The sequence below is a fragment of the Pseudomonas sp. AF32 genome, from assembly GCF_022342325.2.
Classification (GTDB): Bacteria; Pseudomonadota; Gammaproteobacteria; order Pseudomonadales; family Pseudomonadaceae; genus Aquipseudomonas; species Aquipseudomonas uvaldensis.
On sequence record NZ_RQJK02000031.1, the window covers coordinates 1 to 56,141 of the forward strand.

51 protein-coding genes and 1 pseudogene (1 of these 52 running past the window's edge) are annotated in these 56,141 nt (G+C 62.0%); 29 read left to right on the forward strand and 23 right to left on the reverse strand.

What is annotated here, in order from left to right:
• Positions 1–83: 83 nt before the first annotated feature.
• Positions 84–1,412: a tRNA (N6-isopentenyl adenosine(37)-C2)-methylthiotransferase MiaB gene (miaB, locus tag EGM97_RS23820; RefSeq protein WP_238962580.1), complete on the reverse strand. Its 1,329-nt coding sequence runs from the start codon at positions 1,410–1,412 to the stop codon at positions 84–86.
• A gap of 133 nt (positions 1,413–1,545) precedes the next feature.
• On the opposite strand from miaB, the gene EGM97_RS23825 reads away from it, so the two are divergent.
• Complete coding sequence (locus EGM97_RS23825; RefSeq protein WP_027617776.1) at positions 1,546–1,875, forward strand: DUF1820 family protein; 330 nt, start codon at positions 1,546–1,548, stop codon at positions 1,873–1,875.
• 169 nt (positions 1,876–2,044) lie between these two features.
• Here EGM97_RS23825 and EGM97_RS23830 read toward each other — a convergent pair whose 3' ends face one another.
• The 4 genes from EGM97_RS23830 to EGM97_RS23845 all read right to left on the reverse strand — a co-directional run bounded on the left by EGM97_RS23830 (position 2,045) and on the right by EGM97_RS23845 (position 5,566).
• On the reverse strand, positions 2,045–2,599 hold the full coding sequence (locus EGM97_RS23830; RefSeq protein ID WP_053151746.1) for a tetratricopeptide repeat protein: 555 nt from the start codon (positions 2,597–2,599) through the stop codon (positions 2,045–2,047).
• A gap of 218 nt (positions 2,600–2,817) precedes the next feature.
• Positions 2,818–4,101 (reverse strand): glutamate-1-semialdehyde 2,1-aminomutase, encoded by a 1,284-nt coding sequence (hemL, locus tag EGM97_RS23835; protein ID WP_238962579.1) that lies wholly within the window; start codon positions 4,099–4,101, stop codon positions 2,818–2,820.
• A gap of 23 nt (positions 4,102–4,124) precedes the next feature.
• Positions 4,125–4,751, reverse strand: a complete 627-nt coding sequence (gene thiE / locus EGM97_RS23840) for a thiamine phosphate synthase (protein ID WP_238962578.1) — start codon at positions 4,749–4,751, stop codon at positions 4,125–4,127.
• 17 nt (positions 4,752–4,768) lie between these two features.
• Positions 4,769–5,566 (reverse strand): hydroxymethylpyrimidine/phosphomethylpyrimidine kinase, encoded by a 798-nt coding sequence (locus tag EGM97_RS23845; protein ID WP_238962577.1) that lies wholly within the window; start codon positions 5,564–5,566, stop codon positions 4,769–4,771.
• Between the two features lie 314 nt (positions 5,567–5,880).
• On the opposite strand from EGM97_RS23845, the gene EGM97_RS23850 reads away from it, so the two are divergent.
• The 4 genes from EGM97_RS23850 to EGM97_RS23865 all read left to right on the forward strand — a co-directional run bounded on the left by EGM97_RS23850 (position 5,881) and on the right by EGM97_RS23865 (position 12,297).
• The gene (locus tag EGM97_RS23850; protein ID WP_238962576.1) at positions 5,881–8,259 is read left to right on the forward strand and encodes a hybrid sensor histidine kinase/response regulator; all 2,379 of its coding nucleotides are present in this window, start codon (positions 5,881–5,883) and stop codon (positions 8,257–8,259) included.
• Between the two features lie 74 nt (positions 8,260–8,333).
• Entirely contained in the window at positions 8,334–9,983 is a 1,650-nt protein-coding gene (locus tag EGM97_RS23855; RefSeq protein WP_238962575.1) for an acyl-CoA dehydrogenase family protein, read from the forward strand.
• Between the two features lie 102 nt (positions 9,984–10,085).
• Positions 10,086–11,585, forward strand: a complete 1,500-nt coding sequence (amn, locus tag EGM97_RS23860; RefSeq protein ID WP_172679621.1) for an AMP nucleosidase — start codon at positions 10,086–10,088, stop codon at positions 11,583–11,585.
• A 145-nt stretch (positions 11,586–11,730) separates the two neighbouring features.
• Positions 11,731–12,297 carry a pseudouridine synthase gene (locus EGM97_RS23865; RefSeq protein WP_238962604.1) on the forward strand — a complete coding sequence of 189 codons (567 nt, stop codon included), beginning with the start codon at positions 11,731–11,733 and terminating at the stop codon, positions 12,295–12,297.
• Here EGM97_RS23865 and EGM97_RS23870 read toward each other — a convergent pair.
• Together EGM97_RS23870 and EGM97_RS23875 are read right to left on the reverse strand one after the other, a co-directional pair.
• A complete protein-coding gene (locus EGM97_RS23870) occupies positions 12,292–12,501 on the reverse strand; it encodes a DUF2788 domain-containing protein (protein WP_003228500.1) in 210 nt (69 codons plus the stop codon). The genes EGM97_RS23865 and EGM97_RS23870 overlap by 6 nt on opposite strands.
• 145 nt (positions 12,502–12,646) lie before the next feature.
• Entirely contained in the window at positions 12,647–13,126 is a 480-nt protein-coding gene (locus EGM97_RS23875; RefSeq protein WP_053151732.1) for an Lrp/AsnC family transcriptional regulator, read from the reverse strand.
• A gap of 408 nt (positions 13,127–13,534) precedes the next feature.
• Here EGM97_RS23875 and EGM97_RS23880 point away from each other — a divergent pair, with 408 nt between their 5' ends.
• On the forward strand, positions 13,535–14,575 hold the full coding sequence (locus tag EGM97_RS23880; RefSeq protein ID WP_238962574.1) for a DUF6515 family protein: 1,041 nt from the start codon (positions 13,535–13,537) through the stop codon (positions 14,573–14,575).
• A 25-nt stretch (positions 14,576–14,600) separates the two neighbouring features.
• On the opposite strand, the gene EGM97_RS23885 is transcribed toward EGM97_RS23880, so the two are convergent.
• Both EGM97_RS23885 and EGM97_RS23890 read right to left on the reverse strand, forming a co-directional pair.
• Positions 14,601–15,497 (reverse strand): cation diffusion facilitator family transporter, encoded by an 897-nt coding sequence (locus EGM97_RS23885; protein ID WP_238962573.1) that lies wholly within the window; start codon positions 15,495–15,497, stop codon positions 14,601–14,603.
• 28 nt (positions 15,498–15,525) lie between these two features.
• Positions 15,526–15,945 (reverse strand): polyribonucleotide nucleotidyltransferase, encoded by a 420-nt coding sequence (locus tag EGM97_RS23890; protein WP_238962572.1) that lies wholly within the window; start codon positions 15,943–15,945, stop codon positions 15,526–15,528.
• A gap of 255 nt (positions 15,946–16,200) precedes the next feature.
• Here EGM97_RS23890 and hrpB point away from each other — a divergent pair, with 255 nt between their 5' ends.
• The 5 genes from hrpB (at position 16,201) to EGM97_RS23915 (ending at position 23,664) form a co-directional block, all read left to right on the forward strand.
• Positions 16,201–18,717: an ATP-dependent helicase HrpB gene (hrpB, locus tag EGM97_RS23895; protein WP_238962571.1), complete on the forward strand. Its 2,517-nt coding sequence runs from the start codon at positions 16,201–16,203 to the stop codon at positions 18,715–18,717.
• Between the two features lie 96 nt (positions 18,718–18,813).
• Positions 18,814–19,863: a LacI family DNA-binding transcriptional regulator gene (locus EGM97_RS23900; RefSeq protein WP_238962570.1), complete on the forward strand. Its 1,050-nt coding sequence runs from the start codon at positions 18,814–18,816 to the stop codon at positions 19,861–19,863.
• A 255-nt stretch (positions 19,864–20,118) separates the two neighbouring features.
• Complete coding sequence (locus tag EGM97_RS23905; protein ID WP_238962603.1) at positions 20,119–21,426, forward strand: MFS transporter; 1,308 nt, start codon at positions 20,119–20,121, stop codon at positions 21,424–21,426.
• Between the two features lie 39 nt (positions 21,427–21,465).
• Entirely contained in the window at positions 21,466–22,626 is a 1,161-nt protein-coding gene (locus EGM97_RS23910; protein WP_238962569.1) for an L-talarate/galactarate dehydratase, read from the forward strand.
• An 84-nt stretch (positions 22,627–22,710) separates the two neighbouring features.
• Positions 22,711–23,664, forward strand: a complete 954-nt coding sequence (locus tag EGM97_RS23915; RefSeq protein ID WP_238962568.1) for a 2-hydroxyacid dehydrogenase — start codon at positions 22,711–22,713, stop codon at positions 23,662–23,664.
• Between the two features lie 84 nt (positions 23,665–23,748).
• Here EGM97_RS23915 and EGM97_RS23920 read toward each other — a convergent pair whose 3' ends face one another.
• Both EGM97_RS23920 and EGM97_RS23925 read right to left on the reverse strand, forming a co-directional pair.
• A complete protein-coding gene (locus EGM97_RS23920) occupies positions 23,749–24,828 on the reverse strand; it encodes an endonuclease/exonuclease/phosphatase family protein (RefSeq protein WP_238962567.1) in 1,080 nt (359 codons plus the stop codon).
• Positions 24,825–25,484, reverse strand: coding sequence for a YciC family protein (locus EGM97_RS23925; RefSeq protein ID WP_238962566.1), 660 nt, complete (start codon positions 25,482–25,484; stop codon positions 24,825–24,827). The genes EGM97_RS23920 and EGM97_RS23925 overlap by 4 nt, the downstream gene beginning before the upstream one ends.
• Before the next feature lie 178 nt (positions 25,485–25,662).
• Here EGM97_RS23925 and EGM97_RS23930 point away from each other — a divergent pair, with 178 nt between their 5' ends.
• From EGM97_RS23930 to EGM97_RS23950, 5 genes are all read left to right on the forward strand, one after another.
• Positions 25,663–26,427 (forward strand): DUF2076 domain-containing protein, encoded by a 765-nt coding sequence (locus EGM97_RS23930; RefSeq protein WP_238962565.1) that lies wholly within the window; start codon positions 25,663–25,665, stop codon positions 26,425–26,427.
• Positions 26,428–26,566: 139 nt separating this feature from the next.
• Positions 26,567–27,046: a LabA-like NYN domain-containing protein gene (locus EGM97_RS23935; RefSeq protein WP_053151716.1), complete on the forward strand. Its 480-nt coding sequence runs from the start codon at positions 26,567–26,569 to the stop codon at positions 27,044–27,046.
• Positions 27,047–27,068: 22 nt separating this feature from the next.
• Positions 27,069–27,680 carry a 3'-5' exonuclease gene (locus EGM97_RS23940; RefSeq protein WP_053151713.1) on the forward strand — a complete coding sequence of 204 codons (612 nt, stop codon included), beginning with the start codon at positions 27,069–27,071 and terminating at the stop codon, positions 27,678–27,680.
• Positions 27,681–27,976: 296 nt separating this feature from the next.
• Positions 27,977–28,870 carry a drug/metabolite exporter YedA gene (gene yedA / locus EGM97_RS23945; RefSeq protein WP_238962564.1) on the forward strand — a complete coding sequence of 298 codons (894 nt, stop codon included), beginning with the start codon at positions 27,977–27,979 and terminating at the stop codon, positions 28,868–28,870.
• A gap of 58 nt (positions 28,871–28,928) precedes the next feature.
• The gene (locus EGM97_RS23950) at positions 28,929–30,266 is read left to right on the forward strand and encodes an RNA helicase RhlE1 (RefSeq protein WP_238962563.1); all 1,338 of its coding nucleotides are present in this window, start codon (positions 28,929–28,931) and stop codon (positions 30,264–30,266) included.
• A gap of 66 nt (positions 30,267–30,332) precedes the next feature.
• Here EGM97_RS23950 and EGM97_RS23955 read toward each other — a convergent pair whose 3' ends face one another.
• Positions 30,333–31,580, reverse strand: a complete 1,248-nt coding sequence (locus EGM97_RS23955) for a TIGR03862 family flavoprotein (RefSeq protein ID WP_238962562.1) — start codon at positions 31,578–31,580, stop codon at positions 30,333–30,335.
• Between the two features lie 277 nt (positions 31,581–31,857).
• Positions 31,858–32,778 carry a histone deacetylase family protein gene (locus tag EGM97_RS23960; RefSeq protein WP_238962561.1) on the reverse strand — a complete coding sequence of 307 codons (921 nt, stop codon included), beginning with the start codon at positions 32,776–32,778 and terminating at the stop codon, positions 31,858–31,860.
• Positions 32,779–32,850: 72 nt separating this feature from the next.
• Here EGM97_RS23960 and EGM97_RS23965 point away from each other — a divergent pair, with 72 nt between their 5' ends.
• The 3 genes from EGM97_RS23965 (at position 32,851) to EGM97_RS23975 (ending at position 34,984) form a co-directional block, all read left to right on the forward strand.
• Positions 32,851–33,420 carry a GNAT family N-acetyltransferase gene (locus tag EGM97_RS23965; RefSeq protein WP_238962560.1) on the forward strand — a complete coding sequence of 190 codons (570 nt, stop codon included), beginning with the start codon at positions 32,851–32,853 and terminating at the stop codon, positions 33,418–33,420.
• Positions 33,421–33,524: 104 nt separating this feature from the next.
• The gene (gene tesB / locus EGM97_RS23970) at positions 33,525–34,394 is read left to right on the forward strand and encodes an acyl-CoA thioesterase II (RefSeq protein WP_238962559.1); all 870 of its coding nucleotides are present in this window, start codon (positions 33,525–33,527) and stop codon (positions 34,392–34,394) included.
• Positions 34,391–34,984, forward strand: coding sequence for an HAD family hydrolase (locus EGM97_RS23975; RefSeq protein ID WP_238962558.1), 594 nt, complete (start codon positions 34,391–34,393; stop codon positions 34,982–34,984). Before tesB ends, EGM97_RS23975 begins: the two co-directional genes overlap by 4 nt.
• A gap of 132 nt (positions 34,985–35,116) precedes the next feature.
• Here the strand turns inward: EGM97_RS23975 and EGM97_RS23980 are convergent, their stop codons facing one another.
• A complete protein-coding gene (locus tag EGM97_RS23980) occupies positions 35,117–36,064 on the reverse strand; it encodes an alpha/beta fold hydrolase (RefSeq protein WP_238962557.1) in 948 nt (315 codons plus the stop codon).
• Entirely contained in the window at positions 36,065–36,949 is an 885-nt protein-coding gene (gene ypfJ / locus EGM97_RS23985) for a KPN_02809 family neutral zinc metallopeptidase (RefSeq protein ID WP_238962556.1), read from the reverse strand. It lies immediately after the preceding gene.
• 197 nt (positions 36,950–37,146) lie between these two features.
• Between ypfJ and EGM97_RS23990 the strand changes: the two genes are divergently transcribed.
• Positions 37,147–38,025 (forward strand): DMT family transporter, encoded by an 879-nt coding sequence (locus tag EGM97_RS23990; RefSeq protein WP_238962555.1) that lies wholly within the window; start codon positions 37,147–37,149, stop codon positions 38,023–38,025.
• Between the two features lie 182 nt (positions 38,026–38,207).
• Here the strand turns inward: EGM97_RS23990 and EGM97_RS23995 are convergent, their stop codons facing one another.
• Positions 38,208–39,542, reverse strand: a complete 1,335-nt coding sequence (locus EGM97_RS23995) for an MFS transporter (protein ID WP_477788865.1) — start codon at positions 39,540–39,542, stop codon at positions 38,208–38,210.
• Positions 39,543–39,813: 271 nt separating this feature from the next.
• Here EGM97_RS23995 and quiC point away from each other — a divergent pair, with 271 nt between their 5' ends.
• A complete protein-coding gene (quiC, locus tag EGM97_RS24000) occupies positions 39,814–41,715 on the forward strand; it encodes a 3-dehydroshikimate dehydratase QuiC (protein WP_238962554.1) in 1,902 nt (633 codons plus the stop codon).
• A 102-nt stretch (positions 41,716–41,817) separates the two neighbouring features.
• Positions 41,818–42,495 carry a TetR/AcrR family transcriptional regulator gene (locus tag EGM97_RS24005; RefSeq protein WP_238962553.1) on the forward strand — a complete coding sequence of 226 codons (678 nt, stop codon included), beginning with the start codon at positions 41,818–41,820 and terminating at the stop codon, positions 42,493–42,495.
• Positions 42,496–42,617: 122 nt separating this feature from the next.
• On the opposite strand, the gene EGM97_RS24010 is transcribed toward EGM97_RS24005, so the two are convergent.
• From EGM97_RS24010 to EGM97_RS24025, 4 genes are all read right to left on the reverse strand, one after another.
• The gene (locus tag EGM97_RS24010; RefSeq protein WP_238962552.1) at positions 42,618–43,475 is read right to left on the reverse strand and encodes a shikimate dehydrogenase; all 858 of its coding nucleotides are present in this window, start codon (positions 43,473–43,475) and stop codon (positions 42,618–42,620) included.
• A complete protein-coding gene (aroQ, locus tag EGM97_RS24015; RefSeq protein WP_238962551.1) occupies positions 43,475–43,915 on the reverse strand; it encodes a type II 3-dehydroquinate dehydratase in 441 nt (146 codons plus the stop codon). The genes EGM97_RS24010 and aroQ overlap by 1 nt, the downstream gene beginning before the upstream one ends.
• Before the next feature lie 332 nt (positions 43,916–44,247).
• A complete protein-coding gene (trmA, locus tag EGM97_RS24020) occupies positions 44,248–45,327 on the reverse strand; it encodes a tRNA (uridine(54)-C5)-methyltransferase TrmA (RefSeq protein WP_238962550.1) in 1,080 nt (359 codons plus the stop codon).
• A complete protein-coding gene (locus EGM97_RS24025) occupies positions 45,324–46,619 on the reverse strand; it encodes an NCS2 family permease (RefSeq protein WP_238962549.1) in 1,296 nt (431 codons plus the stop codon). The genes trmA and EGM97_RS24025 overlap by 4 nt, the downstream gene beginning before the upstream one ends.
• A 204-nt stretch (positions 46,620–46,823) precedes the next feature.
• Between EGM97_RS24025 and EGM97_RS24030 the strand changes: the two genes are divergently transcribed.
• Entirely contained in the window at positions 46,824–47,279 is a 456-nt protein-coding gene (locus tag EGM97_RS24030; RefSeq protein WP_238962548.1) for a DUF4879 domain-containing protein, read from the forward strand.
• A 72-nt stretch (positions 47,280–47,351) separates the two neighbouring features.
• On the forward strand, positions 47,352–47,918 hold the full coding sequence (locus tag EGM97_RS24035; protein ID WP_238962547.1) for a DJ-1 family glyoxalase III: 567 nt from the start codon (positions 47,352–47,354) through the stop codon (positions 47,916–47,918).
• Positions 47,919–47,924: 6 nt separating this feature from the next.
• On the opposite strand, the gene EGM97_RS24040 is transcribed toward EGM97_RS24035, so the two are convergent.
• Together EGM97_RS24040 and EGM97_RS24045 are read right to left on the reverse strand one after the other, a co-directional pair.
• Positions 47,925–48,212 carry a HigA family addiction module antitoxin gene (locus EGM97_RS24040; protein WP_238962546.1) on the reverse strand — a complete coding sequence of 96 codons (288 nt, stop codon included), beginning with the start codon at positions 48,210–48,212 and terminating at the stop codon, positions 47,925–47,927.
• Positions 48,213–48,227: 15 nt separating this feature from the next.
• Positions 48,228–48,506: pseudogene (locus EGM97_RS24045) on the reverse strand (type II toxin-antitoxin system RelE/ParE family toxin).
• A 204-nt stretch (positions 48,507–48,710) separates the two neighbouring features.
• Here EGM97_RS24045 and EGM97_RS24050 point away from each other — a divergent pair.
• From EGM97_RS24050 to EGM97_RS24060, 3 genes are read left to right on the forward strand one after another with little or no spacing between them, the layout of a single operon-like run.
• Positions 48,711–49,241: a (2Fe-2S)-binding protein gene (locus EGM97_RS24050; RefSeq protein ID WP_238962545.1), complete on the forward strand. Its 531-nt coding sequence runs from the start codon at positions 48,711–48,713 to the stop codon at positions 49,239–49,241.
• Entirely contained in the window at positions 49,238–50,227 is a 990-nt protein-coding gene (locus EGM97_RS24055) for an FAD binding domain-containing protein (protein WP_238962544.1), read from the forward strand. Before EGM97_RS24050 ends, EGM97_RS24055 begins: the two co-directional genes overlap by 4 nt.
• Entirely contained in the window at positions 50,227–52,425 is a 2,199-nt protein-coding gene (locus EGM97_RS24060; RefSeq protein WP_238962543.1) for a xanthine dehydrogenase family protein molybdopterin-binding subunit, read from the forward strand. Before EGM97_RS24055 ends, EGM97_RS24060 begins: the two co-directional genes overlap by 1 nt.
• Here the strand turns inward: EGM97_RS24060 and EGM97_RS24065 are convergent.
• Positions 52,422–53,657, reverse strand: a complete 1,236-nt coding sequence (locus EGM97_RS24065; RefSeq protein ID WP_238962542.1) for an MFS transporter — start codon at positions 53,655–53,657, stop codon at positions 52,422–52,424. The genes EGM97_RS24060 and EGM97_RS24065 overlap by 4 nt on opposite strands.
• Positions 53,658–54,160: 503 nt before the next feature.
• Between EGM97_RS24065 and EGM97_RS24070 the strand changes: the two genes are divergently transcribed.
• Together EGM97_RS24070 and cydB are read left to right on the forward strand one after the other, a co-directional pair.
• Entirely contained in the window at positions 54,161–55,600 is a 1,440-nt protein-coding gene (locus tag EGM97_RS24070; protein ID WP_238962541.1) for a cytochrome ubiquinol oxidase subunit I, read from the forward strand.
• A gap of 3 nt (positions 55,601–55,603) precedes the next feature.
• Positions 55,604–56,141 carry the 5' portion of a cytochrome d ubiquinol oxidase subunit II gene (cydB, locus tag EGM97_RS24075; protein ID WP_238962540.1) on the forward strand. 470 nt of this gene lie beyond the right edge of the window, so only the first 538 of its 1,008 coding nucleotides appear in the window; it begins with the start codon at positions 55,604–55,606; the stop codon falls past the right edge of the window.

Genomic DNA, 56,141 nt, shown 5'->3' on the forward strand with positions numbered 1-56,141 from the left:
GCGAATGCGGTGGGTCAGGTGCATAAATGTTGACTGACCCACCGCTTTCGCGAGCAAGCCCGCTCCCACAGGGAATGGTGTGGTTATTGGATCAGGGAACCCCGCAGGGAGTGCGGTTGCGCGGAATCGATGTGCACGTCGGCGAACTGGCCGATCAGGGCCGGGGTGTCGCAGCGGAAGTTGACGATGCGGTTGTTTTCAGTCCTTCCCTGCAATTCGCCCGGGTCTTTCTTCGAATAATCGGTTACCAGGATCCGCTGGATGGTACCGACCATTTGTCGGCTGATTTCGAAACCCTGCTGGTTCAAGCGGTGCTGCAGGGCGTTGAGCCGTTCCTTTTTCAGCTCTTCGGGGGTGTCATCCGCCAGGTCCGCCGCCGGGGTGCCCGGGCGCTGGCTGTAGACAAAGGAATAGGAAAAATCGAAGCCCACGTCTTCGATCAGCTTCATGGTCTGCTGGAAGTCTTTCTCGGTTTCGCCAGGGAAGCCGACGATGAAATCCGAGCTGATGCAGATGCCTGGCACCGCCGCCCGCAGTTTGCGCAGCTTGGATTTGTACTCCAGTGCCGTGTGGTTGCGCTTCATGGCCGCGAGGATCCGGTCCGAGCCCGATTGCACCGGCAAGTGCAGGTGCTTGACCAGTTCCGGCACCTCGGCATGGGCACGGATCAGGCTGTCGGAGAACTCCAGGGGATGGGAGGTGGTGTAGCGGATGCGGTCGATGCCATCTACCGCGGCCACCACGCGGATCAGCTCGGCGAGGTCCGCCAGGCGGCCATCGTGGGTCAGGCCGCGATAGCCGTTGACGTTCTGCCCCAGCAGCGTCACTTCGCGCACGCCGTTTTCCGCCAGGTGAATGATTTCGGCGATCACGTCGTCGAACGGCCGGCTGACTTCCTCGCCCCGCGTATAGGGGACCACGCAGAACGTGCAGTACTTGCTGCACCCTTCCATCACCGACACGTAGGCGCTCGGGCCGTCGATGCGGGGTTCGGGCAGGTGATCGAATTTTTCGATTTCCGGGAACGTCACGTCCACTTGCGGCAATTTGGTGATGCGCGCGGTGTCGATCATCTCCGGCAGGCGGTGCAGGGTCTGTGGGCCGAAAACCACGTCCACGTAGGGCGCACGGTCACGAATGGCTGCGCCTTCCTGGCTGGCGACGCAGCCACCCACGGCGATGACCATGTCCGGGTTGGCCAGTTTCAGCTCGCGCCAACGGCCGAGCTGGGAGTACACCCGGTCCTGGGCACGTTCGCGGATCGAGCAGGTGTTGAGCAGGATCACGTCCGCATCTTCGGCGCGGGCGGTGACTTCCAGGGCCTGGTGTTCACCCAGCAGATCGACCATGCGCGAGCTGTCGTACTCGTTCATCTGGCAACCGTGGGTTTCGATGTAAAGCTTCTTGGCCATGGACCTGGGTCTCACGTGATTCAAAGAACCGCGCATTATAGGGAACAAGTCCCCCGGTTCCTACCGCAGCGCGAGCAGTGGCTATGCTATAGTTCGCGCCCTCATTTTTACCCGCCGATGTGTTTCGCCCGCCATGACCAAACGTGAAGCTCCAATCTACAAGGTGATTTTCCTCAACCAGGGCCAGGTGTTCGAGATGTACGCCAAGCAGATCTACCAGAGCGACCTGTGGGGCTTCCTGGAAGTCGAGGAGTTCGTCTTTGGCGAGCGCACGCAGGTGGTGGTCGACCCGAGTGAAGAAAAGCTCAAGGCGCAATTCGAAGGCGTGGTGCGCAGTTTCGTGCCGATGCATTCGATCGTGCGCATCGACGAAGTCGAGCGCCTGGGCACGCCGAAAATCAGCGAGGCCCGTGGCGGGGTTGGCAATGTCATGCCGTTTCCGATGCCGATGCCTGAGAAATAGAGGCCTGCCAGCTAAGAGGAATGAGGTCGAGCGCAGTACCTGTGGCGAGCTGCGGAGCAGCCCTAAGATGTTGTACCTCGGTGCGTCAGGCTAATGGCATCGGCTGTTTTGGGGCCGCTTCGCAGCCCAGCGGGGATGAATCCCCTCGCCACAAGGGGCCGCAGTGAGCTTAGGGCAATGGCGAGAAGGGCGTACGCCCGTCGGCGTTTTGCAGTTCCATCAGGTATTTGCGGAAGATCTGCCCCAGCACCTGGGTCGCCACTTCCAGCTCGTCCCGGGGCATCTGCTCGGCGACTTCGTCGGCGGTGTCCAGGGCTTCTTCGGCGCCGTTGACCGCCGCCATCTTCAGGACGATGTAGGCCTGCACGTTATTGGCGGGTACGCCTTCGCCATGGAAGAACATGCCGCCCAACTTGAACTGCGCCTGGGCATGGCCTTGCAGCGAGGCTTTTTCGAAATAGTCGAGGGCTTGTTTGAGGTCGCGGGGCGCAGCCTTGCCTTCGTAGTAGAACTCGCCCAACTCGTATTGCGCTTGCGCATCGCCTGCGTCCGCGGCTTTTCGACAGGCGTCGAGCGCCGGTGCGAGATCTTGTGGCTGGGTGTTGAGCGTGCAACGGCCCATTGCCGGGATCAACAACGAGTTGCCGCCTGCCTGTGCATTCGCGAGCAGGGGCTGAAGGAGCAACAGGCAGCCCAGGGCAAGGGTGCGGCCGGTGCGGTTCATGGGAATCGACTTACCTCTGAGGGGCGCGCGGACCCTCCGGGGGATCCAATAAGCGCGCATTATGAAATAAGCAGGGCCATCCTTACAAAGTCTTTACTCGTTTTTCTGCTGCCGATGCATGCCAGTGGCTGCTACAGGGGTAAAGATGTAGGAAAAAGGGCTGGAGGGTATCGTCAATAGCTGACGCTGGTGTAAGCCAGCGTCAGTTATCCACAGGCTTACTTCAGTGCGGCAAAGGCGCGTTCGGCGGCATCGAGGGTGATTTTCAGCTCGGCCTCGCCATGGGCGATGGAGGTGAAGCCGGCCTCGAATGCGCTCGGCGCCAGGTAGACGCCACCCTCCAGCATCAGATGGAAGAAGCGCTTGAAGCGGTCTGCATCGCTGGCCATGACGTCTTCGAACGTCACGATGTCGTCGGCACCACTGAAATACAGCCCGAACATGCCGCCGGCCTGGGTGGTCACGAACGGAATGCCGGCCGCGTCGGCACGGATCTGCAGGCCGTCGAGCAGGCGGGTGGTGTAGTCGGTCAGTTCGGCGTGGAAGCCGGGGCGGCTGATCAGGCGCAAGGTGGTCAGGCCGGCGGCCATGGCCAGTGGGTTGCCCGACAATGTGCCGGCCTGGTAGACCGGACCCAACGGCGCGATGCATTCCATGATGGCGCGCTTGCCCCCGAAGCAGCCTACCGGCATGCCGCCACCAATGATTTTGCCGAAGGTGCTCAGATCCGGCGTCACGCCATAGTGCGCCTGGGCGCCGCCGAGGGCTACGCGGAAACCGGTCATCACTTCATCGAAGATCAACACGACGCCATGCTGGTCGCACAGGCTGCGCAGGCCTTCCAGGAAGCCCGGTGCCGGTGGCACGCAGTTCATGTTGCCGGCCACTGGTTCAACGATGATGCAGGCCACTTCCTGGCCGACTTCGCCGAGCATCTTCTCGACTTCTTCCAGATCGTTGAAGGGCAGGGTCAGGGTGTGTTTGGCAAACGCCGCCGGCACACCGGCGGAACTGGGCACGCCTTGGGTCAGCGCGCCGGAGCCGGCCTTGACCAGCAGGCTGTCGGAGTGGCCGTGGTAGCAACCTTCGAACTTGATGATGCTGTCGCGACCGGTGTAGCCGCGCGCCAGACGGATGGCGCTCATAGTGGCTTCAGTGCCGGAGCTGACCATGCGCACCATTTCCATCGACGGCACGATGGAGCAGACCAGGTCGGCCATCTCCGTTTCCATGGCGGTCGGGGCGCCATAGGACAGGCCATGTTCCAGCTGCCGGCGCACGGCGTCCAGCACGTCCGGATGGCTGTGGCCCAGGATCATCGGGCCCCAGGAACCGACATAGTCCACGTAGCGCTTGTCGTCCTCATCCGTTACGTACGCACCTTCGGCGTGTTTGAAGAACAGCGGGGTGCCGCCGACGCTCTTGAACGCACGGACGGGGGAGTTCACGCCGCCGGGGATGTGTTTCTGGGCGTTGGCAAACAGGGTTTCGGAACGGGACATGGTCGGTCTCTCGAAAGCGGAAATTAGTGGATCTGCAACAGATCGTTGAATGCGCGGGCGCGGCGCGTCACCTCGGTGGTGCTGTCGGCGCCGAACAGGCCATGGATCACCGCCAACAGGTCGACACCATGGGCCACCAGCGGGGCGGCGTTCTCCAGCGTGATACCGCCAATGGCGCAGACGGGTATATGCAATTTGATACGGGCCTGTTCCAGCAGTTCAAGGTTTGCGCTGGGGGCGCCGGGCTTGGTGTTGGAGTTGAAGAATCGCCCGAAGGCGACATAGCTGGCGCCTTCGCTCGCGGCCTGTTCGGCCAGCTCCAGGCTGGAATGACAGGTGGAACCGATGATTGCCTTGTGCCCGAGCAGTGCCCGCACCGGTGCCAGCGGACCATCGGTCTGTCCCAAATGCACGCCGACGCCCAGGCGCGCAGCCAACTCGGCGTCGTCGTTGATGATCAGTTGGGTCTTGTAGCGTTCGCACAGGTTGCGCAGCGCTTCGGCTTCACGCAGGCGCCGGGCTTCATCGCTGCTCTTGTCACGGTATTGCAGCAGGGTGACACCCCCTTCCAGCGCCGCTTCGACATAGGCCAGGAATTTGCCGGCAAGCAGTTGGCTATCAGTGATGGCGTAAAGGCCACGTAGTTTCATGCAGCAGCCCTCCGATATTAAGAGCAGAAATCCAGCGGCAGGCGGCGCGGCACGAACTGGCCTTTGCCCAGTTGTTCGGCGTCGCGCAAGGTGCGCCAAGTGTAATCCAGGGCTGTCCGCACGGCGCTGGCGAGCTGTTCGCCCTGTGCCAGCCGACCGGCCAGGGCACTGGCCAGGGTGCAGCCGGAACCGTGGTAACTGCCGGGTAGACGCTGGCAGGTAAACGTTTCGCGACGACCGTCACGGCTGTACAGGCGGTTGTGGACTTCATGTTCGTCGCCATGACCACCGGTGATCAACAGGTGCTTGACGAAGGGCAACAGTTTTTCGGCGCATTCATCGGCGCTGCCTTCGGGCAGTTCGGCGAGGATGCGGGCTTCGGGCAGGTTGGGGGTCGCAATGATCGAAAGGGGCAGCAAGCGTTCGCGCATGGCGTAGCCGACTTCATCCTTGCCCAGCCGTCCGCCACCGCCAGCGCGCAGCACCGGATCGCAGACCATGGGCAGGTGCGGGTGGCCCTGGAGCAGTTCGACCACTGTGTCGACCATTTCCAGTGAGCCGAGCATGCCCAGCTTGACCGCCGCCACCGGCGAATCGTTGAGCACGGCATTGGCTTGCGCCAGGACCCACTCCCGATCGAGGACGCGGAAATCGCTCACGTTCACTGTGTCTTGCACGGTCAACGCGGTAACGGCCGGGGCGGCATGGCAACCCTGGGCAAGCAGGGCTTCGATATCTGCCTGCAAGCCGGCGCCACCACTGGGGTCGTGGCCGGAGAGACAGAGGACAACGGGGCGAGAGCTGTAGGTATTCATGGTGCGCGAGCTTACCACCAAACCTGCCGCGGGGGCGTAAGCGAAGTCAATTGTGGAGTGAGCTTCGCTTCCACAGAAAGATCGCTTGATGCAGCCAGTTTTTTATCTGACCAAGGCAACAGCTCTATCTCAATGCTTGGCGCTGAAACGCCCGTTCTAGAGCGCTCCGCAGGAAAAAATTTCCGTGGTGCAAATTGGCCATCAACGGCTATGCTAAAGATGGATCCAACTCATAACAGGTAATGCCGGTTTTACGTCTACTCAGGGAATGGGGGGCTTCCTGACTCAACCGGACAGGCCACGCTGGGGCTTAAATGCGCTATTTGCTGATGTTTCTATTGTGCTTGTCCCCTTTGGCAAGCGCCCTCGAATTCGATGAGTTCACCCAAAGCCTGCCCCTGGGCCAAGCCTTGCAAGTGTTCGAAGATGTGGATGGCACGGCCACCATTGACGATGTCGTCACCCAGACCGTCGCTCGCCAATTCAAGCCCCATGGCAAGGACACGCTGAACGCCGGTTATTCACGTTCGGCGTTCTGGCTTAAAATCGACTTGCACTACCGCCCCGGCAACCCGGATGCCCAGCGCACCTGGCTGCTGGAACTGGCGTATCCACCGCTGGACCACCTCGACCTGTATCTGCCGGACGCCACGGGCGCGTATCGTCTGGCCCGCCGGACGGGCGATGCGTTGCCGTTCGCCGCCCGTGAAATTCGCCAGAACAATTACCTGTTCAGCCTGGACTTCAAGCCCGATCAACGCCAGACCGTCTATTTGCGCTTGCAAAGCCAGGGCTCGATCCAGGCACCGCTGACGCTGTGGTCCAGCACCGCCTATCTCGAACAGCAGCCGTTGCGCTTGTACGTGCTGGGAATCATCTATGGCGTGTTGCTGGGCATGCTGGTTTACAACCTGTTCATCTATCTAAGCGTGCGCGATACCAGCTATCTCTATTACATCGTCTATATCGCCTCGTTCGGCTTGTATCAGCTGTCGGTCAACGGGGCAGCGGTGGAGTATTTCTGGCCGGACAGCCCGTGGTGGGCCAACGCCGCGACACCGTTTTTCATCGGTGGCGCGGGCCTGTTCGGCAGCCAGTTTGCCCGCAGCTTCCTGCAAACCGCACGACACAGTCGCTGGCTGGACCGATTGCTCCTGGCATTGATTGCCTACAGTGCAGTGGTGGTGGGCCTGTCGTTGATGACCAGCTACGCCCTGGCGCTGCGCCTGGCGACGGCGCTGGCGCTGATGTTTACCGTGGTGGTTTTCGCTGCCGGGTTGTGTGCCTGGTGGCGAGGGTTGCGGGTGGCGCGTTATTTCATCATTGCCTGGTCGGCGTTTTTGCTGGGAGGCGCGGTCAACACGCTGATGGTGCTCGGTTATCTGCCGAACGTCTTCCTGACCATGTACGCCAGCCAGATTGGCTCGGCCATCGAAGTGGCCCTGCTGTCCCTGGCTCTGGCCGACCGCATCAACGCCATGCGTGAACAACAGGCCCAGACCCTTTTCGACGCCGGGCAGAAGCTGGAAGTGCTCAACCAGCAACTGGCCCAGGGCAACAAACTCAAGGACGAATTCCTTGCCACCCTGACCCATGAACTGCGCACGCCCATGAACGGTGTAATCGGCTCCCTGGAGCTGATGGAAACCGTCGAAATGAATGAAGAACTGACCCAGTATCAACAGACCGCCGCCGGTTCGGCGCGGGACATGATGCGCATGGTCAATGGCATGCTCACGCTCACCGAACTGCAGGCCGGCAAGCTCAAGGTGGCTGCGGCGCCGTTCAGCCTGCGCGGGATGATCGATGCCTTGCAGGTGCAGTTCGTTGGTAATGCGGCGGCCAAGGGGCTGGATTTCAGGGTCGATGTGGCGTCCGACCTGGCGGATCGCCTGTTGGGCGATAGCGGCAAGCTGGCGCAATGCCTGGAATGCCTGTTGGACAATGCCATCAAGTTCACGCGGGTGGGCGGCCTTGCGCTGCGGGTCAGCGGCAGGCCGATGGGGCTTGATCGGTGGGGGCTGTCCTTCGCGGTGATCGATACCGGCATTGGCTTCACCGATCTGGGAGAGGCGACTTTGTACCAGCGGTTTTTCCAGCTCGACGGTTCGATGACCCGCGAGTTCGGTGGCCTCGGTGTGGGCCTGGCGATTTGTCGGCAATTGGTGGAATTGCTCGGTGGCCGCTTGACCCATACCTCTGAGCCCGGGCGCGGCAGCCGTTTCCAGCTGGACGTCGAGTTCGAGACGGCATCGCCCGTGCCCGCGCCGTTTTCGTTCGACACGCGGGAAGAGACGCGTCGGCCCCAGGACTGTACGGTGCTGCTGGCCGACGACAACAGCATCGATCAGTTGGTCATGCGCGGCATGTTGCTCAAGCTTGGTTATCGGGTGCGTACGGCTGACAACGGTCACGCGGCACTGGAACTGTTGCAGCAGGACAGTTTTGACGCGGTGCTGCTTGACTGCCAGTCACCTCCGTTGGACGGCGTGGCGGTCTGTTGCCGGATTCGCACCCTGGCCGGATGTGAAGATGTGCCAGTGTTGGTAGTCAGTTCGAACCTGGAACCGCCTTTCTGTCCGTCCGGCGCCTTGATCGATTACCTGAGCAAACCGGTGAAATTCGAAGTGTTGCAGACGATTCTGCAGCGGCGGGTTTTGTGTCCGAAGCAGGGTGAAAGCGCCGACATTTAGGCGCATATGACACTTTGTTCGGCCTGGAGGCGGTGCTTAACTGAATCCCTGCTGGCCGACCGAGGAGCCCCGTCATGAACCTGCACCAGTTTGCCGAAACCCACGACGTCACTAATCAGCCGCCGTCCCTGGATGGCGCCAACCTGTACCGCATCGACCTGCCACTGCAGCAATGGTCGCAACGCTTCGGCGCGGGCTGGGCACAGGAGCGGATCGATGAATATGGTGCATTGGCCGGCGGGCCATTGGTGGAAGCGGGGTTCCAGGCCAACCAGAACAAGCCGGTGTTTTCCAGTCATGATCGTTATGGGCATCGGATCGACCTGGTGGAATTCCATCCGGCCTATCACCAACTGATGCGCACCGCCGTCGAGCATGGCCTGCCGAGCCTGCCGTGGGCCCATCCGCAACCCGGTGCCCACGTCGCCCGGGCCTCGATGACTTATCTGCACAGCCAGGCCGAAGCCGGCACCGGCTGCCCCCTGACCATGACTTTCGCCAGCGTGCCGGCGCTGCGCCTGCAACCGGACCTGGCCGAGCGCTGGCTGCCCAAGGTGCTCGCCACCGAGTATGACCCACGTAACGTCGGCGTGGCTCACAAGGCCGGGGTCACCCTCGGCATGGCGATGACCGAGAAGCAGGGCGGCACCGATGTGCGCGCCAATACCACCAAGGCCTATCCGGTGGGCGCCAGTGGTCCGGGTCAGGCTTATGAATTGGTCGGCCATAAGTGGTTCTGTTCGGCGCCGATGTGCGATGCCTTTCTGACCCTGGCCCAGACCGACAAGGGCCTGACCTGTTTCCTGCTGCCGCGCCATCGCCCGGATGACACCCGTAACCAGTTTTACATTCAACGGCTCAAGAACAAGCTGGGCAACTGTTCCAATGCGTCGAGCGAAGTCGAATTCCGCGGTGCGCTGGCCTGGATGGTCGGTGAAGAAGGGCGGGGCGTACCGACCATCATCGAGATGGTCGCCATGACTCGTTTTGATTGCATGGTGGGTTCCAGCGCCCTGATGCGTCAGGCCCTGACCCAGGCCAGCCACCACTGCGCGCATCGCAAGGTCGGCGGCAAGGTGTTGAGCGAACAGCCGCTGATGCAGAACGTACTGGCGGACCTTGCTCTGGAAAGTGAAGCCGCCCTGGCGCTGAGCCTGCGCATGGGCCGGGCGCTGGATCACTTGAATGACGAGCACGAGGCCAGGTTCGCCCGGCTGGTGACGGCGGTGGGCAAATACTGGATCTGCAAGCGTGCCCCCGCCATGATCAACGAAGCCGCCGAGTGCATGGGCGGTGCCGGTTACGTCGAAGACAGCATCCTGCCGCGCCTGTACCGGGAAGCACCGGTCAACTCGACGTGGGAAGGCTCCGGTAATGTGCAGTGCCTGGATGTGTTGCGGGCGCTGTCCAAGGAGCCCGGCGTGCTGGAGGTGTTGTTCAGCGAACTGGGGGATGGCCATGGCGACAAGCGCCTGGCTGCGCATATCGATCAACTGCACGCGGCATTCAAGGACACCGACGACATCCAGTACCGTGCCCGGCAATTGACTGAGGACATTGCCGTCGGCCTGCAAGCCAAGCTGTTGCTTGAAGCGGGTAACAACGATGTCAGCGATGCCTTTATCGCCAGCCGCCTCGGCTCGACCGGACGGGTCTATGGTGCGTTGCCTCGTGGGCTGAACGTCGAGGCCATCGTGACGCGCTCTACGCCGCAGGGTTTCTGAATAGCCTGCAACTTGCACTGAACCTCCTGTGGGCTTGGGATTAGCTGCTGGCCGATAACAGCCATTACGCCACTGTTCCCGTAAGACGACGATGCAGGCAAGATGAAGGCCTGCAAGTCAGAACACAGGAAGCTGATCGTGACCGAAGCGTTTATTGTCGTTCAAACCGCCGAGCAAGCCGTAGACCGGCTCGCGGCCCTGCACGAGCGTGCGACCACCGCGCTGAACCAGGCGCTGATGCGTTATCTCAAGGACCGTATCGAACCGAGTGCCGAGCAACGGGCGTTGTTTCGTTACCCGGCCCTGCGCCTGACCTATCACTGCCATGGCGAAGTCCCGCAGACCACCCGCGCCTATGCCAAGGTCCAGTTGCCGGGCACTTACTGCGTCACCGTCACCCATCCTGCCGCGTTCCGTAAATACCTGCTGGAACAACTGGTCCCGCTGATGCACGACTTCACGGTTACCGTGGAAGTCGGCGTCAGCGAGCAAAATATTCCGTATCCGTACGTGGTGGAGCAGGGCGACGAGCTGGCCGGCTCCGGCGTGACGGCGGCGGTGCTGGCGCGGGTTTTCCCCAGCACCGACCTGTCGGCCGCCACCGATGGCATCGCCGACGGTCTGTACGATTGGGAAAACACCGACCCGCTGCCCCTGGCGCTGTTCGATGCCGCTCGCGTGGACTTTTCCCTGCGTCGCCTGGTGCATTACACCGGCAGCGACTGGCGCCATGTGCAGCCGTGGATCCTGCTGACCAACTATCACCGCTATGTCGACCAGTTCATCGTCCATGGCCTGGAGCAGTTGCGCAGCGACCCGCGTTTCGTGCGCATGGTCCTGCCGGGCAATGTGATCATCGACAAGCACATGGATCACAGCGAAGCCTCGGCCATCGCCGCCGGTGTGGTCTGGCACCGCTACCAAATGCCGGCCTATCACTTGCAGGCCAGCGACGGCCACGGCGTGACCCTGGTGAACATCGGCGTCGGCCCGTCCAACGCCAAGAACATCACTGATCACCTGGCGGTATTGCGGCCCCATTGCTGGCTGATGATCGGCCACTGCGGCGGGTTGCGGCAGTCCCAGACCATTGGCGACTACGTGCTGGCCCACGCCTACATGCGCCGCGATGGCATCCTCGACCGGGTGGTGCCACCGAACATTCCGATTCCGGCCCTGGCCGAGGTGCAACTGGCGTTGCAACAGGCGGCGGCGAACATCACTGGCGAAAAGGGCGACGAGCTGAAGAAACGTCTGCGCACCGGCACCGTATTGACCTACGACGACCGCAACTGGGAGCTGCGCTGGGCCCAGGAGCGGCCGCTGATCAACCTGTCCCGCGCCGTGGCGGTGGACATGGAAAGCGGCACCATCGCCGCCCAGGGTTATCGCCTGCGGGTGCCCTATGGCACGCTGCTGTGCGTGTCGGACAAACCGCTGCACAGCGAGATCAAGCTGCCAGGCTCGGCCAATGCCTTTTATGAGCGTGCGGTCAACCAGCACCTGAAGATCGGCATCGAGGCGCTGGACCTGTTGCGCACCGAACTCACCTCGCTGCACTCGCGCAAACTGCGCAGTTTCGACGAGCCGCCGTTCCGCTGACATCGTTCGGGCGGTGGTTATTTAACGGTCGGGCCACTAGCATGGTCGGCCCTGACCGTTAGATATTGTGTTTGCCATGGCCCGTCCTCCACGTCCCGCTTCCCGCCGTCCTGGTGTGAAGTCTCCTGCATTCGCTCCGCGCCGGGTGGCCAAGGCCCCGCCGGCCGAGCCGCGGCTGATTCTGTTCAACAAACCCTTCGATGTGCTGACGCAGTTCAGCGACGGTGAGGGGCGGGCAACGCTCAAGGACTTCATCGACGTGCCAGGCATCTACCCGGCCGGGCGGCTGGATCGCGACAGCGAGGGGCTGCTGTTGCTGACCAACGACGGGCAATTGCAGGCCCGCATCGCCGACCCCAGGCACAAACTGGCCAAGACTTATTGGGTGCAGGTCGAAGGCGAGCCGAGTGCCGAACAGTTGCAGCGGCTGCGCGACGGGGTGGAACTGAATGACGGCATAACGTTGCCGGCCGAGGCCCGCCAGTTGGACGAACCGCAACTCTGGCCGCGCAATCCGCCGGTGCGCTTTCGCAAGAGCGTGCCCACGAGCTGGCTGGAACTGGTCATCCGTGAAGGGCGCAACCGTCAGGTGCGGCGCATGACCGCCGCGGTGGGCTTGCCGACGCTGCGTCTGGTGCGGGTCAGGATTGGCGACTGGACGATCGAAGGGCTCGATCAGGGCCAGTGGAAGGAAGTGCCGGCGCGCTTATAGCGCCCCGGACTCGATCAGGCCGATCACCACGCTCTTGATGATGAACGCCGCCACACCTAGGCCCAGCACAAAAAACAGAATGAACGAGCCGAAACGCCCGGCCTTGGATTTCTTCGCCAGATCCCAGACGATGAAGCCCATGAAAATGATCAGGATGCTGACCAGGCCGGTCATCATCCACTCTTCGAAAACAGCAGGATCCATCGAAACACTCCGGCGCAGGCGGGGGTTGAAAAGGCCGGGCGAGTATACGGCATGGGGGAAGGTCGAGGGGCTGGCCTGCGGCGGTGTGTCGCAGCTGTTCATCGCCTGAGCTGATGCCATCGCGAGCCTGCTCGCGATGGCGTAATCAGCCGCGCAGATGAGTCAATGGCAGCTCGGTGCTGTTGAGCACCTGGTTAAGCACGAAGCTGGAGCGCACGCTGGTGACGCCATCGATCCGGGTCAGGTGTCCCAGCAGCAGTTTCTGGTAATGGTCCATGTCGGGCACTACGACTTTGAGCTGGTAGTCCGCGTCCATGCCGGTTACTAGACTGCACTCCAGCACCTGCGGCAGGTTGCGGATGGCCGCCTCGAAATTCTCGAAGCGCTCGGGCGTGTGCCGGTCCATGCCGATCAGTACATAGGCCGTCAGGCTCAGGCCAAGCATCTTGCGGTCGAGGAGGGCGACCTGCCGGGAAATGTACCCGTCGTCCTCCAGTTGCTTGACCCGGCGCGAGCAGGGCGAAGGGGACAGGCCGATGCGTTCGGCCAGTTCCTGGTTGGAGATCCGCGCGTCGCGCTGCAATTCCGCCAAAATACTCAGGTCGTAACGGTCGAGTTTGCTCATCGGTCAGGCCTTTATTCTGTTAATTGCGGTGGATTATCTATCCTGAGTTAAAAATTGCGCAAGTGGTGTTTATTCGAGCAATCTTCGCAATCATCTGTCGGCTCTGCAGCCTTATGCTTACCACCAAGATCACTGCTCGGACAAACAGTCCAATGCAGCCCGCCCGATCAGGCCGGCTGCGGTCGCGGCACCCATAGGTGTCTGGCAGACCCCCGAGCTGCACACTGTCCAGAAGACGGCGTGAGGTGAGCCGACGTCAAAAGCGTCGCGCACGGACGAAGTTCTCGAGGGGAGGCCGACGGGCCTCCCTTTTTTAATGCCTGCAGAAAAACCGAGTAATCTGTAGCAGAACCGGCCTGGGCTTTTCTCAGTCTTATCATCAGGCCTTGAACCGTCGTGAGGAATAACATGAAGTCGCGCATCTGGCGTTTGGCAGGTGTTGGTCTGTTGTGGGCAAGTGTCAGTGCGCAAGGGATGGCCGATGATCAACAGAATCGTGGCGGCCCGGAAGGTGGGCGTGGCTACGATCAGCGAGGCGGGGATCAGCGAGGCGGCAACGGGCAGGGGCATGCCGACCAACCCCGGCCGCAGCATAACGAACGAAACAACGAAATCATCCGCGGTGACAACAGCCGCCAGTTCGAGCCCGGCGCCCAGCGCCAGGGCGGGCAGCCTTACTACAGTCCGCCCAAGGACCCCAACGGCGAAGGTCGACCTCCCCACCAGCCGGGCAATAACCTGCCGATCCAGGGGCGACCCGGCAGCGTGACCCAGACGCAGGAACCCCAACCCGGTTACTACCGCGATATCCCGCGTCGCAGCGAAGGCTACCCGAGCAGGCCACGGCCCGACTATAACAGCCGCCCCGACAACCGCCCCGACCAGTACTGGCCCGGTCGGCCGGACGGTCACGGCAATGGTTGGGGGCCGGGGCCGCAATATCGTCCGGGTTATGTGATCGACCGGTTCCCGGACCGCAATTATCGCGTGCCTTATCGCGGCCAGGATTACTTCTATTCAGGCGGATACTGGTACCGTCCGCAAGGTCCTCGCTACGTTGTAGTGCAACCGCCACGGGGCATCCGCACCCGTTACTTACCCGATTACGCACGGGAGGTGTGGATTGGCAGCTCGCTGTTTTTCCTCGCCGCCGGGGCCTATTACATTTACGAGGCCAGTACCCGGGATTACGTCGTGGTCGATGCGCCAATCGCCAACCCGCAGCCTCAACCCCAGGGCAACGGCTTTGATGTGGTGGCCTATCCGGCCAATGGCCAGTCCCCCGAGCAGGTCAACCAGGATGGTTACGATTGCTATCGCTGGGCGGTGCAGCAGAGCGGTTTCGACCCGCGCAATTACACCTATCCGCCGGCGCCGGAAGTGGTGCAGACCTACCGCCAGGCCCAGGGGAGTTGCCTGAGTAGCCGAGGGTATCAGGTGAGTTACTGAGGTCTGTTTGTTCAGTCGATAAGGCTCATTCGCCCCTGGCGCCTTTGACCACCTCCGATGGATCGGCATGCACCAGTACTTCGGCTTTTGGATAGGCCTGGTGGATGGCGTCGGCGGCCTGGTCGCTGATGCCATGGGCCACTGACAGGGTCAGCTCGCCAGGCAGTTCCAGGTGTAATTGCACGAACCAATGGTTGCCGGAGATCCGCGTGCGCAGGTCATGGGCACCGAGCACACCAGGTACCGCGCAAGCCAGTGCCAGCATGTGCTGGCTGACGTCGGGCGGTAATTCCTCGTCCATCAGCACGGCGAAGCTTTCCCGGGCGATCTGGATGGCGCTCCACAAAATGTACGCGGCGATACCCAGGCCGAACCAGGCATCGACCTGGAACCAGCCGAACCCGGCCAGAACCAGGGCTACCAGGATGCTGCCGTTGAGCAACAGGTCGGAGCGGTAATGCAGCGAGTCGGCGCGTACGGCATTGGAGCCGGTGGCGCGGATGACCCGGTGTTGCAAGGCCAGCAGCGCCAGCGTCAACACCAGGGAAAATACGATCACACCGACACTCAGCCAAGGCGCCTGCACCGCAACCGGTTCTTTCAGGCGTTCAAACGCTTGCAACGCGATCAATATCGCACTGCCAGCGATGAACAATGCCTGGGCCATGCCGGCCAGGGACTCGGCCTTGCCGTGCCCGTAGCGGTGGTCGTCGTCGGCGGGGCGCAGGGCGTAATGCACCGCCAACAGATTGAGCAGCGACGTGACGCCGTCCAACGCCGAGTCGGTCAGGCCGGCGAGCATGCTCACCGAACCGCTCAACCACCAGGCCAGGGCCTTGGCGACTATGAGGATCAGTGCCACGGCCACCGAGGCGCGGGTGGCCAGGCGTAGCAGGCGAGCATGTTCGGTGCTGGTGGTCATGGCGCGGTCGTTCCTTCGGCGGCGCCCTTCATGCGGCAGGTTTGAGGCCGAGCGCGGCCAGTTGCTGCGCGCTGCCCTTGTGCTGGATCAATCGTGGATCGTCCAGTGGGAAGCTGCGGCCCAGTTCGCTTTCCAGAATCGCTTGCAGCTTATGGTTGTCGACGCTGCCGTCGGGATTGATGGCCGGCTTGAGTTTTTCAGGAGCGATCTGGGCCGTCTTGCCCGGTTCGAAATAGATGGCGCCGGTGGCGAAGTCCACGGCGAATGCGATCAGGCCCGGGATGATGTAGAACAGCAGCCCGACCGCATCGAGCGCGGCGATCGCCGGGTCGATTTTGCCGTCGATCTGACCGCGACGGTCCGGATAGAAGATCGAGCCGCAGGCGCTGAGCTGGGTCAGCAGGGTGGCGACCAGGACGCCGCCGATCACGCGAGAGGGCATACGCATAACAATCTCCTGAACAGGTAAAGGTGTTGCTGGTTGGAGTCCAGACAACGCCAGACAGTTCGCCGTTATACTCGGCCCTCTGTTTTGGAGCTAGTGGCCTGTGTGGCTAATTCGTGCACTCAACTTCGGCGCCAGAACTTGCCAGGCTGCGTTGCCAATCCTCGCCGTAGCGGGCTACGACTCGTCATGGCGCCTTGCCTGACAAGCCCTGGCACTCGAACTTGAGTACTCGAATTAACCGTACAGGCCACCCGCATGATTTCTTTGCCGATCGATGAAGTTTTACCCGCCTTGCGTCAAGCCTTGGCATCACGCCACGAAGCCGTGCTCGAAGCACCGCCCGGCGCCGGTAAAACCACCCGCGTGCCCTTGGCCCTGTTGCACGAGCCCTGGCTGGCCGGGCAAACCATCCTGATGCTCGAACCCCGGCGCCTGGCGGCACGAGCGGCAGCCGAGCGGCTGGCCAGTGAGCTGGGGGAAAAAGTCGGGCAAACCGTGGGCTATCGGATTCGCCTCGACAGCAAGGTCGGCCCGGATACCCGTATCGAGGTGGTTACCGAAGGCATCCTCACGCGCCGCCTGCAGGACGATCCCGCGCTGGAAGGCGTGGGGCTGGTGATTTTCGATGAGTTTCACGAGCGAAGTCTCGACGCCGATCTGGCCCTGGCCTTGAGCCTCAACGGTCGGGAACTGTTTCGTGAAGACCAGCCGCTGAAGATCCTGCTGATGTCCGCCACCCTCGAAGGCGAGCGCCTGGCCGGTCTGCTGGGCGATGCGCCGATCCTGCGCAGCCAGGGGCGGATGTTTCCCGTGACGGTGCGTTGGGGGCGTCCGTTCCGGCCCGGCGAGTTCATCGAGCCGCGACTGGTGCAGACAGTACTGGAAGCGTTGCACGATGAAACCGGCAGCGTGCTGGTGTTCCTGCCGGGCCAGGCGGAGATCCGCCGTGTCCATCAACAACTGGCCGATGCCTTGGGCGAAAACGGCGATGTGTTGCTGTGCCCGCTGCATGGCGAACTTGACCTCGCGGCCCAGCGCGCCGCCATCGACCCGGCTCCCCCAGGTCGGCGCAAAGTGGTGCTGGCGACCAATATTGCCGAAACCAGCCTGACCATCGACGGCGTCCGGGTGGTGGTGGATGCCGGACTGGCTCGCGTACCGCGTTTCGATCCGGGCAGCGGCATGACCCGCCTTGATACCCAGCGCATCTCCCGGGCCAGTGCCACGCAGCGGGCCGGTCGGGCCGGGCGACTGGAGCCGGGTGTGTGTTATCGATTGTGGTCCGAGGACCAGCATGAACAACTGGCTGCTTACGGCAGCGCGGAAATGCTTTCGGCGGATCTGGCCGGGTTGGCCTTGCAGCTGGGACGTTGGGGCGTGACGCCGCAGCAACTGGTCTGGCTCGACGTACCGCCACCCGCCGCGTATGCCCAGGCCCAGGATTTGCTGCAACGCCTGGGTGCCGTGGATGGCGAGCAACTGACGCGTCACGGCCAGGTCATGGCCGAGCTGCCAGCGCACCCGCGAATCGCTCATCTGCTTCTGCGCGGCCAGGCACTGGGGCTGGCGGAGATGGCGTGCAACGTCGCGGCGTTATTGGGCGAGCGAGACATTCTCCGGGGCGCGGGAGCGGACCTGCACAACCGCCTGGCCTTGCTGTCCGGCGAAGAGCGGGCGGCACGCGGCGCTCAGGGCAGTGTGCAGCGGGCGCGGCAACTGGCCCGGCAGTATCGCGGCTACTTGCGAGGCAAGGCCGAAGCCGCGGTGAGCGATCCCGATCATCCGCGCTGGCTCGGCGCCTTGCTGGCCCTGGCCTATCCGGATCGCGTGGCCCAGCAGCGGCGGCCCGGTGGCGCGGAATATCGTCTGGCCAATGGTCGTGCGGCGTTGTTCGCCGAGGCCGACAGCCTGATGAAACAATCGTGGCTGGTGATCGCCGACCTCGGCAGTCGCCAGGGCCAGCGGGAAGAACGGATCTACCTGGCGACGGATTTCGATCCGGCGCTGTTCGATTCAGTGTTGGCCGAGCAGGTGCGCACGGTGGACCAATTGGATTGGGACGAGCGCGAAGGCGTGCTTCGGGCCGAGCGCCAGCGCAAGGTTGGCGAATTGGTGCTCAGCCGCGAGCCGTTGACTGGCCTGGATGAGTCGGCCCGCAGCCAGGCGCTGGTAAACCTGGTGCGACGCAAGGGGCTGGAGCTGTTGCCCTGGACCCCGGAACTGCGCCAGTGGCAGGCGCGGGTGGCGCTGTTGCGTCGGCTGGATCTGGACGCCAAAGGTGAGAGCGAATGGCCCGACGTCAGCGACGCGGCGCTGCTCGATCGCCTGGAGCACTGGCTGATGCCCTACCTGGGACGGGTGTCGCGGCTCAGTCATTTCGCCAACCTGGACTTGTCGAGCATCGTTCGCAACCTGCTGCCCTGGCCCTTGCCGCAACGGCTGGATGAACTGGCGCCGCAGCACGTGAGCGTACCCTCGGGTTCGTCGATTCGCCTGGACTACAGCGAGCATCCGCCGATTCTCGCGGTGCGTTTGCAAGAGCTGTTCGGCCTGGCCGACACCCCGCGCATTGCCGGCGGGCGCCAGGTGGTCAAGCTGCACCTGTTGTCTCCGGCCCGCCGCCCGGTGCAGGTGACCCAGGACCTGGCGAACTTCTGGCGTAGCACCTATGCCGAGGTGAAGAAGGATTTGAAAGGGCGATATCCCAAGCATTACTGGCCGGACGATCCGCTGGTGGCGGAGGCGACGGCGCGGGTGAAGCCGCGCAAGTAAAATTCCCAGGCCTGGCCATGGGGGCAGATGGTAAATTCTCCGGTTGATAAGCTGCGTCATGCAGCCCCGGTTATCCAGTTTCAATTCGGAACGTCCATGGCAAAGAAACCTGCATCGCCCCCCGCAGAGACAGTGGTGACATCTGCCCAGAAGCCCTCCAGCCTGACGCTGATCGACGTGGCAAGACTGGCTGGTGTGTCGCCGATGACCGTTTCCAGGGCCTTGCATCGCCCTGAGCTGGTGAGCGAGCGCACCCGGGACAAGGTCCGCGAAGCGGTGCGTCAGTCGGGTTACGTACCGAACATGTTGGCCGGCGGTTTAGCGAGTAATAAAAGTCGTCTGGTGGCGATTTTTCTTCCCACCATCGCCAACTCCATTTTTGCCGACACCGTGCAATCGCTGATGGATCGCTTGACTCAAGCCGGCTATCAAACCTTGCTGGGCCTGACGGGCTACAGCGCCGAGCAAGAGGAAAAGCTGCTTGAGGCGGTACTCGGTCGACGCCCGGACGGCATTGTGCTGACGGGCACGCTCCACACCGAATCAAGCCGCTTGCGACTCGCCCAGGCCGGCATCCCAGTGGTTGAGGCCTGGGATTTGAGCGAGGCCCCCCTGGACATGCTTGTCGGTTTTTCTCACGAAAAAGTGGGGGAGGAGACCGCACGGCACTTGCTGAAAAAGGGGTACAAGCGCTTTTCCGTAGTGACCATCAGCGACCCCCGTGGGCTGCGCCGTTGCAACAGTCTGATGAGCGAATTGAAGCGGCACGGAATCGGACACGTGCCGATGGAAGTCCTGGCCCCGCCGGCCACACTTGAAATCGGCCGGGAAGGGCTGCGTCGCTTGCTGGATCAGCCTGAGCGGCCCGACGTTGTCGTCTGTAGCTCGGATACCGTGGCCCAGGGCGTCCTGGCCGAAGCCGCCAGTCGAGGCTTGAAGGTACCCGCCGATCTTGCGGTCATGGGCTTCGGCGATTTGAGCAGCGCCGCGCAGGTTTACCCGGCGCTGTCGACCGTCAGCGTCGACGGCAAGCGAATCGGCTTGGAGGTGGCCGAAGCGCTGCTGGAGCGATTCGACAATCCGTCGACCCCCAAGCCTGTGCGAGTCGATACTGGTTTTACCCTGATCGACCGCGCCAGTACCTGAGATAAAAAATCCGTTTTCAAATCGGTACGTGATTGAATGATTGCGCAATCAGTGTACTATCGGCTCAAAGGCCTTCCGTTCTGCCGAACGAAGGTCTTTTTTAAAGTCGCTGATGATTGCGCAATCATCGTGGCATGGACAGGAGTTTTCAAAAGCCAAAAGGACTCACCGCTGCACTTCACAATAAGGAAAATAACAGTGATCAACCCTACGCAATCGGTGGCCAAGACCAACGTCCGCTACCTCATCCTCGTGATGATTTTCATTGTCACGGTATTCAACTACGTCGATCGGGCCACCTTGTCCATCGCGGCTCCCAGCATGCGCGCAGACCTGGGCTTCGACGCCGTGACCATGGGCATCGCGTTCTCGGCCTTCGGCTGGGCATACACGTCGATGCAGTTGCCCGGCGGCATCATTCTCGACCGCTTCGGCTCACGTCTTGTGCTTGGCATGAGCCTGATCATCTGGTCGCTGTTTACCTTCCTGCAGGGCTACGTCGATCTGTTCAGTTCAGCTTTCCTCGCGCTGTTTGTCCTGCGCTTCATGATGGGAGTGGCCGAGGCACCGGCGTTTCCTGCCAACAACCGTCTGACAGTGATGTGGTTCCCGCGCCATGAACGCGGCCTGGCCACGGCGGTGTTTCAGTCTGCCCAGTATTTCGCCCTCGCTACCTTCACCCCGCTGATGGTCTGGCTGGTGAGCACCTGGGGCTGGCAACACGTTTTCTGGGTGACAGGCGGCGCCGGCATCCTGATCGGCTTGCTGTGGTTCCGGATGGTTCAGGAACCGCGCAAGGACAAACGCGCCAATCAAGCTGAGATCGACTACATCGAGGCGGGCGGCGGCTTGCCCACCATCGGTGACGTGAAGACGCCATTCAGTTGGAAAAGAATGAGGGCCATTGGTGGCAACCGCATGATGGCGGGGATCTATCTGGGGCAGTTTTGCCTGACCTCGATCACCTGGTTTTTCCTAACCTGGTTCCCGACCTACCTGATCGAAGCCAAGGGCATGACAATGCTAAAGGTGGGCTTGGTGGCCGCCATTCCACCTATCGCCGGTTGTCTTGGTGGGGTGATAGGCGGGGTCTGGTCGGACTGGATGCTGCGCAAGCAGTTCAGTCTGACCGCCGCCCGCAAGACTCCGATCATCTGTGGTTTGCTGCTTTCCAGCAGCATTGTGATCGCCAACTACACCCAGTCGATCACCCTGGTCATCCTGGTGATGTCCGTCGCGTTTTTCGCCAAAGGTGTCGGCAACCTGGGGTGGTGCATCGTTGGTGATGTTTCGCCCGCCCGGGCCATGGGTGTCAGCGGCGCCATGTTCAACTTCTGCGGCAACCTTGCCAGCATCGTGACCCCTATCGCCATCGGCGTGATGATCAACCAATTGGGTTCCTTCGATGTCGCGCTGACCTACGTGGCGGGCATGGGGCTGCTGGGCGCGTTTTCCTATCTGTTCATTGTCGGGCCACTGAAGCGCCTGGAGCTCGATGGCTTCGATGATTCGTTCGTCGAAGTTGGCCCACTGGACGCCGGGCTGACACGCCGCCGCACCTGATCCTGTTCACCTCCTCTATCCGTTACAAGGAGAGCGCCCATGCTCGTACAAAAAGCAGCTGTCAAATCCTCCGACGACGACCGTATCGCCTGGGTTCGTGTCTTTTCGGTGATGTTGCCCCTGGCCAACCCCATCAGTGATGCCAAGGTCCTGACCGGGCGGCAGAAACCGATGACCGAGATCGCCATCCTGTTCGCCGAAATCGAAACCACCGACGGTCATCGTGGCCTCGGCTTCAGTTACTCGAAGCGCGCCGGCGGGCCGGGGCAATTCGCCCACGCCAAGGAAATAGCCCCGGTGCTGATCGGCGAGAACCCCAGCGACATCGCCAAGCTTTGGACCAAGCTGTGCTGGGCCGGCGCATCGGTGGGCCGTAGCGGCATGTCGACCCAGGCCATTGGCGCGTTTGACGTGGCGCTGTGGGATCTCAAAGCCAAGCGCGCGAACCTGTCACTGGCGCGTTTACTCGGGGCCCAGCGCGATTCGGTACGTTGCTACAACACCTCTGGAGGTTTCCTCCATACACCGTTGGACCAGTTGATGAAGAACACCGACCTATCTCGCGAGAAGGGCATCGGCGGTATCAAGTTGAAGGTCGGGCAGCCGGACTGTGCCATTGATATCGAGCGCGTCAGCACCGTGCGCAAGCATCTGGGCGATGATTTCCCGCTGATGGTGGATGCGAATCAACAGTGGGATCGCCCGACGGCCCAACGCATGTGTCGTCAGTTCGAAGCGTACCACCTGATCTGGATTGAAGAGCCGCTGGATTGCTATGACGCCGAAGGTCACGCCGCCTTGGCGCAGCAATTCGACACGCCGATTGCCACCGGTGAAATGCTCACCAGCGTTGCCGAGCACGCCGAATTCATCAAGTTGCGCGGCGCCGATTTCCTGATGCCGGACGCGCCACGGGTCGGGGGTATCACGCCGTATTTGAAAGTCGCTTCGATGGCCGAGCAGGCAGGGCTGATGCTGGCGCCTCACTTCGCTATGGAGTTGCATGTCCATCTGGCGGCGGCCTACCCGACCGAGCCCTGGGTGGAACACTTCGAATGGCTCGAGCCGCTGTTCAACGAGCGTCTGGAAACCCGTGATGGACGCATGTGGGTGCCCACCCGTCCCGGCCTGGGGCTGACACTCAGTGAGCAGGTCAAGCCGTGGACCGTTCAAGAGGCCGAGGCGGGTGTCCGTCCCTGACAATTTGCCGGGCCTGGCATGAACCGGCTGACGAGGCTCTTGAAAGAGCCTCTTCGAAGAGCCCCTTCAGAGGAGGAAGCAACCATGAATGAGTCCAAGGAAGAAGTCCTGGTGTGGGGGCCGATGCACCCATCCCTGATGCAGTCGTTGGAAGAAAACTACTGTGTTCACCCGCGCTGGGAGATTGCTGACTTCCGGCGTTGGGCAAGCTTGCATGGCGATGCCATACGCGTGGTTGTCACCAGCGCAGTGCACGGTGCAGACAATGGGAGGCTGGACCAGTTGTCCAATCTCGAGGCGATCACCAGCTTCGGTGTCGGTTACGACGCACTCGACACGACCTATCTGGCTGCTCGAGGTATTCAGTTGAGCAATACGCCGGACGTGCTCAACCACAGCGTTGCCGAAACCGCGCTGGCATTGATGCTTTGTGTATCACGTCGGATCAACGAGGCCGAGCGCTTTGTACGTGCCGGCAAATGGCAGGAGGCCAGGTTCCCCCTCGGCCATGATCTGCACGGAAAGACCTGCGGCATCGTGGGCCTGGGCAAGATAGGCAAAACCGTCGCAAAAATGGTCTCGGCATTCAACATGAGCGTCGCTTACTACCGGCCAAACGGACCGTACACCGATGTTCCCTACACCCACTATGCTGACCTGCAAGCGCTGGCCGCTGCTGCGGATTATCTGGTTGTTATCGTGCCCGGTGGCGCTGAGACTCGACATCTGATCGATCGCTCAGTCATGCGTGCGCTGGGCCCGACGTCATTTTTGATCAACGTTGCCCGAGGCAGCGTTGTCGATGAATCGGCGTTGGTTGCGGCACTCCTCGAGTCGGAAATCGGCGGCGCCGCACTGGACGTTTTCGAAGACGAACCTCATGTGCCGGTTGAATTGCTGGAAATGGATAACGTCGTACTGCTGCCGCATATTGGCAGCGGTACTCACGAGACTCGCCAGGCCATGGCGGACCTGGTCTACGCGAACCTGAAATCCTGGTTTGAAAAGCAGACGTTGGTTACGCCGGTGACGCTGTAAGGCATCGGCGTCTGGGTCAAGAAACGCAATGTCACTGACTGTATGAACTGACGTGCCCGAAGTGGGTGGGCGCGGACGTTCAGCTCAAGGTGTCGCCGGCAGCAGGAACCGCGCAATCACCGGCAAATGATCGGAGATCCGCAACGTGTCGTCCTGCCGCACCTGAGCCTCGACCCGTTTGATTCGCGGGCTGTAGAACAGGTAGTCGACGGTGCGGTCGGGCCCGTTGAGGCCGGGGTCGTTCGGGTAGTGGGTCAGCCAGTGCTCGCGGTCGATGCCGCTGGCCTCGTTGTTGGTGGGGATCATCGGATACTTGTCCCACAGCAGATGCAACGGGCTGTCGGCGGTGTAGGGCGTGCGCTGCTCGGCCGGCAGGCGCAGGTACTGGCCCAGGGGCAGGAGGTTGAAGTCGCCGCCAATCAGCCAGGGCGTGCCGGCGGATTCGAGTTTGTCCAGGGCCCTGGCGACGGCGATGACCTGCCGGGGCAGGGTTTCATCCGGCTCGGCAGCCCGCTCCAGATGGGTATTGAGGACCGCCAGCCGACCGCCATCGCTCAGTGGCAGGTAGCTCACCAGCAAGGCGTTTCTCGGTTGGAACTGGCGACTGATGAAATTGGCCTTGGCCACCGGCAGTTGCACCCGTTCGGCCTGGTCGATGCGGTAGCGGCTCAGCGTTGCCAGTTGGCGACCGACACTGCCGAAAATGCGCGGGTCGGGGATGAAGTCGGCTTTCCAATCGAAGGCGCTGGTGCTGCATGGATAGAGGTCGGCGAGCCGTTCCTGCAACAGCTTGAGCTGGTTCTGGTAGTCGCTGGCCTTGGCGCCGTTGTCCAGTTCCTGGAGCAGGACGATGTCCGGTTGCTCGTCGCGAATGACCCGCGCCACTTCGTCGAGGCTGAAGGCCATGTCTTCCAGGGTAGGGCTTTCATCGTCGCCCTGGGCCAGGTCGTGCCAGAACACGTAGCGTTTGCCGGCCAGGAACTGCACGTTCCAGGTCATCACTTTCAAGGCTTGGCCGGGCATCAGCGGCGCGGCGTTGGCGGCGCAACTGACCAGCGCGGCTTCCCGGGCCTGGGGACGCCAGGTCAGGCCATAGATCGCCAGGGCGGCCAGGCAAAGGATCGCCAACAGGCCCAGCAAGGTGTTGCGTAGAAAACCGGTCATGACTCGGGTTTTTCCGTGATCAACATGAAGATCCGGTACAGCACCACGCTGGTGAACAGTTGCAGGAAGCTATGGACGCTGTCGATCAACAAGCCGATCACCGGGTTCTGAGGGGCCGGATACACCGAGACGCTGGCGCCTTTGAGCAGCCACAGCGGGCCCATCACGCCGAGGATGCATAACAGGATCCGCCAGAAACGACCGCGGCTCATGCGCAGGCTTTCCTTCATCGCCGCCAGGGGCGCCAGGCCCCTGAGCACCAGCAGGTATTCACTGAATGCCAGGGTCACCATCAACCAAAGGCCCGGCAGCAGGTACAACGAGATACCCAGCAGGATCAACAGTGTGTTGAGGGCCGTCAGCACGGCGAAGCGTGGCCACAGGGTGAGGGCGGCAGCCAGCAGGTCGCGGGTGCGCGGCGATTCGCCGCGACTGCGAGCATCGAGAAACAGGATCAGCGCAGCGGTGTACAGCGGGTACACCAGCAGGCCGACGATCAAGCTGTAGCCAGGAAAACCGTCGGGGCCGACGGCGTTGTCCACGCCTTGCTGCAACAGCGCCTCGAGTATCACCAGGGGCAGGCACAACTGGGCGATCCGGCCCAGATGGCGCTTGAAGAAATACAAAGAGTCACGCAGCACGTCGAACGGATTCATGAGTCGGTATCGCAGTTCCAGAAGCGGTCCGACACTTTAACCGATCAAGCGCCCGCACAAGCAAACGTAAACATCAGGTAAAGACCATTGAAACCTTCACAGCGAGCCCCATTACTGTCAGGCGTCGGTACTTCGTGACCGACATGGTTTTTCTACCCGGCAATCTGATGAGGTCGCCATGAACAGCGAAGAACAAACCCTGATCGATGGACTGTTTTCACGGCTGCAACAGGCCGAAAAGGACTCAGCCCCGCGCGATGCCCAGGCCGAGGCGCGGATCAAGGAACACTTGGCCAACCAGCCGGCGGCGGGCTATTTCATGGCCCAGGCGATTCTGGTGCAGGAAGCGGCGATCAAGCGCCTCGACGAGCAGAACAGGCAACTGACCCAGCAAATCGAGCAGTTGCAGGCTGACCTGCAAAGCGCCCGCAACCAGGCCCCGGCGCCGAGCGGCGGTGGGGGATTCCTCTCCAGTATCTTTGGCGGTAGCAACCGCGATACGCGCCCGACAGCCGCTCCAAGCGCTCCGGCATCCAGCGGCGGCTGGCGGGAACCGGCGCGGCCGTCCTCCTTCGGCGCTGCGCCGGCCCAGCAAGGTTTTGGCGTGCCCCCCGCGGGTTACGGCGCCCCCCAACAGCAGGCACCGGCGGCCAGCAGTTTTCTGGGCGGTGCCTTGAAAACCGCAGCCGGTGTGGCCGGTGGCGTGATGCTGGCGCAGGGCATCAGCAGCCTGTTCCACAGCAGCCAACAGCCCCAGGAAATCGTCGAGATCCTCCGGGAAGAGCCGGCGCAGCCGGTCAATGACGCCGGTGACAACGGTAGCTGGGGCGATCACCAGCAAGTGGCCGACAACAACGCCTTTGGCAGCGACCAGGGCGGCTTCGACGACGCCGACTACAGCGACGATTCGTCCTTCTTTGGCGACGACGATTCCTACGTCTGAGCCTGCCATTCGTCCGGGGCGCCAGGCGCCTCGGACCGATTATTCGCGGAACGATCCACTGGGCTGGCATACTGGGCGCCTTTCGGGCCCGGTGGCCTGACCCAGAGCCTGCGCGCTTGTGCATTCAAGAGGAACCGCGGTGAAGAAAATCGCAGTGTTCGCCGATGTCCAGAACCTCTATTACACCGTGCGCCAGGCCTATGGTTGTCACTTCAACTATGCGGCGTTGTGGGCCGATGTCAGCAAGCAGGGGCAGATCGTCGAGGCCTATGCCTATGCCATCGACCGCGGCGACAGCAAGCAGCAGCAATTCCAGCAGATCCTGCGCAACCTGGGATTCACCGTGAAGCTCAAGCCCTACATCCAGCGCAGCGATGGCTCGGCCAAGGGGGATTGGGATGTGGGTATCACGCTCGACATCATGGACGCCGCCGATCATGTCGACGAAGTAGTATTGGCGTCCGGTGATGGCGATTTCGACATGTTGCTTGAGCGCATCATCGCCAAGCACGGTGTACAGGCGGTGGCTTACGGCGTGCCGGGGCTGACCGCCAACTCGCTGATTCGCGCCGCCAGCCGCTACGTGCCCATCGAAGGCGCGCTGCTGCTCAAGAATTGATCGTTACGGAGTTCAGACAGGTTTGGAACGCATCGCAGTCATCGACTTTGAAACCACCGGCATCACCCCCAGCAGCAGTTGCCGGGCCACGGAAATCGCCGTGGTGATCCTTGAGCGTGGGCAGATTGTCGACCGTTACCAGAGCCTGATGAATGCCGGCGTGCGCGTGCCGGCCTTCATCGAGCAATTGACCGGCATCAGCAATGCCATGCTGCGCAGTGCGCCCCCGGCTGAGCGGGTGATGAACGAGGTCAACGAATTCGTCGGCATCACGCCGTTGCTGGCTCATAACGCTGCGTTCGACCAGAAGTTCTGGGATTTTGAACTGGGCCGCATCAAGCGTACCCGGCTGCAGAATTTTGCCTGTTCGTTGCTGCTGGCGCGGCGCCTGATGCCAGCGGCACCGAACCACAAGCTCGGCACTCTCAACACCTACGCCGGCCTGCCCCACACCGGCCAGGCCCACCGGGCCATGGCCGACGCCGAAATGGCCGCCAACCTTACGGCGCACCTGGCGTCCGAACTGCGGCAAACGCATGGGGTGCAGGCGTTGTCCCATGATTTGCTGTGCAGTTTGCAGAAAGTGCCGGCGGCGAAGATCGGCGAGCACCTCAAGCGCTATCGCGAAGGCTGAATGTCACGCAATTTTCCCGGTGGGAGCGAGCCTGCTCGCGATAGCGGAGTGTCAGGCAACCTATCCGTCTTCTGATACACCGCTATCGCGAGCAGGCTCGCTCCCACAGGTTTGATCGGTTTGAACCGATTATTTGCCATTGCCTTCCAACTGCCCCAACGGCAATGACGCGGGACAGCACGATCGAAGGCTTGCTGAAAAGTGTATGGGCCGGATAAACAGGTTTTGTAGCTTATTTTCCGTTCGTCGCCTTTTTAGAATAGCGTTCTCTCTACTGTCCTGACTTCGAGCTGACCATGCCTGGCCCACGCCGTTTTCCTTTGCCGTTGATCGCTGCCTTTTTCGCCTTGTATGTCATCTGGGGTTCCACCTACCTGGTGATTCGCATCGGTGTCGAGCATTGGCCGCCGTTGTTGCTGGCGGGCATTCGTTTCGTGATGGCTGGCTCGCTGATGTATGGCTTTTTGCGCTGGCGGGGCGCGCCGGCACCGACCTGGGCGCAATGGAAGGCCGCCGGGCTCATCGGCGTGTTGTTGCTCAGTTTTGGTAACGGCGCGGTGAGCGTCGCGGAACACACCGGCGTGGCGTCCGGCGTGGCGGCGCTGGCGGTGGCGACGGTGCCTTTGTTTACCTTGCTCTGTGGTTACTTCTGGGGCGCGCGCAATACGCGCCTGGAATGGGCGGGGATTGTGTTGGGGCTGATCGGTATCGCCATGCTCAACCTGGGCTCCAACCTGCAATCCAGTCCCCTGGGTGCGACCTTGCTGGTATTTGCGGCGGCGTCCTGGGCGTTCGGTTCCGTGCTGAGCAAGCACCTGCCGCTGCCGGCGGGCGCCATGGCCAGTGCCGTGGAGATGCTGGTGGGCGGTGTGGTGCTATTGATCGGCAGCTTCGCCAGTGGCGAGCACCTGGAACGCATGCCTGCGTTCGAAGGCTGGTTCGCCCTGGCCTACCTGACCTTCTTCGGTTCGATCATTGCCTTCAACGCCTACATGTACCTGCTCAAGCATGTGCGTCCGGCGGCGGCCACCAGTTATGCCTATGTCAACCCGGCGGTAGCGGTGTTGCTGGGGATCGTGTTCGCCGGTGAAACCATCGGCGTCGAAGAGGCCCTGGCAATGCTGGTCATCATCAGTGCCGTGGTGTTGATCGGGCTGCCGCAGTGGCGCAAGCCCAAGCCCGTGGCCTGATTTGAGGTAAACTGCCGCGCATTGCACACCTTGCGCTGATTTTTCCTACGGTATTCCCATGACTTTCGCCACCCTTGGCCTGATCGAACCCTTGCTGCGCGCCCTCGAGACGCTCGGCTACCAGACCCCGACCCCCGTGCAGGCCCAGGCCATGCCGGCGGTACTGGCCGGTCGCGACCTGATGGCCGCGGCCCAGACCGGTACCGGCAAGACGGCCGGGTTTGCGGTGCCGTTGTTGCAGTTGCTGACCACCGAAGGGCCGAAGGTCGCTTCCAATTCCGTCCGGGCGCTGATCCTGGTACCGACCCGTGAACTGGCCGAGCAGGTTCATGAAAGCGTGCGCCAGTACGCGCAAAACCTGCCGTTGAGCACCTACGCGGTGTACGGCGGCGTCAGCATCAACCCGCAGATGATGAAGCTGCGCAAGGGCGTCGACCTGCTGGTCGCCACGCCCGGCCGCCTGCTCGACCTGTTCCGGCAGAACGCCCTGAAGTTCAACCAGTTGCAGACGCTGGTGCTGGACGAAGCCGACCGCATGCTCGACCTGGGCTTCTCCGAGGAACTGGCGAATATCTACAAGGCGCTGCCGAAAAAGCGCCAGACGCTGCTGTTCTCTGCCACCTTCTCCGACGCGATCCGCTTGCTGGCCGGACAAATGCTCAACGATCCGCTGAGCATCGAAGTCAGCCCGCGCAACGTGGCCGCCAATACCGTCAAGCAATGGGTGGTGACGGTGGACAAGAAGCGCAAGCCGGAATTGTTCGTGCATTTGATGCGCAAGAACAAATGGAAGCAGGTGCTGGTTTTCGCCAAGACCCGCAACGGCGTCGATGCGCTGGTGGAAAAACTCCAGGGGCTGGGCGTCAACGCCGACGGCATCCACGGTGACAAGCCCCAGGCCACCCGGCAACGCGCACTGGACCGTTTCAAGGTCGGTGAAATCCAGATCCTGGTGGCCACTGACGTCGCCGCCCGTGGGCTGGACATCGAAGACTTGCCGCTGGTGGTGAACTTCGATCTGCCCATCGTTGCCGAGGATTACATCCACCGTATCGGCCGTACCGGCCGGGCGGGTTCCACCGGCGAAGCCATCTCCCTGGTCTGCGCCGATGAAGTGAACCTGCTGTCCGCCATCGAAATGCTGACCCGCAAGACCTTGCCGCGGCAGATGGAACAGGATTTCGAGCCTGAGCACCGCGTGCCGGATACCGATGCCAGCGGTCAGGTCATCAAGAAACCGAAAAAGCCGAAGAAGCCCAAGACCACGGGTGGTGGCGGCAAGCGCAACCTGGGCAAGTGGGTCGACAGTGGCGACGCGGCGCCGGTGGAGCCTTCGATCAAGCCTGTGCGAAAAGTGCCGGTGTTCAATACCGGGCCGCGTAAGAGGAAGCCCTGAAGGCAGTTGCAAGCTTCAAGCTTCAAGCGGCAAGTTGTGTGCGGCAATCAACTTGCCGCTTGCAGCTTAAAACTTGCCGCTGTTTCGTAGAAACTCCAACACCCCCAACCCCGCCGCCCGCCCACTGGCAAAACACGCGGTCAGCAGATAGCCACCGGTCGGCGCTTCCCAGTCCAGCATTTCCCCGGCGCAGAACACGCCGGGTATCTGCTTGAGCATCAGGCGTTCGTCCAAGGCCTCGAAAACCACGCCGCCGGCGCTGCTGATGGCTTCGTCCAACGGGCGAGTTTTCACCAGTGTGATCGGCAATGCCTTGATCGCCCGGGCCAGCTGCGTCGGGTTCGCGAAACAGTCGGCGGATGTCTGCTCGCGTAACAACGCCGCCTTGACCCCATCGATCCCCAACTGGCTGTGCAGGTGCTTGGCCATCGAGCGTGAGCCGCGGGGCTTGTTCAAGGCCTGGAAAACTTTATCCACAGGCCGGCCCGGCAACAGATCCAAGTGAACCGTCGCATGGCCATCTCGGTTGATGGCTTCGCGAATCGATGCCGACAGGGCATAAATCAGGCTGCCCTCCAGGCCGGTAGCGGTCAGCACGCATTCGCCGAGGCGTGGCACGTCATCGTTGAGGCCGATGGCGATGTTTTTCAGTGGGGCGCCGGCGAACTTGCTGATCATCAGATCGCTCCAGGCCGGCACGTCGAATCCGCAGTTGCTGGGTTGCAACGGCGCCAGGGCGACGCCGTGTTGTTCCAGGGGCAGCATCCAGGCGCCGTCGGAGCCCAGGCGCGACCAACTGCCACCGCCCAACGCGAGCAGCGTCGCGTCGGGCCGCCGCGTGATTTCGCCGTCCGGGCTAGCGATTCGCAGGCTACCGTCGGGGTTCCAGCCCTGCCAGCGATGGCGTGTATGGATTGCCACCCCCGCATCCCGCAGCCGTTTGAGCCAGGCGCGCAGCAATGGGGCGGCTTTCATGTCGGTCGGGAATACCCGGCCCGAGCTGCCGACAAAAGTGTCGATGCCCAAGCCGTGAATCCATGTGCATAACGCATCGGCGCCGAAGGCTCGCAGCAGTGGGGCGAGGTTCGGTGCGCGTTCGGCGTAGCGGGACAGGAACGCCGGGAAGGGTTCCGAATGGGTGATGTTCATGCCGCCGACACCGGCCAACAGAAATTTCCTGCCCACTGACGGCATGCCGTCGTACAGGTCGACCCGGACCCCGGCCTGGCTCAAGACTTCCGCTGCCATGAGGCCGGCAGGGCCGCCGCCGATGATGGCGACATTGGGAACATGGGGCAGGGCTGTTGGAGGCATCGTATGAACTGCACGCGAGGAATAGCGCGGCATTCTATCAGTACATATTCCTGTGGGAGCGAGCCTGCTCGCGATAGCGATCTATCAGAGATGAATATGTCGCCTGACACTCCGCTATCGCGAGCAGGCTCGCTCCCCCAAAGGGGAATGTTGTTCTTTCGATGTGGCTAAAAAATAATCAGGCCTCTGCAAGCTATGGCCGGCCTGGGCTCCAGACCGTTTCGCTCAGGTTATCCACAGCCCGCTCCACAGTCATTGTGGGTAACGCACCCAGGTTTCAATGACAACCTGATGACACCCAGATCCTTTGTGCGCTGTGGTGCAGGATCCCGTGACGCCGGGCGAGGGCCTTGCGGTCCTTGCTGTAGCCGCCGCCGATCACCCCGACCACCGGAATGTCGCGGCCCAGGCAGTGGCGCATGACGCTTTCGTCCCGGGCTGCGAGGCCTTCATCGGTGAGCTTCAGGTAGCCGAGGGCGTCGTCCTTGTGCACATCGACCCCGGCGTCGTAGAGCACCAGGTCCGGTTGATAGAGCGGCAGCAAGTAGTTGAGGGCATCGTCCACCACCTTCAGGTAAGCGGCATCCGTCATACCCATCGGCAGCGGGATGTCCCAGTCGCTTTGGGCCTTGCGTGCGGGAAAATTCTTTTCGCAATGCAGGGAAACTGTCACTGCATCCGGAGTGTCATGGAGTATTCGGGCCGTTCCGTCACCCTGGTGCACGTCGCAATCAAAAATCAGCACCCGCGAGACGCGGCCGCTGGCCAGGAAATACCGGCTGATGACTGCCAGATCATTGAAGATGCAGAACCCGGCAGGGTGGTCGTAATGGGCGTGATGGGTGCCGCCGGCCAGATGGCAGGCCAGCCCGTGTTGCAGCGCCTGCTCGGCTGCCAGCAGCGAACCGCCCACGGCACGTACCGTTCGGCGGGCCAGGGCTTCGCTCCAGGGCAGGCCGAGGCGCCGTTGATCTTCGCGGGACAACTCGCCGCCCATGTAGCGTTCGATATAAGCGGCATCATGGGCCAGGGCGAGAATCTCGGCCGGGCACAGGGAAGGGCGCAACAGGTCCGCGTCACGGGTCAACCCGCTGTCCACCAAGTGATCGCGCAGCAGGCGGAATTTGTCCATGGGGAAACGGTGGTCCGCCGGGAATTCGGGGCTGTAGTCTTCGTGGTAGATAAGCGGTAGCGGCATGGTGATTTCAGCGGCAATTGAGCAACGAATCCTACCAGCGATGTAGACTTTGGGGATGGAAAGGGAGTGAAGATGGAGCTGATACTTGAACTGGAAAGCCCGCGCCTGCTGTTGCGGCAATGGCGCGACGAGGATCTGCCTGAATTCGCGGCCATGTCCGCCGATCCGCAGGTGATGCGTTATTTCCCGGCGCCCCTGAGTCGACTGGAAAGCGCCGCGCTGATCGGGCGTGTGCGAGGCCATTTCGCCGAGCACGGCTTTGGGTTGTGGGCGCTGGAGCGCAAGGATACCGGTACCTTTATCGGCTTTACCGGCCTGGGCGTGGTCGGGTTCGACGCACATTTCACGCCTGCCATCGAGATTGGCTGGCGCCTGGCCCGGGAGCATTGGGGCCTGGGGTATGCCAGTGAGGCTGCATGGACGGCGCTGCGGTGCGGGTTCGACCGCCTGGGGCTGGAGGAAGTGGTGGCGTTTACCGCCGTCGATAATCTGCCATCGCAAAAAGTCATGCAGGCCATTGGCATGCACCATGACCCGGACGACGATTTCGAGCATCCAAAACTCGCCGTCGGTCATCCATTGCGTCACCATGTGCTCTATCGCATCAATCGTGAGCAGTGGCTGGAAACCCTGCACGGTTAGCCGACACGGACGTTTACAATGCCCGCCAGAGTGGCCTGGGCCAACAATCGATCCGCCGCCGCAGCACCGACTGCGCGGTATGTGCTGTGTGAGGAAAGTCTTAAATGAGCCACGTGTTGGAAGATCTGGTCGACCTGCTGACCCTGGAACCGATCGAAGAGAACCTGTTCCGCGGTCGTAGCCAGGACCTGGGGTTCCGCCAGCTGTTCGGCGGCCAAGTGCTGGGCCAGTCGCTGTCGGCGGCGAGCCAGACCGTGGAAGAGGCGCGTCATGTGCATTCGATGCACGGCTATTTTCTGCGCCCCGGCGATGCGGCGTTGCCGGTGGTTTATCAGGTGGATCGGGTGCGTGATGGCGGCAGCTTCAGCACTCGGCGGGTCACCGCGATTCAGAAGGGTCATCCGATCTTCACGTGCAGCGCGTCGTTCCAGTACGACGAGCAGGGTTTCGAGCACCAGAGCACGATGCCTCAGGTGGTCGGGCCGGAGAACCTGCCGTCCGAGCTGGAGCTGACCCAGCAGCGGGCGCACCTGTTGCCCGAGCACATGCGCGAAAAACTGCTGTGCCCCAAGCCGATCGAGGTGCGCCCGGTCACGGAAAAGGACCCCTACAACCCGCAACCGGCCGATCCGATCAAATACGTGTGGTTCCGCGCCGATGGCGCCCTGGCGGATTCGCCGGCCCTGCATAAGTACCTGCTGGCCTACGCGTCGGACTTCGGTCTGCTGACCACTTCGATGCTGCCTCACGGCAAATCGGTGTGGCACAAGGACATGCAGGTTGCCAGCCTTGATCACGCCTTGTGGTTCCACGCCGACCTGCGCGCCGATGACTGGTTGCTCTATGCCATGGACAGCCCCTGGGCCGGTAATTCCCGCGGGTTTTCCCGTGGCAGCGTGTTCAACCGTGCCGGGCAACTGGTGGCGTCGGTGACCCAGGAAGGCCTGATCCGCCATCGCAAGGATTGGGCATGAGCCTGACGGATGTACGGCACTGGGTATTCGACATGGATGGCACGCTGACCATCGCCGTGCATGATTTCGCGGCGATCCGCGTGGCCCTGGCGATCCCGCCCGAAGACGACATACTGACCCACCTGGCGGCGTTGCCGGCAGACGAAGCGGCGGCCAAGCACGCCTGGCTGCTGGAGCACGAGCGCGACCTGGCCCTCGGTTCCCGGCCCGCACCGGGAGCCGTCGAGTTGGTGCGCGAACTGGCCGGGCGTGGTGACCGTCTGGGGATCCTGACCCGCAACGCCCGGGAGCTGGCCCATGTGACCCTCGAAGCCATCGGCCTGGCGGATTGTTTCGCCGTGGAGGACGTGCTCGGCCGTGACGAAGCCCCGCCCAAACCGCATCCCGGTGGCCTGTTGAAACTGGCCGAAGCCTGGAATGTGGCGCCCGAGTCGATGGTGATGGTGGGCGACTACCGCTTCGATCTGGACTGTGGTCGTGCGGCCGGCGCCCGGACGGTGCTGGTCAACCTGCCGGACAATCCATGGCCGGAGCTGACGGACTGGCATGCGCGCGATTGTGGCGAGTTGCGGCGGATGCTTTTGGCTTGAAGGGGTGTTTGGCGGGCTGGCCTCATCGCGAGCAAGCTCGCTCCCACCTTCGATCGCATTCCATCTGAAGCGACTCGGTCAACTGTGGGAGCGAGCCTGCTCGCGATGAGGCCAGCCCAGTCGACACAACGCTCATTGACCAAACAAAACCTTCAATCCCTCGGCCGAATTGAACATCCCATCCCCATCATGCCCCACCCCCGGCACTTCGATCAGCCGCTGATTCAGTCCCTCGGGATGGCGCCGGGTCAGGTAGTCGAAAAAGAAACGCCCGCGCAGTAATCGATATGGCCCCTGGGCCTGTGCCTCGCAGCTTTTATCCAGCGCCGGATGTTCAGGGTCGACGTCTTGCTGCCCCAGCAGATAGACGATGTCGCGCTTGATGTAATTGTTTTCCAGCTGAACAGGCGTCAGCCCGGCGGCATAAGCCGGCAGGTGTTGCAGGCCGTATTTCCAACGATCGAAGCCGGGACAGCTGGCCGGGTCGAACGCCATGGGCCGCTGGGCATCGAAATAGGCGTAGGAGGACGGGTTGGCCACGACGAAGCGTGGGTTGATCCGGAACTGGCCATGGGCGAGCAAGGCATAGCGCTGGACCACTTGAGCCCCGCCGGAATGGCCCGCGATGACGATGTCCTTCACGTCGGGAAACTGCTGTCGATCACTGACCCGGGCGACGATGTCGTCGAGCACCTGGAAAGAGCTGACCGGCTGCGGCCCGGTGGATAAAGCGCCGGCCATCCAATCATTGCCCTGCCAGCGCAGGAGGTCACTGCCCAGTGAGTGGCGCGCCACGTCCTGTTCGTTGAGAAACTGCGGGGCGATGATTAACGTCGTGGCCTGTTGGCCGGCCTGCTCGGTGGCTTTCTCTGCGCTGTGCAGGTAGGTCTCGGCATTGCGCAGCCGACCGTGGAGGACGATCAGCACCCGTTGGATCGATGCCGGGGGTGGGCTCACGGCGACGGCCATGGCGCCGCCCTTGAGTTGCAGCCGCCCTTGGGCGACGACGGCCACACCCTGTTCGTTTGCCTGGGCGACGGTGCCGCACAGCACCAGCGCAATCACCGCTGCCCACTTCATCTACAGGTTTTTCGCTGCAAAGGTGTCGCACTGGCTGACCTGGCCCTGGCTGAAGCCGGCCTTGAACCAGCGCACCCGCTGCGCCGATGTGCCATGGGTGAAGGAATCCGGCACCACGCGGCCCTGGCCCTGTTGCTGCAAGCGGTCGTCGCCGATGGCATTGGCGGCGTTCAGGGCTTCTTCAACGTCACCCGGCTCCAGCCAGTTCAAGCGTTTCTGCGCATGGTTGGCCCAGACGCCCGCCAGGCAATCGGCCTGCAATTCCTGGCGCACCAGCAGACCGCCGTCGCCTTCCATCTGTCGACCTTGCTGGCGAGCCTCCTGGATTTTTGCTGAGACGCCGAGCAGCGTTTGCACGTGGTGCCCGACTTCATGGGCGATGACGTAGGCCTGGGCGAAGTCGCCGGCGGCGGCGAAGCGTTGGGACATTTCCTTGAAGAAACTCATGTCCAGGTAAACCTGCCGGTCCGCCGGGCAATAGAACGGGCCGGTGGCCGAAGACGCCAGGCCGCACGCGGAATTGACCCGACCGCTGAACAGCACCAGTTTGGGTTGCTGATACTGTCGTCCGGCCTGCTGGAATACCTGGCCCCAGGTATCTTCGGTATCGCCGAGGATCGAGCGCACGAACTCGGCCTGTTCATCGTTCGCGGGCGGGGCCTGGCGGGTCTGGGAGGAGGGGGGCGCACTCTGGTCCATCTGTCCGGCCAGTTGTCCGAGAATCTGCATGGGGTCCTGACCGGTGATCCAGCCAATGCCGACGATCAGCAGGACAGCCGTCAGGCTCAAGCCCTTGCCGCCGCCGAAGCGCATTCCCCCACCACCTCCCGCATCACCACGGGCGTCCACCACGTTGTCACTGCGGCGACCTTTTTTCCATAGCATGTGGGAATCCTCTGAATTGACCGTGTGAAGAGTGTTGTCCCTTGGCAAGATTGTCGCCAGTTCTCCTCTGAGCTTTCAGGCAATCGTTACCGGTTTTGGTTCATCGACCACGAATCCGTCAGCGCGTCCGGATTTTGCATTAGACTTCGTTCGATCACTTGGCGACCTGTCAGGTGGGCAGGTTTCGGGATTTTTACATGACTGTCAGCACCCCGCTTTCCGGCGTCAACCAGGCCTTCAAGGGCATCCTGCTGATTGTCTTCGCGACGTTCCTCTTTTCCAGTCACGACGCCTTGTCAAAATACCTCTCGGGTTTCTATCCGATCATCATGGTGGTGTGGGCCCGTTATGTGGTGCATACGCTGTTGATGGCGGGCATTTTCCTGCCCCGTTCCGGGTTGCGGGTGCTGCGTACCAAGCGCCCGCTGTGGCAACTGGCGCGGGCGTTGTGCCTGTTGGGCACCAGCCTGTTCTTCACCACGGCGCTGATGTATATCCCGTTGGCCGAGGCCACGGCGGTCAACTTCCTGGCTCCCGTGCTGGTCACCGCGCTGTCCGTACCACTGCTTGGTGAGCAAGTGACACGGGGTCAGTGGGTGGCAGTGATCTTTGGCTTCATCGGGGTGTTGGTCATTGTCCATCCCGGCGGAGATCTGTTCACGCCTGCCGTGTTGCTACCGTTCTGTTCAGCGCTGTTTTTCTGCTTCTACCAGTTGCTCACGCGCAAGCTCAGTGAAATCGACAGTCCGACCACCAGCAATTTTTTCGCCGGCCTGTGCAATACCTTGGTGATGAGCGCGCTGGTGCCGTTCTTCTGGCAGGTGCCCACCCTGGTCCATGGCGCGATGATGTTGGCGTTGGGGGCCTGCGGGATGACGGCGCATTTGATGCTGACCCAGGCGTTCCGCTTTGCCGCCCCGGCGCTGCTGGCGCCGTTCGGGTATTGCCAGATCGTATTTGCCGGGTTGCTGGGCTGGCTGCTGTTCAGCCACACGCCGACCCTGACCACGGTGCTGGGTATCGTGCTGATCTGTCTCAGCGGATTGGCCGCCGCGTGGCAGCAGCGACGCAAATAAGGCGACTAACCTATGTGGCGAGGGGATTTATCCCCGTTGGGCTGCGAAGCAGCCCCCAAAAGCTATAGGAATGCATTGAATCCGATTCACCGCGCTTTTAGTTCCTGGGGCTGCTTCGCAGCCCAGCGGGGATAAATCCCCTCGCCACCACAGTCATGCTGTGTCCGCGCGAACTGACTATTTCAGCCCAACGTTGGAACCTTGCGCGGCGCCATGAAGTACATCCAGGTCAGGGCGATGAAGTACATCGCCGGGATCAGGGTGAACAGCACGGTGTAGTTATTGTTGGTCACGGTCAGGATGTGACCCACCAGCTGGGTCATGAACATCCCGCCGACGGCCGCGCACATGCCGCCGAAGCCGAACACCGTGCTCATCATGTGCTTGGGTGTGTAGTCCATCACCAGGCTCCAGATATTCGCAGTCCAGGCCTGATGTGCGCCGATGGCCAGGGAGATCGCGAACACCGCCATCCACAGGTTGCTGGCGCCAGCCGCCAGGATGACGCCGATGATGCAGCAGGCGAACAGCAGCATCGAGACCAGCCGTGCCTTGATCGGATTCAGACCGCGACCGATCAGGAACGAAGAAAGGATACCGCCGCCCACGCTGCCGAAGTCGGCAGTGAGGTAGATGATGATCAGCGGGATGCCCATTTGGGTCACGTTGATGCCCAGGTTGTATTGCTGGTTCAGGAACGGTGGCAGCCAGTAGAGGTAGAACCAGAACACCGGCGCTGTGATCGAATAGGCCAGGGCGAAGGCCCAGGTGCCGCGCATGCGCAGGATCCGGGAGAAGGGCACGCGGGCCTGGTCCGGTTCGCTTTCGCCCTGGATATAGTCCAGTTCCGATTGTTTGACGGTGGGATGGTCTTCCGGGTTGAAGTATTTCAGGCCCCAGAACAGCAACCAGATCCCGCCCAGCGCGGCCATGCACAGGAACGCCGCCTGCCAACCCCACACCTGAAGAACCAGAGGCAGCAGCATCGGCGTGAACATCGCGCCGACGTTGGTCCCGGCGTTGAAAATGCCGGTGGCCACGGCCCGTTCGCCCGCCGGGAACCACAGCCGCGTGGTCTTCACGCAGGCGGGGTAATTGGCGGCTTCGGTCAGTCCCAGGATGAAGCGGCAGACCATGAAGCCCACTGCTGATGTGGCCAGGCCATGGGCACCGGTCGCCAGGCTCCAGAGCAGTACGGCACAGAAGAAGACGCGCTTGACGCCGATCCGGTCGATCAGCCGCCCTTGCAGCACGAAGCCAACCGCATAGCCGACCTGGAACCAGAAGTTGATGTTGGCGTAGTCCATCGCCGTCCAGCTCATTTCCTTGGCGAGGATGGGCTGCATGACACCCAGGGCGGCGCGGTCGATGTAATTCAAGGTGGTGGCGAAGAACACCAGTGCGAGCATGCCCCAACGGGTCTTGCCCACGGCCATGGCGCCGCGGATTTTGTCGCCGATGCCGCCAGTGGTGGCACCCATGCCGGGCGTCAGGGGAGAGCTTTGGGAAAGATTCATAACGTGTACCCGTTTTTGAAATTCTTATGGGTGATCGGGGGTTCATCCATTGGTGCCGGTGGTTTGGCCTGCATCAATGTGGGGCCGATGGTGCGCAGTGGACAAAAAATCGTCAATTCGGCAATCGGCCTTTATGTTCGATAATCGCCCAAAAAACTAACTGGATGGTACATATTAAATTGCCCAAAGAAACCGGCAACCCAATAATCGGCTCAATCTTTCAAAAGCGGCGCACCTTCTGTAGCCGATGCCTGTCCCGGGAGCCGAAGTCATGCAGCGTTCCATTGCCACCGTATCCTTGAGCGGTACCCTGCCGGAAAAACTCGAAGCCATTGCCGCCGCCGGTTTCGACGGCGTGGAAATCTTCGAGAACGATCTTCTCTATTACGACGGCAGCCCTCGGGAAATCCGGCAGATGTGCGCCGACCTGGGCATCGTCATTACGTTATTCCAGCCGTTTCGTGACTTCGAAGGCTGCCGTCGCGATCGCCTGGCGCGCAACCTGGAGCGGGCTGAACGCAAGTTCGATCTGATGCAGGAGCTGGGTACCGACCTGGTGTTGGTGTGCAGCAACGCCTCGGCCGACAGCGTGGGCGACGAGCGGATTCTGGTGGATGACCTGCGGTTGCTGGCCGAACGGGCCGGTGCTCGTGGCTTGCGCATTGGCTACGAGGCCCTGGCCTGGGGGCGGCACGTCAATACGTACCAGCAGGTCTGGAACATCGTGCGCCAGGCCGATCATCCGAGCCTGGGTGTGCTGCTCGACAGTTTCCACACCTTGTCCCTGAATGGCGATCCGAGTGCCATCGCCGACATTCCGGGCGAGAAAATCTTCTTCGTGCAGATGGCCGACGCGCCGATCCTGGCCATGGATGTGCTGGAGTGGAGCCGGCATTTTCGCTGTTTTCCGGGGCAGGGCGAGTTCGACTTGCCGGGCTTTCTGGCGCCGATCATCAAGAGCGGTTATGCCGGGCCGCTGTCGCTGGAAATCTTCAACGACGGTTTCCGCGCCGCCCCTCCACGGGCCAACGCCGCCGACGGGCTGCGCTCATTGTTGTATCTGGAAGAAAAGACCCGCCAGCGCCTGGCCGAAGAAGCCGCGCCTGCGGCCAACACCGATATTTTGTTTGCCACGCAGCCGGCCAGTGAATACCACGGCATCGAGTTTCTCGAGTTCGCCGTGGACGACAACCTGGGCGCCAGGCTCTCCCACTGGCTGGAGCGACTGGGGTTCGTCAAGGCCGGCGAGCATCGCTCCAAGAACGTCAGCCTGCTGCGCCAGGGCGATATCAATCTGATCCTCAACTGCGAACCCTATTCCTTTGCCCACAGCTTCTTCGAAGCCCACGGACCGTCGCTGTGCGCCACCGCCGTGCGGGTCAAGAGCAGCGCCAGCGCACTGGAGCGGGCCGTGGCCTATAAGGGCCAGCCCTACCGCGGGTTGGTGGGGCCCAACGAACTGGAACTGGCCGCGGTGCGCGCCCCGGACGGCAGCCTGATCTACCTGGTGGACCAGGAGGCCGACGTCTATGGCACCGATTTCAACTTGCAGCCCGGCGCGGCCATCGGAGCCGGGCTCAAGCGCATCGACCACATGGCCATGGCGCTACCGGCCGACAGCCTGGACAGTTGGGTGCTGTTCTATAAAAGCCTGTTGGATTTTGAGGCCGACGACGAAGTGGTGTTGCCTGACCCGTATGGCCTGGTCAAGAGCCGGGCGCTGCGCAGTCGCTGCAGTTCGATCCGTCTGCCCCTGAACATTTCCGAGAACCGCAACACCGCGATCTCGCACGCCCTGTCGAGTTATCGCGGTTCGGGCGTGCATCACATCGCTTTCGATTGTGATGACATCTTTGCCCAGGTCAGCCGCGCCAAGGAAGCCGGCGTGCCGTTGCTGGATATTCCGCTTAACTATTACGACGACCTGGCGGCGCGTTTCGACTTCGATGACGAGTTCCTCAGCGAGCTGGCCTACTTCAACGTGCTGTACGACCGTGACGCCCAGGGCGGTGAATTATTTCACGTCTACACCGAGCCATTCGAAGGGCGGTTTTTCTTCGAGATCATTCAACGCAAGAACGGCTATGCCGGGTACGGCGCGGCCAACGTCGCGGTGCGGCTGGCGGCCATGGCGAAGTCTCGCAGCGGCGGCTTGCGGCACGCCAAGTTGTAGGTAAATCGTAAACGCGGCGGTAAACGGCGACTCTGTGGCTTCCTTCACTGCACAGCGCGGCCCATAATCGCCCGCCTGTGCAGTGATGGCCGTGAGCCCGCAATGACTATGAATCCAGAACTGTCCGCCGCCGTCGACGAACCTGTTGCCGCGCCGCGCAAGAGTCGCAAGAACAACCCGGAGAAAACCCGGGAGAACATTCTTCAGGAAGCCATCGTCGAGTTCGTCCAGCAAGGCCTGGCCGGTGCCCGGGTCGACGCCATCGCCGAGCGCATCCACACTTCAAAGCGCATGATCTACTACTACTTCGGCAGCAAGGAACAGTTGTATATCGAGGTGCTGGAAAAACTCTACGGCGATATCCGCAACACCGAGAGCCGCCTGCACCTGGCGGAGCTGGCGCCGGTCGACGCGATCCGGCGCCTGGTGGAGTTCACATTCGACCACCATGACCGAAACGTGGATTTCGTGCGCATCGTCTGCATCGAGAACATCCACAACGCCGAGTACGTCAAGCAATCAGGGGCGATCAAGGCGATGACCAACACGATCCTCGATGCCCTGGATGTGATTTTGCGACGGGGGGTCGAGGCCGGTGTTTTTCGCGCCGGCCTCAAGCCGTTGGACGTGCATTTGCTGATCAGTTCGTTCTGCTTCTATCGCGTGTCCAACCGCCAGACGTTCGGCGAGATTTTCCAGATCGATTTGTCGGATGAGGCGATCAAGCAGCGGCATCGCGAGATGGTCTGCGAGTCGGTGTTGCGCTACCTGCAGGCCTGAACACAGCTCAAGCCTCTGTGGGAGCGGGCTTGCTCGCGAAAGGGCCTGGACAGTCGCCATAGAGGTTGACTGTCAGATCGCATTCGCGAGCAAGCCCGCTCCCACAGGGGAATGTTTCAAATTCAGTGATTCATGTGCTGGAAATGCTCCAGCATCCGTTGCACATCCGGTGCTATGCCGCTGAACAGTTCGAATGCCTTCACCGCCTGGAACACCGCCATGTGGCCGCCGTCCAGGGTATGGCAGCCCAAGGCCCGGGCATTGCGCAGCAGTTCGGTTTCCAGTGGGAAATAAACGATCTCGGCGACCCATAACTCGCCCCGCAGCAATTCGACCGGCACTGGCATGCCGGGCAGCTTGGCCATGCCCATGGGGGTGGTGTTCACCAGGCCGTCCGCCTCGGCCATGGCGCTGGCCAGATCATGCCCGGCCCGGGCGCGGCCGGCCCCGAAATGCTGGTTCAGGTTATTCGCCAACGCTTCGGCACGGCTGACCTCGACATCAAAGATGCTCAGTGTCTGGACGTTTTCTCCCAACAATGCGTGGGCAACGGCCGCGCCAGCACCACCGGCGCCCATCTGGACCACGTGCCTGCGCGAAACATCGCTCAGCCCACGGCGAAAGCCTTCGGCGAACCCCAGGCAGTCGGTGTTATGACCGACGCGTTTGCCATTCTTGAGTACGACGGTATTGACCGCACCGATGCCACGGGCTTCGGGGGACAGTTCATCCAGCAGCGGGATAATGGCCTGCTTGCAGGGGAAGGTGATGTTCAGGCCGGTGAAGCTCATGCGCTCGGCGGCCTTCAGTAAGTCGGGCAGGGCGCTGCTGTCGAGTTTCAACGTATCGAGGTCGATCAAGCGATAGAGGTAGCGCATGCCCTGGGCATCGCCTTCGTGTTCATGAAGGGCAGGCGTTCGGGACGCCTGGATGCCCGCACCGATCAGGCCGGCAAGCACAGTGGTTTTCGGCATGCTCATCAACCCTTCAACCGCTGACTGAAATGTTCAAGGGCCAGGCGATAACCATGGCTGCCAAAGCCACACATGACGCCGATGGCGATAGAGGAGACGAAGGAGTGATGGCGAAACGTCTCGCGCGCATGGACGTTCGACAGGTGGACTTCGATCACCGGCACTTCGCTCGCCACCAGCGCATCGCGGATCGCCACCGATGTGTGGGTCCAGGCCGCCGGGTTGATGACGATCCCGGCACACCGGCCACGGGCGCCGTGAATCCAGTCGATCAACTCGCTTTCCTGGTTGGTCTGGCGAAATTCCACCGCCAGGCCGAGTTCTTCAGCGGCGCGACCGCACAGCGCCGAGATGTCCGCCAGGGTTTCATGACCGTAGGTCGCTGGCTCGCGGGTGCCGAGCAGGTTCAGGTTCGGGCCGTTGAGCACCAGAACGATTGGAGGCATTGCCGTTTCTCCACAATTTTATTGTTGGTTTCGGCTGGTTCCAGCCGGTGGAGATAAATTGTACTAGATGGTTAATTTTTTCAAACAAAGCCGACAGCGGTGGGTAATAAGTGTTCGATGATCGAACAGCTCGTCACTAAAGAGGCAAGAAGGGCGATTGCGGCGGGACAGCACAGTAGTGGCGAGGGGATTTATCCCCGCTGGGCTGCGAAGCAGCCCTTGAGATTGGTATTGCCGGAGAATTTGCGAGTGCTGCGCACTCGAGCGGGGATAAATCCCCTCGCCACAGAGAAAACCTCCCCACAGATGAGGGGGCGCTGCCTGGAAGTGACTTACCGCCGAGTCAGCAACACCCCGGATTCCATGTGATGGGTCCAGGGGAATTGGTCGAACAACGCACAGCGCGTGATGCGGTGGGTGTCGTGCAGTTGCGCGATGTTGGCGGCGAGGGTTTCCGGATTGCAGGAAATGTACAGGATGTTGTCGAAACGCCGGGTCAGCTCGCAGGTGTCCGGATCCATGCCAGCGCGGGGCGGGTCGACGAAGACGCTGCCGAATGCGTAGCTTTTCAGATCGATACCGTGCAAACGGCGGAACGGACGGACTTCGTTCAGGGCTTCGGTCAGTTCTTCGGCCGACAGGCGCACCAGCGTCACGTTATCCACCGCGTTTTCACTGAGGTTGCTCAGCGCCGCGTTCACCGAAGTCTTGCTGATTTCGGTCGCCAGCACTTTGCGTACTCGGGTCGCCAGGGGCAGGGTGAAGTTGCCGTTGCCACAGTACAGCTCCAGCAGGTCATCGCTACGATCACCCAGCGCTTCGTAAGCCCAGTTGAGCATTTTCTGATTCACCGTGCCGTTGGGCTGGGTGAAGGCGCCTTCCGGCTGGCGGTAGCTGAAGGTACGGCCGCCGACCTCGAGTTTTTCCACCACGTAATCGTGGCCGATCACTTCGCGCTTGCCCTTGGAGCGGCCGATGATGTGCACGCCCAGGTCACTTGCCAGCTTCGAGGCGGCAGCGTGCCAGTGCTCATCCAGCGGGCGGTGATAACACAGGGTGATCATCGCATCGCCGGCCAGGGTGGTCAGGAATTCCACCTGGAACAGCTTGTGACTCAGCGGCGCGCTGGCCTGCCAGGCGGCCTTGAGCTGCGGCATCAACTGGTTGATGCGCAGGCTGGCGATGGGGAACTGCTCGATGAGAATCGGGGTGCGCTTGTCGTCCTGGGAAAACATCGCGTAATGCCGCTCGCCGGCCTCGCGCCACAGGCGGAATTCGGCCCGCAGGCGAAAGTGCTCCAGTGGCGAGTCGAAGACGTCAGGCTGTGGTGCATCGAACGGAGCCAAGAGGTCGCGCAAGCGTGCGACCTTGTCCTGGAGCTGGGCGGCGTAGGCCTGGGAATCGAAAGTCATGCGTTGAACCAACCCAACTTGATCACGAACAGAATCGACAGGATGACCAGCGCCGGGTTCAGCTCACGGCCACGACCGGACACCAGTTTGATGGCGGTCCAGGCGATGAAGCCGAAGGCGATGCCATTGGCGATGGAATAAGTGAACGGCATCGCCAGGGCGGTGATCACGACCGGGGCGGCGACGGTGATGTCGTCCCAGTCGATTTCCGCCAGGCCCGAGGTCATCAGCACGGCGACGAACAGCAGGGCCGGCGCGGTGGCGAAGGCCGGGACGCTGGCGGCCAGTGGCGAGAAGAACAACGCCAGCAGGAACAGGATCGCCACGACGATGGCCGTCAGGCCGGTGCGGCCGCCAGCGCTGACGCCCGCCGCCGATTCGATGTAGCTGGTGGTGGTGGACGTGCCCAGCAGCGAGCCGGCCATGGCAGCGGTGCTGTCGGCGATCAGCGCACGGCCCATCTTCGGCATGTGCCCGTCCTTGCCCATCAGCCCGGCGCGTTTGGCGACGCCGATCAGGGTGCCGGAGTTGTCGAACAGGTCAACGAACAGGAAGGCGAAGATCACGCTCACCAGACCGATGTCCAGGGCGCCCTTGATGTCCAACTGCAGGAAGGTCGGGGCCAGGGACGGTGGCGTCGAAAGAATGCCGCCGAACGGGGTGAAGCCCATCAGGATCGACACGACGGTGACCGCCAGGATGCCGATCAGCACCGCGCCGCGCACTTTTAGTGCTTCCAGGGCAACGATCAGGACGAAGCCGAGGGTCGCGAGGATCGGCGCCGGTTGTTTCAAGTCACCGAGGCCGACCATGGTCGCCGGGTTTTTCACCACGATGCCGGCGTTATTCAGGGCAATCAGCGCCAGGAACAGGCCGATACCGGCGGCGATGGCCGAGCGCAGGGGCAGCGGGATGCTGTTGATGATCCACTCACGGATACGAAAGATCGACAGCAGGAAGAACAGCACGGCGGACACGAACACCGCCCCCAGCGCCACTTGCCAGGTATGGCCCATGTGCAGGACCACGGTGTAGGTGAAGAAGGCGTTCAGGCCCATGCCCGGTGCGAGTGCGATCGGGTAGTTGGCGATCAGGCCCATCACCGTGGAGCCGATGGCCGCCGCCAGGCAGGTGGCGACGAACACCGCGCCCTTGTCCATGCCGGTTTCGCCGAGAATGCTCGGGTTGACGAACAAAATGTAGGCCATGGCCAGGAACGTCGTGACGCCCGCCAGGATCTCGGTCCGCACGTTGGTGTTGTGTGCCTTGAGTTGAAACAGCCTTTCCAGCATGTCTGCTCCCCGTGGCGCGCCGGGCGCCGTGAATGTATCGACCTCAACAGCAAAGCACAGCGCGCCAGCGGCGCCCGGGAATTTACTGTGGGTCGGAAAAAGCCGCGCATCATACCAGTAGCATGGCGTTGTGGCTGCGATCGTCGCCGATGTTTTGCCCAGGCAACAACTGGGCCATACTGCGCGCGGTCATGGGAGGTCTTTATGCAGTGCAGGAAAAAAACGCTGGCGGCTGTCGTGGGCTGGATACTGGGCCTTTGCTTGCCCGGGCAGGCTGCGAATGCCGCGTCAGCCGCACCCTTGAGCGAGGTCAAGGTGCTCAAGGTCGAGTCGCCGGCCTGTGGCTTCGAAGACATTGTCCAAGGGCAGTCCCAGACCCGTTGTGACCACAGTGGCCCGAATATCAAGGTCTACGTACTGGAAGTCGGCTACGGCCGCGAGCCCCACGTCACGCTGGACGGATTCGAGGTCGATGGCACCCGCTCGCCGGTCTGTGCGTACAGCAACGGCAATCTCAACGACTGCTCCACCCAGACCCGGGTGGTCGGCTATCTGTACATCTTCGACCTGAAAGGCAAGCAGGAGGGCACCTTCAGCTTCAGCAACGTCTCGATCAATGCTCCGGGCAATCGTATGTCGACCCAGTTGTATATCAAGTAAGCCGCGCAACCGGCAGGACGCGATCCGGCAAACCTGTCTAGGCTTTCAGAAGTCATGCAGCGGAGAGTCACCATGATTCCTGGAACCAAGATTGCCCGAGTCCTGATTACCGTCGCCGAAGGGGTCGACGACCTGCAAGCCGTCACCCTGATCGATGTGCTGCGTCGGGCCCAGGTCGAAGTGGTCGTGGCGAGCATCGAAGGACGGCGCATGCTCACCTGTGCCCGCGGCACCCGGTTGACCGCCGATGGCATGCTGGTGGATGTGCTGGTGCAGGATTTCGACCTCATCGTCCTGCCCGGCGGCATCATCGGCGCCCAGCACCTGGCGGCTCATCAGCCGTTGCAGCAATTGATCAAGGATCAGGCCGCCGCGGGTCGCTACTTCGCTGCCATTGGCGAAGCCCCTGCGCTGGCGTTGCAAGCCTTCGGCGTACTGCGCCAGCGACGCATGACCTGCCTGCCCGCGGTGAGTCAGCAACTCTCCGGCTGCACCTTCGTCGACCAGCCGGTGGTGGTGGATGGCAACTGCATCACCGCCCAAGGCTCGGCCGCCGCCCTGGCATTCGCCCTGACGCTGGTGGAGCAACTCAGCGGCAAGGGGGTGAGGGCTGTGGTGGCGGCGGAGTTGCTGGCCTGACAGCGATCAGGCGTGCTGGAGGAACGGTTCGATATAGGGTTGTTCGCGCTGTTCGGCTTGCCACAAGTCATAGTCTGTCTGGACGCCCAGCCAAACCCTGGCCTTGCCAATCCCGGCACGCTCAAGGCGCACCGCCAGATCAGGGCTGATTGGCGCATGGCCGTGCAGTACCCGCGAAAGGTGAGGCCGGGCGAAGCCAAGGTGTCGTGCCAGCTCCGTGACTGTGATGCCTAATTCAGGCAACACGTCCATCAGCAGCGTTTCGCCAGGGTGTGGCGGATTGTGCATGGGCATGTTCCAGCCTCCTGATCAGTGGTAATCCAGATAATCGACCAGTTCGATATCGGATCCGATGAAGCGAAAAAATAACTCGCCAGTTGCCCGAAACGCTCAGTGACCAGTATTCGGTGAGTTCCCCTCTGAGTGGATGCAGTCGCCACCCAGGGATATCCAAGTCGTTCGGGACCTGCGCCCTGTCCATGAACTGGAGTATGCGAGCCAGGCGTTTTCATGGTCAGCCCGGATGCCACGGGTCGAACCCGTTTCATAAAAGATCCTGAGGCCTTTGTGCTGGAAGGATTTAATCATGGAATTGAGTGTAAGGCGATACATTACACCTGGTGCGGTATCTATATACCGCTCGCGCCCGACAGATTTGTGCGTTCTGCGCTTGGTAGGGCTTTTTCACATGCGCCGCATTTACCTTGAACGCTCTCCCTCACCCTGAAGTCGTACCCCTTATGACGGCGGTTTCCCAAAACGCCGCGTGTACGACCAACCGTGAGGTGTTCCATGAGCGCGACCCTGTCCGAAGCGACGCCGGTGTCCTTCGTCCGCCATCCTATTCGCCTGACGCTCAACGGGCAGTTGCGTGAGTTGCAGGTACTGCCCTGGACCACGTTGCTGGATTTGTTGCGCGAGCAGTTGGATCTGGTGGGCACTAAGAAAGGCTGTGACCACGGTCAATGCGGGGCCTGCACGGTGCTGCGCGACGGCAAGCGGATCAACGCCTGCCTGACCCTGGCGGTGATGTGCGACGGTGCCCAACTGACCACTGTTGAAGGCCTGGCTGACGGCGACCGACTGCACCCCATGCAGCAGGCGTTCATCAAGCATGACGCTTTCCAATGCGGCTATTGCACGCCGGGGCAGCTCTGTTCGGCGGTAGCACTGGCCCACGAGGGCAGGGCGCAGACCCGTGAGCAAATCAGCGAACTGATGAGCGGCAACCTGTGCCGGTGCGGCGCCTATAACAACATCCGTGACGCCATCGAAGAAGCCTTGCCGCTCTGCCGACAGCCAGAGCAGGGAGGTGACCAGTGAATCCCTTTCAATACAGTAAGCCCGACTCCGTGCAGGCGGCCATCGACCTGTCCAGTCCGACGTCACGCTTCATTGCCGGTGGCACGAACCTGCTGGACCTGATGAAAGAAAACCTCACCCGCCCCGCACACCTGATCGACATCACTGGACTGCCCCTGGCGGATCTCAGCGAAACCCCGTCCGGCGGGGTGATGATCGGTGCCCTTGTGAGCAATGCCGACCTGGCCTGGCACCCCTGGATCGAGCGCCGTTATCCGCTGTTGTCCCAAGCCATCCTGGCGGGCGCTTCGCCGCAGTTGCGCAACATGGCCAGCACCGGCGGCAACTTGCTGCAACGTACCCGCTGTTACTACTTCTACGATGCCAGCGTGCCGTGCAACAAACGTCGGCCCGGCAGCGGCTGCCCGGCCCGGGACGGATTGAACCGGATCCACGCGATTTTCGGTGCCAGCGAACACTGTGTCGCGACCCATCCCTCTGACATGTGCGTCGCCCTCGCTGCCCTTGAGGCCGTGGTCCATGTCCTGGGCCGGGGCGGGGCGCGGACCATCGAGTTTGCCGATTTCCATCGTCTGCCTGGCGACGCGCCGGAGCGGGACAATCAACTGGCCGATGACGAACTGGTGACGGCCATCGAGTTGCCCGCTGCCGGTTTTGCCGACCACAGCCATTACCTGAAAATCCGGGATCGGGCGTCGTACGCCTTTGCACTGGTTTCGGTGGCGGTGGCGCTGGAACTGGATGGACCGACGATCCGTGAGGCGCGCCTGGTCCTGGGGGGCGTGGCCCACAAGCCCTGGCGCGACCGGGCGGTGGAAAGCTGGTTGAGTGGCCGGACCGTCAGCCGCGAGACGTTCACGGCCGCCGCCGATGCGCTGTTGCAGAACGCCGAGCCGTTGGCACACAACGGCTTCAAGGTCCGTCTGGCGCGCCGGGCGATCGTCCGGGCCTTGAGCGATGCCGCATTGGCGGGAGGGAATGCCTGATGAACATTGCAAAATCCATAGGACAACCGCTGGATCGGGTCGATGGTCTGCTCAAGGTGACAGGCCAGGCCCGTTATGCCGCTGAATACCCTGCAGATGGCCTATTGCATGGCAGTGTCGTGTCGGCACCTATTGCCTGTGGCCGTGTGTTGCGCATCGACGCGGCCAAGGCGTTGGCGTTGCCCGGCGTGGTCGCGGTGATCGATCACACCAACCGTCCCAGGATCGCCAGCTACGACGACCCCTACCAGGACGCCGATGCCGCAGAAGGTTCGCCGTTCCGGCCGCTGTACAACGACCAGATTCTCTACAACGGGCAGCCGCTGGCCCTGGTGATTGCGCAAAACCTCGAGTTGGCCCGCTATGCCGGTTCGCTCATTGAAATCGAATACGAAGCTCAGGACCATCAGACGGATCTGGCTATCCTGCAAAACGAAGCCCATCCGGCACCGGCCGAATTGCCCAAGCCTCGTGGAAATTTTCAGGGCGAGTACGCCAGTTCAGCGATCAGCGTGGATGTGTCCTACAGCACGCCGGTGGAGCATCACAACCCGATGGAACCTCATGGGTCCACGGTGTTGTATCAAGCGGACGGTAGCCTGCACATCCACGACAAGACCCAGGGCACGCAGAACTGCCAGGCCTATGTGCAAAAAGTCTTCGGGCTCGAGCAGGATCAGGTGCGCGTGTTCGCCGCCTTCGTCGGTGGCGCCTTCGGTTCTGGCCTGCGGCCTCAATACCAGTTGCCCCTGGCGGTGATGGCCGCGCTGGCCCTCAAGCGGTCCGTGCGGGTCAGCCTGACGCGTCAACAGATGTTCACCTTTGGCTATCGGCCGCGGACGTTCCAGCGCGTGCAGTTAGGCGCGGCGGCCAATGGGCGCTTGCTGGCGGTGGCGCACTCCGCCACTGGCCAGACGTCGCGCTTCGAAGATTTCACCGAGCATGTGGTGGAGTGGAGCGGCATGCTTTATCACTGCGACAACGTGCAGTTGACTTACAAACTGGTGCCGTTGGACGTCTATACGCCCCTGGACATGCGGGCTCCTGGCGCCGCCCTGGGCTTGATCGGCCTGGAGTGCGCCATGGATGAACTGGCCTGTGCACTGGCGATCGATCCGATCCAATTGCGCTTGATCAACTACGCCGAGCGCAACGAGAACGAAGGCAAGCCGTATTCCAGCAAGGCGCTGCGAGAGTGTTATGCCGAAGGTGCCCAGCGCTTCGGCTGGGACAAGCGCAACCCTGAACCGCGCAGTATGCGCTCAGGTCGGCAATTGGTCGGTTGGGGGATGGCGGGGGGCGTCTGGGAAGCCATGCAACAGAAGGCCAGCGCCCGTGCATCGCTGGATGCCAACGGTAAGCTGACGGTCAGCAGCGCCACCACGGACATCGGTACCGGCACCTATACGGTCATGACTCAGATTGCCGCCGGGACGTGCGGGGTTTCCCTGGACGACGTCACGTTTGTCCTGGGCGACTCTTCACTGCCGACTGCGCCATTGCAGGGTGGCTCATTCACCGTTTCATCGGTGGGCACTGCCGTGCAGCAAGCCTGTGAGGCGCTGAACGAGAAGCTGCTGGCCGTGGCCCGGCAGACCTGCCCGGCCTTCGCGGGTGCGACCCAGGAGCAAGTGACCTTCGCAGACGGCCAACTGTGGTCAGGCGATGAAAGCGTACCGCTGGCGCACTTGGCGCAAAGCAGTGGCGAGACGCCGTTGCAGGCTGAAGTGAATGCCGGGCCGGACAAAAAACGCGAGGCCTATGCCACGGCCACACATTCAGCCGTATTCGTCGAAGTGTTGGTGGACGAAGACCTGGGAACCGTGAAGGTCAACCGGGTGGTCAGCGCGATTGCCGCTGGAAAGGTCATCAACCCGAAAACCGCCCGCAGCCAGATCCTCGGTGGCGTGGTCTGGGGCATTGGCATGGCTTTGCACGAAGAGACTCTGACTGACCACGCCCTGGGTCGGCACATGAACCACAACCTGGCCGAATACCATCTGCCGGTCAACGCCGATATCGGCGACATTGAGGTGGTTTTCGTCGAGGAAGATGACGAGATCGTTAACGCCCTGGGCTCCAAGGGCGTCGGTGAAATCGGCATCGTGGGGGTGGCGGCCGCCGTGGCGAATGCGATCTATCACGCCACTGGCAAGCGGGTGCGGGACTTTCCCGTCACCCTCGACAAACTGCTTTAGTCCTTCACTGCTACCGGCTCGTGCATGCGGTCGCGGTTGGCCAGGGTCGGGAAGAGTTTGATCCAGGCCCCGGTCACCAGCAGCGTGCCCACACCGCCCATGACCACTGCCGGCACTGTGCCGAACCAGTGGGCGGTCAGGCCGGATTCGAATTCGCCCAATTGGTTCGAGGCACCGATGAACAGGCCGTTCACCGCGCTGACCCGGCCGCGCATTTCATCCGGGGTTTCCAGTTGCACGAAGGACGCGCGGATCACCATGCTGATCATGTCCGCCGCGCCCAGCACCACCAGCACCGCCAGGGAAAACCAGAAGGAGGTGGAAAGGCCGAACGCAATGGTGGCGACGCCGAACACCCCCACGGCAGTGAACATCACCCGGCCCACGTTGCGCTCCACGGCGAAACGTGCCAGCCACAACGACATCAGCAAGGCGCCCACCGCTGGGGCCGAACGCAACAGGCCCAGTCCCCAGGGGCCGGTGAGCAGGATGTCCTTGGCGAATACCGGCAACAGCGCCGTCGCCCCGCCCAGCAGCACTGCGAACAGGTCCAGGGAAATGGCCCCGAGGATGTCCGGGCGGCTGCGAATGAAGCGGATCCCGGCCAGCAGCGAATCAAGGGTGGCCTTGCCTTTGTTCAGCGGGGTCTGGCGGGCGGGCAAATTGAGCATCAGGCAACAGGCGATGAGGTAGAGCGCCACGGTCGGTCCATAGACCCAGACGCTGCCGAAGGCATAGAGCAGGCCGCCGAGGGCTGGGGCGACGATGGTGGCCGATTGCTGGGCCGACTGCGCGGCGGCCACGGCCCGGGGGAACAATTCGGCAGGCACGATGCTGGGCAACAACGCCTGGGTGGTGGGCATTTCGAAAGAGCGAGCGGCACCCAGCAGGAACGCCAGGATGAAGATCATCTCGCGGGTGACTTGGTCGGTGGCGCTGCCGATGACCAGCGCCAGGGCGATCATCGCCTGCAACGACTGACAGATTGCCGCAACCTTGCGCCGGTCATAGCGGTCGGCAACGTGGCCGGTGTGGAGCATGAACAACACCCGCGGTGCGAACTCCACCAACCCCACGAGGCCCAGGTCCAGGACATTGCCGGTCAACTGGTAGAGGTTCCAGCCGATGGCGACGGTGAGCATCTGGAAGCCGCTGGCGGTAAAGATCCGGGCCAGCCAGAAGGCGATGAAAGGGCGGTGGTGACGGAGCAGCAACGGCGCTTGGCTGGGCATCTATGATGGGTCCGGTGGAGAGGGCATCGAGATTATCACCGAGCTGCTATGAGAGGTACGATCACTGGAAAAATAGTTAGCCAAACATCGATATTGAGTGTGCCGCATACCTGTGGCGAGGGGATTCAGCGAAACGTTGCACCGCGCCGCTGGGCTGCGAAGCGGCCCCCTGGGTTTGGCAGTGAAACTGCAGCGGCGAGTGCTGCGCACTCGAACGGGGATAAATCCCCTCGCCACAGAGATTGCGCTGGCCTTAGTCCCTGCACATCGCACTGAGACAACCTGTCACGCGGCAAAAGACCACGCCGTTCATCGGCGGGAATGCGACTACTCTTTGATCAAAGCTTGATCCAGATCAACACCGCGTCAAGGTGTCGGGCTGGTCAGACACCTGCGTTGTGGGGTTTTAAAAAGAACGATTTGAAATGCATCGCACTCCATATCCGTGGGGGTCGTGATGCAGGCCCCGCCCGCAGCCGGTTTTACCTGACAGAGGAAGACTTATGTTCGGTTTGGAGGCGCTCGATCTCGCCCGGATCCAGTTCGCATTCACCATTTCGTTCCACATCCTGTTCCCGGCCATCACCATCGGCCTGGCGAGTTACCTGGCGGTGCTCGAAGGCCTGTGGCTCAAGACCCGCGATGACACCTACCGCGACCTGTACCACTTCTGGTCGAAGATCTTTGCCGTCAACTTCGGCATGGGCGTGGTATCCGGACTGGTCATGGCTTATCAATTCGGCACCAACTGGAGCCGGTTCTCGGATTTCGCCGGTGCGATCACCGGGCCACTGCTGACCTACGAAGTGCTCACGGCGTTCTTTCTCGAAGCGGGCTTCCTGGGCGTGATGCTGTTTGGATGGAATCGTGTCGGCCGCGGCCTGCACTTCTTTTCCACGGTCATGGTGGCGATCGGTACGTTGATCTCGACCTTCTGGATCCTGTCTTCCAACAGCTGGATGCAGACCCCGCAGGGCTATGAAATCGTTGATGGCCGGGTCATACCGGTGGACTGGCTGGCGGTGGTGTTCAACCCGTCGTTTCCTTATCGCCTGTTGCACATGTCCACGGCGGCGTTCGTCGCCACGGCATTTTTCGTTGGCTCCTCGGCGGCCTGGCATTTGCTGCGCGGCCGCGATAACCCGGCCATTCGCCGCATGTTGTCGATGGCGATGTGGATGGCCCTGATCGTAGCGCCGATTCAGGCAGTGATCGGCGACTTCCATGGTCTGAATACCCTCAAGCATCAACCGGCGAAAATTGCCGCGATCGAAGGGCACTGGGAAAACGTTGGCAATGAGCCGACCCCGCTGATCCTGTTCGGGCTGCCGGACATGAAGGCTGAAAAGACCCGCTTCGCGGTGGAAATTCCCTACCTGGGTAGCTTGATCCTGACCCATAGCCTGGACAAGCAGGTGCCGGCCCTCAAGGAATTCCCGCCTGAGGATCGACCGAATTCAACCATCGTGTTCTGGTCGTTCCGGGTCATGGTGGGACTTGGGCTGCTGATGATTTTCACCGGTCTGTGCAGCTTGTGGCTGCGTCGCAACGACCGGATCTTCCAGTCCCGTCCGTTCCTGCACCTGGTGTTGTGGATGGGGCCATCCGGGTTGATCGCGATCCTGGCCGGCTGGTTCACCACCGAAATCGGCCGCCAGCCATGGGTGGTCTATGGCTTGATGCGCACGGCCGATGCTTCGTCCGGTCACAGTTTCGCCCAGATGAGCATCACCCTGGTGTTGTTCGTGGTGGTGTATTTCGCACTGTTCGGTGCCGGCCTGAGCTACATGATGCGCCTGGTACGCAAGGGGCCGGTGGCCCACGAAGCCGAGCCGACCGATGGCGGCCCGGGCCAGAAACGCACCCCGGCCCGTCCGTTGTCGGCCGCCAACGAAGGCGACGACGAAGCCGACCACAACGACCGCTCGAACAAGGGGAATTGAGTCATGGGTATTGATCTTCCGCTGATCTGGGCCGTGGTCATCATCTTCGGCATCATGATGTACGTGATCATGGACGGCTTCGACCTGGGGATCGGCATTCTCTTCCCCTTCATCAAGGGCGAGCGCGACCGCGACGTGATGATGAACACCGTGGCCCCGGTCTGGGACGGTAACGAAACCTGGCTGGTGCTGGGCGGCGCGGGTCTGTTCGGTGCGTTTCCGCTGGCCTATTCGGTGGTGCTCTCGGCGCTTTACCTACCGTTGATCCTGATGCTCATCGGCCTGATCTTCCGTGGCGTGGCCTTCGAGTTCCGCTTCAAGGCCAAGGCCGAGAAGCGGCACCTCTGGGACAAGGCTTTCATCGGCGGCTCACTGGCGGCCACGTTCTTCCAGGGTGTGGCGCTGGGGGCGTTCATCGATGGCTTCGAGGTGGTCAATCGTCAATACGCGGGCGGCTCCCTCGACTGGTTCACCCCGTTCACGGTGTTTTGTGGCTTGGCGTTGATCGCGGCCTATGCCTTGCTCGGCTGCACCTGGCTGA

What these genes read in the sequence shown, in the direction of transcription:
- miaB (WP_238962580.1), bottom strand. Translation starts at nt 1,412, where the DNA reads ATGGCCAAGAAGCTTTACATCGAAACCCACGGTTGCCAGATGAACGAG.
- EGM97_RS23825 (WP_027617776.1), top strand. Translation starts at nt 1,546, where the DNA reads ATGACCAAACGTGAAGCTCCAATCTACAAGGTGATTTTCCTCAACCAG.
- EGM97_RS23830 (WP_053151746.1), bottom strand. Translation starts at nt 2,599, where the DNA reads ATGAACCGCACCGGCCGCACCCTTGCCCTGGGCTGCCTGTTGCTCCTT.
- hemL (WP_238962579.1), bottom strand. Translation starts at nt 4,101, where the DNA reads ATGTCCCGTTCCGAAACCCTGTTTGCCAACGCCCAGAAACACATCCCC.
- thiE (WP_238962578.1), bottom strand. Translation starts at nt 4,751, where the DNA reads ATGAAACTACGTGGCCTTTACGCCATCACTGATAGCCAACTGCTTGCC.
- EGM97_RS23845 (WP_238962577.1), bottom strand. Translation starts at nt 5,566, where the DNA reads ATGAATACCTACAGCTCTCGCCCCGTTGTCCTCTGTCTCTCCGGCCAC.
- EGM97_RS23850 (WP_238962576.1), top strand. Translation starts at nt 5,881, where the DNA reads ATGCGCTATTTGCTGATGTTTCTATTGTGCTTGTCCCCTTTGGCAAGC.
- EGM97_RS23855 (WP_238962575.1), top strand. Translation starts at nt 8,334, where the DNA reads ATGAACCTGCACCAGTTTGCCGAAACCCACGACGTCACTAATCAGCCG.
- amn (WP_172679621.1), top strand. Translation starts at nt 10,086, where the DNA reads ATGAAGGCCTGCAAGTCAGAACACAGGAAGCTGATCGTGACCGAAGCG.
- EGM97_RS23870 (WP_003228500.1), bottom strand. Translation starts at nt 12,501, where the DNA reads ATGGATCCTGCTGTTTTCGAAGAGTGGATGATGACCGGCCTGGTCAGC.
- EGM97_RS23875 (WP_053151732.1), bottom strand. Translation starts at nt 13,126, where the DNA reads ATGAGCAAACTCGACCGTTACGACCTGAGTATTTTGGCGGAATTGCAG.
- EGM97_RS23880 (WP_238962574.1), top strand. Translation starts at nt 13,535, where the DNA reads ATGAAGTCGCGCATCTGGCGTTTGGCAGGTGTTGGTCTGTTGTGGGCA.
- EGM97_RS23885 (WP_238962573.1), bottom strand. Translation starts at nt 15,497, where the DNA reads ATGACCACCAGCACCGAACATGCTCGCCTGCTACGCCTGGCCACCCGC.
- EGM97_RS23890 (WP_238962572.1), bottom strand. Translation starts at nt 15,945, where the DNA reads ATGCGTATGCCCTCTCGCGTGATCGGCGGCGTCCTGGTCGCCACCCTG.
- hrpB (WP_238962571.1), top strand. Translation starts at nt 16,201, where the DNA reads ATGATTTCTTTGCCGATCGATGAAGTTTTACCCGCCTTGCGTCAAGCC.
- EGM97_RS23900 (WP_238962570.1), top strand. Translation starts at nt 18,814, where the DNA reads ATGGCAAAGAAACCTGCATCGCCCCCCGCAGAGACAGTGGTGACATCT.
- EGM97_RS23905 (WP_238962603.1), top strand. Translation starts at nt 20,119, where the DNA reads ATGATTTTCATTGTCACGGTATTCAACTACGTCGATCGGGCCACCTTG.
- EGM97_RS23910 (WP_238962569.1), top strand. Translation starts at nt 21,466, where the DNA reads ATGCTCGTACAAAAAGCAGCTGTCAAATCCTCCGACGACGACCGTATC.
- EGM97_RS23915 (WP_238962568.1), top strand. Translation starts at nt 22,711, where the DNA reads ATGAATGAGTCCAAGGAAGAAGTCCTGGTGTGGGGGCCGATGCACCCA.
- EGM97_RS23920 (WP_238962567.1), bottom strand. Translation starts at nt 24,828, where the DNA reads ATGACCGGTTTTCTACGCAACACCTTGCTGGGCCTGTTGGCGATCCTT.
- EGM97_RS23925 (WP_238962566.1), bottom strand. Translation starts at nt 25,484, where the DNA reads ATGAATCCGTTCGACGTGCTGCGTGACTCTTTGTATTTCTTCAAGCGC.
- EGM97_RS23930 (WP_238962565.1), top strand. Translation starts at nt 25,663, where the DNA reads ATGAACAGCGAAGAACAAACCCTGATCGATGGACTGTTTTCACGGCTG.
- yedA (WP_238962564.1), top strand. Translation starts at nt 27,977, where the DNA reads ATGCCTGGCCCACGCCGTTTTCCTTTGCCGTTGATCGCTGCCTTTTTC.
- EGM97_RS23950 (WP_238962563.1), top strand. Translation starts at nt 28,929, where the DNA reads ATGACTTTCGCCACCCTTGGCCTGATCGAACCCTTGCTGCGCGCCCTC.
- EGM97_RS23955 (WP_238962562.1), bottom strand. Translation starts at nt 31,580, where the DNA reads ATGCCTCCAACAGCCCTGCCCCATGTTCCCAATGTCGCCATCATCGGC.
- EGM97_RS23960 (WP_238962561.1), bottom strand. Translation starts at nt 32,778, where the DNA reads ATGCCGCTACCGCTTATCTACCACGAAGACTACAGCCCCGAATTCCCG.
- EGM97_RS23965 (WP_238962560.1), top strand. Translation starts at nt 32,851, where the DNA reads ATGGAGCTGATACTTGAACTGGAAAGCCCGCGCCTGCTGTTGCGGCAA.
- tesB (WP_238962559.1), top strand. Translation starts at nt 33,525, where the DNA reads ATGAGCCACGTGTTGGAAGATCTGGTCGACCTGCTGACCCTGGAACCG.
- EGM97_RS23975 (WP_238962558.1), top strand. Translation starts at nt 34,391, where the DNA reads ATGAGCCTGACGGATGTACGGCACTGGGTATTCGACATGGATGGCACG.
- EGM97_RS23980 (WP_238962557.1), bottom strand. Translation starts at nt 36,064, where the DNA reads ATGAAGTGGGCAGCGGTGATTGCGCTGGTGCTGTGCGGCACCGTCGCC.
- ypfJ (WP_238962556.1), bottom strand. Translation starts at nt 36,949, where the DNA reads ATGCTATGGAAAAAAGGTCGCCGCAGTGACAACGTGGTGGACGCCCGT.
- EGM97_RS23990 (WP_238962555.1), top strand. Translation starts at nt 37,147, where the DNA reads ATGACTGTCAGCACCCCGCTTTCCGGCGTCAACCAGGCCTTCAAGGGC.
- EGM97_RS23995 (WP_477788865.1), bottom strand. Translation starts at nt 39,542, where the DNA reads ATGAATCTTTCCCAAAGCTCTCCCCTGACGCCCGGCATGGGTGCCACC.
- quiC (WP_238962554.1), top strand. Translation starts at nt 39,814, where the DNA reads ATGCAGCGTTCCATTGCCACCGTATCCTTGAGCGGTACCCTGCCGGAA.
- EGM97_RS24005 (WP_238962553.1), top strand. Translation starts at nt 41,818, where the DNA reads ATGACTATGAATCCAGAACTGTCCGCCGCCGTCGACGAACCTGTTGCC.
- EGM97_RS24010 (WP_238962552.1), bottom strand. Translation starts at nt 43,475, where the DNA reads ATGAGCATGCCGAAAACCACTGTGCTTGCCGGCCTGATCGGTGCGGGC.
- aroQ (WP_238962551.1), bottom strand. Translation starts at nt 43,915, where the DNA reads ATGCCTCCAATCGTTCTGGTGCTCAACGGCCCGAACCTGAACCTGCTC.
- trmA (WP_238962550.1), bottom strand. Translation starts at nt 45,327, where the DNA reads ATGACTTTCGATTCCCAGGCCTACGCCGCCCAGCTCCAGGACAAGGTC.
- EGM97_RS24025 (WP_238962549.1), bottom strand. Translation starts at nt 46,619, where the DNA reads ATGCTGGAAAGGCTGTTTCAACTCAAGGCACACAACACCAACGTGCGG.
- EGM97_RS24030 (WP_238962548.1), top strand. Translation starts at nt 46,824, where the DNA reads ATGCAGTGCAGGAAAAAAACGCTGGCGGCTGTCGTGGGCTGGATACTG.
- EGM97_RS24035 (WP_238962547.1), top strand. Translation starts at nt 47,352, where the DNA reads ATGATTCCTGGAACCAAGATTGCCCGAGTCCTGATTACCGTCGCCGAA.
- EGM97_RS24040 (WP_238962546.1), bottom strand. Translation starts at nt 48,212, where the DNA reads ATGCCCATGCACAATCCGCCACACCCTGGCGAAACGCTGCTGATGGAC.
- EGM97_RS24050 (WP_238962545.1), top strand. Translation starts at nt 48,711, where the DNA reads ATGAGCGCGACCCTGTCCGAAGCGACGCCGGTGTCCTTCGTCCGCCAT.
- EGM97_RS24060 (WP_238962543.1), top strand. Translation starts at nt 50,227, where the DNA reads ATGAACATTGCAAAATCCATAGGACAACCGCTGGATCGGGTCGATGGT.
- EGM97_RS24065 (WP_238962542.1), bottom strand. Translation starts at nt 53,657, where the DNA reads ATGCCCAGCCAAGCGCCGTTGCTGCTCCGTCACCACCGCCCTTTCATC.
- EGM97_RS24070 (WP_238962541.1), top strand. Translation starts at nt 54,161, where the DNA reads ATGTTCGGTTTGGAGGCGCTCGATCTCGCCCGGATCCAGTTCGCATTC.